Here is a 49,006-nt window from a genome sequence, read left to right as displayed (position 1 = left end):
ATGCAGTTTTGAAGGTACATAAGATAGCAGGAGTATTTAAAATATATATAAATGCAAAAGCAGTATCAAAAAAGATACTGCTTTTTATTTTTTCTAGAAAATTGTTCAGTCTACTGGTACAATAAAAGATAGTTTTATACATTAGTACACATAGGAGGGATTTGTATGCCGTATATTAGCGAAATTTACACCACTGCTCCCGAGAAGGGAACAAATGCTACAAAAGATAAAGTCTTTCAGCTGCTTGATCAATTGAAACTTCCTTATGAGCGTGTGGAAAATGATGTGGTGGAAACGATGGAGGAATGTCTGGAAATCGATCAGGCATTAGGAACTGAAGTACGGAAAAGTATTTTTCTCTGTAATCAGAAGAAAACCAGCTTCTTCCTGGTGGTAATGCCGGCTAAAAAACAGCTGGATACGGCAGCGCTTGGGAAAAAGCTGGGGGTTGGACGACTTTCCTTTGCGTCCGGAGAACTGATGGAAAAACATCTGGGAACAAAGCCCGGATCGGCGTCGGTTATGGGACTTGTAAACGACGAGGATGAATATGTGCAGCTGATCGTGGACAAAGAAGTGGCAGAGGCTGAATGGTTCGGCTGTAATCCCGGAATCAATACAGACCATTTGAAAATGAAAACAGCAGATCTTTTGAATAAATTTCTGCCTAAAATATATCATAAAGCAAAAATTATAGAGCTGTAATTCCCGGAGGACATATGGGAAATAAGAGAACCCGGCGCTTAGAATAGTGCCGGGTTTTTGCCGGGAAATTTCATACAATTTTTGTCTGAAATATAGGAAGAAGGGATTTCACAGAGGTTTAATTTTTTGCAGAGCAGGTATGATTTTTGCTAAAGAATTTTTCCATGCCGGATTAAAATAAAGTTGAAATATGATAATATAGACTTAATGTATGCACGGAAGGGACTTTTATGGAATTATTAAGGCTTGTAATAGTAGATGATGAACCTATTTTGCTCCGGGGGCTTCTGGACACCTATGACTGGGCAGGCATGGGATTTAAGGTGGCCGGCACGGCACAGAGCGGGGAGCAGGCAATCCAGGTGATTAAAGAGGTGAAGCCGCACGTGGTCCTCACCGATATACGGATGAAGCAGATCACCGGTCTCATGGTAATGGAAGAAATACAGAAAACGGATCTGGAATGTCTGTTCATCGTGCTGAGTGCGTACAGAGATTTTGAATATGCACAGCAGGCCTGTGATCTGGGGGCATTTGCTTATCTGCTGAAGCCGATTGAGGATGAAAAGCTAAGGGAAACCATGCAGAATGCATATCAGACATGTATGGAACAGATGGAATACGAAGCCAGATATGAGAGCTGGGAGAAGCTGCTGGTAGGAGACGGGACCAGCTTCCAGCAGGTGGTCGTTCAGAAATATGTGCAGGGAAAGATTCCGGAAGAAAAGGTAGAAGAAGTGTTTCAGACGCTGGAGGATATGCCTGGGAACGAGGATCGTTTTATTACCGTATTTGCAGACATTGACCTGGCATACAAGATTATCAGCTCGCTGGACTATGAAGCATCCCGGTTTTCTCTATTTAAACGGATGGAAGAAGTATTTGGACAGAAATTCTTTTACTGGAGAGCTGAAGGAGGAGATTCTGGCAGTGCATTTATCATACGCACCAAAAATAAAATGGCTGTGGGAGAGCTGAAGAATCTGTTGGAAGAGGTGAAGAAAGAGACGAAAAGCCAGGTGGTATCCGTAATATCCAAGCCATATAAGGGGATTGCCGGGATCCGCCGCAGCTATCTGGAAGCACAGCAGCTCTTTGAGCTGGCAAGAGCATCAGGCACCGGGACATTTATGGAGGCGGAGAATGGAATAGAAGAGAAAGCTTCGCCGGAAGGGCAGGAGGCGCGGGACAAACAGATTGTTAAAGCAGTTCGTAAAAACAGTGCCAAGGAGCTGAAAGAGGCATTTGTCCAGTTTATCTACGGTCTCCCGGATCAGGAGGAGCAGCAGCGCCAGTATATGCACAGGGTCATGCTGAAGACAGAGATTATGCTGCAGGCGTCCTACGGAATGACGGAAGATATCAAAGAGAAATTTCAGCAGTTTTATAACAACCTGAAGATCCTGAATGCGGCAAGGACTGTGGATGTGTGCTATAAAATCCTGTGCGATGTGATCGAGGAGCGCCAGAGGGTTTCGCAGCAGGATGAGACAAGACTTTTCGAAGGATATCTTGCAGAGGCGGCTGCCTATATTGACGAGCACCTTCAGGACGAGGAATTGTCGGTTGTGTCAGTTGCGGCCCATGTTTACCTGAATCCGGTCTATTTTGGAAGGGTATTCAAAAATACGTTCCAGATGACCTTTAAACAATATCTCCTGCAAAAGCGGATGGAAAAAGCAAAAGAACTTCTGGAAATGGGACGGGGCAGCATCGGGGACATCTGCGAGGCGGTGGGCATCCACAATCCGTCCTATTTTTCGCATTTGTTTAAGCAGTATACTGGAAAACTGCCCAGTGAATATAAGAAGGAATATAAATAGCAATGAAATGGAAACAATGGATACAGAACGGATCAGGGATACAGAAAAAGTATCTGAAATATACGATCATCCTGTTGGCGGTAGCACTGTTTCTCTCTTATCTGGGGGTAGGGCTGTGCGTCAGGAACCGCCTGACCAGGTCAGTTATTGACAAATATCAGTTTATGACAGAGCGGATGGGCCTTTCGCTGGATAATCTGTATCAGAAAAGCGACGAGATGACGGCAGAGTGCATTCTGTACGACGACGTACAGCAAAGCCTTAAAAACCAGGGACTGGAAGAGGTAAACTATATTTCGCTAAGCAAATACTTTGCGTATGTGGATCTGGAGAATATTGCGGATTACTGTTATGTGGATAATAAGGGAAATGTATACAGCAGGTCTTATTCCAGTCTGTCTTATGAGGATGTGGAAGCCAGCGGCTTTGAGAAATACCTGGGCGACGCCTATTCCAGGACCGTGTGGTTCTGGGCGGAGGATACACTGTTTGGCACCGGGGAGGAAGCCCTGTTCATCGGCAGATATGTAAGGAGCATGGATTATGTGCATGAGCCGGGAATGTTGTTTTTCAAAATGGGAAATGCATTTCTGGAAGAGGTGACCGGTATGGGACGGGAGCTGACCAGCGAGGCTGCGGTAGGGATCGTGGATGGCAGCGGGCAGCTCTGCCTGTCTTCTGTGCCGGAAGAAGTATCTCTGGGAGAGGAGCGGCAAAAGGAGATCGGAGACCGGATCGACGAGACCTTAGAGGCAGGGATGTTCCTGGAAGGAGAGCGGATCAGGGGCGGCGCTCTGTCTGCATACCGTGAGAAAAACAGCGGGCTGGTGGTCTTTTCCTATGTCCCGGACAGTGTGTTAAGCAAGGGGCTTGGACCGGTATTTCTCGTGCTGACGGCAATCTATATCCTGGTCATCCTTCTGGCTGCTGTCCTCAGTATTTATTTCTCCAGGAGGTTTACAAAACCGATCCAGGTTATTGGCAAGGCGATGACGGAATTTGACGGAAGCCATTTTGACCGACTGATCGACCTGCATACGAATACAGAGCTGGATGAGATCGGACACTCTTATAATGAAATGCTGGGCAATATCCAGCGCCTGCTGGAAGAGATCAAAGCCCAGGAGCGGGAGCTGCGTACGACAGAGCTGAACATGCTGATCAGCCAGATCAATCCGCATTTTCTATATAATACGCTGGATACCATTTATATGCTGGCCCGGATCAATAAGGAAGAAACTACTATGCGGATGATACAGGCGCTGTCCAAATATCTGCGGCTGTCTCTTGCCAAGGGCCAGGAGATCGTGACGGTGGAGGATGAGCTGGAAAATGTAAAGAGCTATATGGAAATCCAGCAGATCCGAAATAAGGATCTGTTCTCCTATGAGGTGGACTGCCAGGTGGATGCTTCTGAAACGTTTGTGCTGAAGCTGATCCTGCAGCCCTTAGTAGAAAATTCAGTAAAATATGGTTTCCAGGATATTTTCGAAGGCGGCTGGATCCGGATCCGTGTATATATGGAGGAAGACGAGCTGTATTTGAGCGTCTACAATAATGGGACTCCGATGGAAGAAGAGATGGCAGAGAAGATCAACCATATGAATGAACTGCCGGTAACAGAGCTTCAGCAGACCTTTGCAGATAAGAAGAATGGATATGGAGTGGTGAATATCCTGACCAGGCTGCGGCTGAAATATGGGGACGGAGCTGCATTTTTCTGCAAAGCAGAAGAGGACGGCACCACCTGCACGATAAAAATTCCCGGAGGGGGCAGGAAGAACAATCTATGAGAAAAAACGGACGAAAAAGAAAAAGTATTCAGGCGGTCTCGGTGCTCCTGGGGACAGCTGTGTTAAGCGCAGGGTGCGCCAGACAGGCAGAAAAAGAGGATACAGGAAAGGAAGAGGTATCAATCCCTATTATCCTTACCGTTGACTCCTCGACAGGAATCAAAAATGAAGAAGATGTGGTGGAAGCGTTTAATGAGAAATATGACGGGAAATGGCAGGCGGACGTGGAGTGGATCATGGAGACGGAAGAGGAATACCGGCAGAACCTGAAACGCCAGAATGTAACGGATACGCTTCCTGCGGTGATCACAGACCTTCGCATGCTGCCCGCCTTTTACTACATGATGATCCAGGACGGTCGGATTGAAGAGATTTCTTCTTATATTGAGGAAGACGAGGAGTGGCAGGCAATGATCGAACCAGCGGTGCTTGAATCCTGTACGGAAGAGGATGGCAGTGTCTATCTGGGCCCCTTAAGTACGGCGGCTTTCTCCTGCTCAGGGGTTTTCTGGAATGAAGAGCTGTTTGCGCAGGCAGGGATCCAGTCCTTCCCGGAGACCTGGGAAGAGTTCTGGGACTGTTGTGAAAAGCTTCAGGCCTCCGGGATCACGCCCCTTGCGCTGCACACGGAAGGGACGGCCTGGGCGCCGATGCTCTTTGCTACGGCAGAAGCGGCTTCCACAGAAGAAGGGGCGGCATTTATGCAGCAGTTTTATCCGGAGAGCTATCAGAATGAAAGCGGCGTGCGCATCGCCGGGACGCTGGAGAAATTATTTGCCTACACAACGCAGGATGCGCTGTATTCTGATTTTGACGTGGCCTATGAGAATTTCTTTTCCGGAAAGGCGGCCATGATCCCCAACGGATATTGGATGATGGATCAGATTCCGGAAGAATGGCAGGATAAGGTGCGTTTTTCGTCCTTTCCGGAAAATAAGCTGATCTCATCGCCGGAAACCTTTGGCTGGGCGGTGGTGTCCAGCTACAGCGAGGAGGTTAAAGAAGGTGCGGTGGCATTTCTTAAGCTTCGGACGCAGCTGAACCAGGAGAAGAAGGAGGAGTTATTTTCGAAGGATCCGGAGAGTTTTATCCCGGCGGAGCGGGATTATATCGCGGTTTATCAGGATGAGCCCCAGCTGGTGCCCAATTACCAGGTAAAATGGAATTCGATCCTCCAGGAGGAGACACTGGGCGAGGTCCTCCCGCAGCTGGCGCAGGGCAAGATCAGCGCGGAGGAATTTACCAGAAGAGAAGATGAGAGTATCCAGGAATTTCTGGAAGAGCAGTAACACTTTGGCGTCGGAGAGATCCGGCGCCAAAGTATTTTTTTTGATAATCCAGGTTTGCGATTTGATAACGGAGGTTTTTGCAGCACTGCTATAATAATCCCAGAGTAAAGGAAACAAAAGTTTCCGGAAAGGTGAGGGACCATATGAAAAAGAAAAAATTATTATCCGTGTTACTGATCATGGCAATGACAGCAGGACTGGCGACCGGATGCGGAAGCTCCAGTTCTTCTGAAGGAGAAAGCTCTGACGCAGAGGGCCAGGTATACTATCTGAACTTCAAGCCTGAGGCAGATGAGTACTGGCAGGAGCTGGCTGAAACTTATACAGAAGAGACAGGTGTGCCGGTGACAGTCCTGACAGCAGCGTCCGGAGAATATGAGAAAACGCTGAAGTCCGAGATGGCAAAGACAGACGCGCCGACGCTGTTCCAGGTAAACGGACCGGTTGGACTTGCAAGCTGGAAGGATTACTGCTATGACCTGTCTGGTTCCGACATCGCAGGAGAGCTGACGGACGACAGCTTCGCACTGATGGACGGCGACAAGATGGCTGGTATCGCCTACGTTATTGAGAACTATGGTATTATCTACAACAAGGCGCTGCTGGAAAAAGCAGGATACACAGCAGAAGACATCACAGATTTCGACAGCTTTAAGAAAGTCGTAGAAGATATCACTGCAAGAAAGGACGAGCTTGGATTCAGCGCATTTACATCCGCAGGTATGGACAGCTCTTCTGACTGGAGATTTAAGACCCACCTTGCAAACCTGCCGATCTACTATGAGTATCAGGCTGACGGCATCGACAACACAGATGCCATCAAGGGAACCTATCTTGACAATTACCGTCAGATCTGGGATCTGTATATCAACAATGCAACCTGTGAGCCTACAGAGATCTCTACGAAGACAGCCGACGATGCGACCGCAGAGTTTGTAACAGAGGAAGCAGTCTTCTACCAGAATGGAACCTGGGAATACAACAACATTGCGGATGTGGGAGATGAGAATCTGGGAATCCTTCCGATCTACATCGGCGTAGAGGGTGAAGAGAACCAGGGCGTCTGCACAGGTACAGAGAACTACTGGTGTGTAAACTCAAAAGCTTCCGAGGAAGACATTCAGGCTACTTTGGATTTCATGAACTGGTGCGTAACCTCTGATGAAGGTGTAGAGGCAATGTGCAAGGATATGGGATTTGTAATTCCGTTCAAATCAAACCTTGAGTCTGAAAATGTACTGGTAAATGAGGCAAATGCATATATGGAAGACGGAAAGACTCCTGTAACATGGGTATTCTCTACCATGCCTTCTGAAGAGTGGAAAAACGGAGTAGGATCCGCACTGACAGCATATGCGGCAGATCAGACTGACGCAAACTGGGATGCAGTAGTAAGTGCATTTGTAGACGGATGGGCTACGGAAGCGGCAGCATCCGCAGATACCGAAGCAGAATAAGCAAGTCAAGGGATCTGGCAGAAATGAAATGAGAGAAGAAGCGGCGGGCAGAAGATGGGCTGAACGCCGCTTTTTAAAAGGAGGAGAAAATATATGGAAAAAGCGATCAAGCGATATATGCCGATCTTTGTGCTTCCTACATTCTGTGCTTTCATCCTGGGCTTTATCGTACCTTTTATCATGGGGATCTGGCTTTCCTTTTGTAAATTTACGACCGTCACGGACGCAAAGTTCGTGGGATTATCAAATTATGTGGAGGCCTTTAAGGATACCGTATTCCGTCATTCCTTCTGGTATACGGCTCTGTTCGCCGTGGTGTCACTGGTAGTGATCAACGTGATCGCATTTGCCCTCGCCATGGCGCTGACGCAGCAGATGCGGGGAACTAATATTTTCCGTACGATCTTCTTTATGCCGAACCTGATCGGCGGTATCGTGCTGGGGTATATCTGGCAGCTGATCTTCAACGGCATCCTGGCGAAGTATCATACAGCGCTGGGACTGAATGAATGGTACGGGTTCTGGGGACTGATCATCCTGGTGAGCTGGCAGCAGATTGGTTATATGATGATCATCTACATCGCAGGGCTTCAGTCGATCCCGGGCGATGTGATGGAAGCGGCGCAGATCGACGGAGCAAACCGCATCCAGCGGCTGTTTAAGGTGACGATCCCGATGATGATGCCGTCCATCACCATCTGTATGTTCCTTTCTATCACGAACGGATTCAAGCTTTTCGACCAGAACCTGTCGCTGACAGCAGGTGAACCGTCCAAGATGTCTGAGATGATGGCGCTGAATATCTTTAATACCTTCTACGGACGTACCGGATGGGAAGGCGTCGGTCAGGCGAAGGCGGTTATCTTCTTTGTCATCGTGGTAGCCATCGGTATGGTACAGCTCCGGGCAACCCGTTCAAAGGAGGTGCAGCAGTAAATGAAAAAGAGAAAAATATTCAGTGCAGCCGGAACCGGTATCTTTACGATCCTGGGAATCGTCTACATCATGCCGATCCTGATCGTGCTTATGAATTCATTTAAGAAAAAGGTATTTATCAATAAAGAGCCGTTCAGGCTGCCGACAGAAAAAACCTGGAACAGCATTGAAAACTACCTGACAGCCATCGACAAATATGAGCTTTTAGGCGCAGTTGGCTGGACGGTGTTTATCACCCTGGGCTCCGTGCTGGTGATCCTGATCTGTACCTCCATGTGTGCCTGGTACATTACCAGAGTGAAGACGAAATTTACAAAGGTCCTGTATCTTCTGTGCGTATTTTCCATGGTTGTGCCGTTCCAGATGGTAATGTTTACTCTGTCGCTAGTGGCAGACAGGACGGGACTCAACACTCCCTGGGGAATCATCATTATCTATCTGGGATTTGGAGCGGGGCTTGCGGTCTTCATGTTCTGCGGATTTGTCAAATCCATTCCGCTGGAGATCGAAGAGGCGGCGCTGATCGACGGATGTACACCGCTTCAGACATTTTTCCGGGTGGTGCTCCCGATCATGAAGCCGACCTATATTTCGGTGGGGATCCTGGAGACTATGTGGATCTGGAACGACTTCCTCCTGCCGTACCTTGTACTGGATCTGAATAAGTACAAGACGATCTCGATCGCGATCCAGTATATGAAGGGAAGCTACGGACGCGTGGATATGGGCGCGATTATGGCGGCGCTGATCCTGGCGGTCATTCCGGTCATCATCTTCTACCTGTCCTGCCAGAAGCATATTATCAAAGGCGTGGCAGCAGGCGCGGTGAAAGGATAATCAATTGGGGACGGGGGATTTCTGAAAATCCCCCGTCCCCAATTAGATTTTTGGGATAGTTATCCTCATATTGTGGATAAGTGCATGCAATTCCCGGGGATAATTTGTGGATAATGTGGAGAGCAGATAAGAAATGTGGAAAAAGATTTAGAAAGTGCTTGAAATGTACGGGAATTTGTGATAAATTATTTGTGTTGTCAAAATAGATAATCCTCCTTAGCTCAGTCGGTAGAGCACTCGGCTGTTAACCGAGTTGTCGTTGGTTCGAGTCCAACAGGGGGAGCTTGGAAAGCCCGTAAATTTAACGTTTACGGGCTTTATTTATGTAATATGCCCCTCGGGGGCAAAATAGACCGTCTGCTGAAAAAAGCAGGCATTAGATTGTTAACCGAAAAATGAACCGGAATTGCGTTGCTGGATGGGTTCCGGTGTGTTGCCCGATGGTAAATTTTGTTTTACTGTCGGGCTTTTTTAATTTTATCTTGAAGAGAAGGGAGAGAGATTACATGACTGTATTCCGGGTAGAGAAAACAAAGGATTTTACGGTTATGAGTAATCATCATTTGCGTAATAGGATATTGTCGCTGAAAGCAAAAGGGCTTTTATCACTGATGCTGTCATTACCGGAAGATTGGGATTATACTACAAAAGGACTGGCGCAGATCTGTAAAGAAGGCGTTGATTCCATAAGTACAGCTTTGAAAGAACTGGAGAAACATGGCTATCTGACACGCCATCGCATTCGCTATAAAAATGGACAGTTGGGAGACGTTGAATATACAATCCATGAGAGACCTTTAGACCATAGCGAAAGGGGGATTTCACCTGATCAGGAAAATCCAGAACAGGTAAAGCCTATACAGGATACCCCGGCACAATTAAATACTAATATACAAAATACTAAAAAACAAAATACTAATCTATCTATCAATCTATCTGCTTTGGGTACGGATTATAAGGCTGGAGGTATTAAATCCAATCTGACAGAAGGCAGCCGTATTCTTTACAGACACGATAGGAGGGATTTCAAAGATGATGGAAAAAGAACAGACAGCATTACAGCTGATTGCAGAAGCAGCTCGGTGTCCGGTTTACGAAGCGGAGAGGATATTAGCCCTGATGGAAAAACTGGGGATAAATGAGAAGGGCTTTGCGCTGTTAATGAATGTTGCTCCCTTTACTGTACGGTTATGGACCAGTGGAGCTTCACAGCCATCTGGTACTGCAATGCGTCTTATGCAGATCTTTGAGACAGCACCGGAGATTGTCAGTAAAATCGCCGGAGAATCAGAAAACCGGAGAATAGTAAATGGACGTGAAAGAAATAATTCTGTTGGGAAAAACATAGAAAAGAATAGATAATGACATTTTGCATTATATATTTCTCTTATTTTTCTTGGCAATAAGGTATAATGAAACAGGAGTAGTCTAATATTTTTAGATTGATGATACGATGCATTGACTTGAAAAAATAAAACTATTACAATGAGAAAAATAAAAGATTTAATCTATCGAATGGAGGAGTTACAGATGGTGAAAACCTGCTGTATAACAGGACACAGAGATATGAGTGAAGAACAGACAGAGAAGATCAGGCCTGTTCTAAAAGAGAAAATTGTAAAGGCACTGGATGATGGTTTCGTTAAATTCATGTCCAGTTTTACAGGGAATGTGGACAGGGCTTTTGCGGAAATTGTTCTGGAGCTGAAAAAAGATCATCCGGAGATCCAGATGTCGGCAGTTATTTCATATGGTAACAAATTGAATCGGATGAAGGAGCAGGAGGATATAAAAGCGCTCCTTGATTCATGTGACGATATCACGGTTTTGAAGGAGGATTATCAGCCGAGCATATATATAGAGCGAAATAGATATTTAGCGGAACATTCCGACCGGGCAATCATCGTGTATGACGGCAGGGAAAAAGGTGCAACAGTGAATATGATCCGACAGATCCACAGAAGACATAAAGAGATGCAGGAAATCCCGGTGGGGTTAGAGATCAGGTTGTAGTGACTAATATATATTGATAATGGAGTGCAGAGAATATGACAGTCAGTCAATTAAGGCTGGCTGTTTTTTTCTGCCATTGAGAGTGTATACGGTTTATCCGATATCAGTTGAGCTATTGCAGCTGAAAAAGGATGGTGTATGTCCGCAATTTAGCAAAATTGAGCCTGTATTTATAAGGATTTTTCTGCACGTTTTGTGGGGAGACGAAGAAGAGTAGGCAGATGCGCTGAAATGGGGATAAGTTGCGGACAATTAGAGCAACTGACTAAAGAAAGTGAATTATTAATAAAGGGCATGAGACACAGAGGAAAGAGGAACAGAACCGGCAGTAATTGTTTCCTGCTTTGGGTATTCAGCGTTACGAAGAAACGCGCAGCCGTCACCGCAGGTGGCGATCTTTGGGGTTTGGGGAGGTATCACCAACAAGCATTACAGAGGATTTCCCGTCTCCGGGAAATCCTCTGTAATTGGCAAACTTACGTAAGTTTGCATTGCTTGCCGATTTGTGCTAATTCGTTTGAACCAACTATTATATAGTTTCTATTGACAAAGAAGATTATAACTGCTATACTGATAACATCGTTATTAGTAACAACGTTATCAGACTGATAGAAAGGAGGAACATTATGTCTTTGCCAGATCGTAGTATTGATCCGAAAATACTGGACTGTGCCAAAGCTGAATTTCTGGAAAAGGGATTTACAGATGCTTCTTTACGTTCAATCTGTAGTAAAGCAGGTGTGACAACGGGAGCGTTATATAAGCGCTTTTCAGGGAAAGAGGCTTTATTTGAAGCACTAATATCTCCTACTTTACAAGCGGTTGAAACTTTAGTGTCGCAAACAGAGCAATATGATTATGAGCAATTAGATAAAAATCAAATGTGTTCTGTATGGGACAGTTCTGAAAAAACATTAAAAGGTATTATGGGATTTCTATACGAGCATTATGATGGATTTCGATTGCTGTTATGCTATGCGGAAGGTTCTGTTCATTCTGACTTTTTAAATGATTTTGTAGCAGACCATACTAAACGGACAATGGTGTTTACAGAAACTGCATATCAAAAAAAGATTTCATCTATTCGCCTTGAAGAAGATGAAATACATATGATATTAACAGCTTACTGGTCCGTTATTTTTGAACCCATTAAACATGAATTGCCAAAAGAGAAAGCGTTACAGTATTGTAATACAATCGCAAAACTTTTTAATTGGCAAGCAGTTTTTGGCTTTTAGGCTTGGTTTTAATACAGACCAAGTCTTTATATGACGCAAAAGGTTAGCTGCAACTAATTTAAGGAGGATGAAGAAATGGAAGTAAAGAAAAGAAGAACAAAAAATAATGAGAAAATGAATGTGCGCGATTACATAACAGCAGCCATTATGTATGTGCTTATGTTTCTTGTCTATGCTGGCGTTGGAGCGCCCATAGGCATGACTGTGGCGGGCAGCCTATTTGTTTTTGCTGCTTGTGCTGTTGTATGGGGAACGATATTTATGCTTTTATTCACAAAAGTAAATAAAAAAGGGGTTGTATTATTGTTTGGACTTATTTGGGCAGCTATGCAGCTTATGAGTTTTTGGGGGGTTGCAATAGTAATTGCTATTGGTGCTGTAATTGCAGAGTTATTGTGGGATAAACTGGATCGTCGTAAATTTTCTACTATGCTTTTATGCTTTACTGTTCAGGTGATTTTTCTTTATTTAGGTATGACATTACCACTTATTTTCATGAAAGATATGTATTTAGCTGCGGTATCAGCTTATGCAGACCTCTACTCTACCGTGTTTAATATGCTCATTGGACCTATGTTTTTTGTGGGATTAGCTGCTACAGTCGTAGGGTGTATAGTTGGAGCATTCCTTGGGAAATTACTTCTAAAAAAGCATTTTGAAAAGGCAGGAATTGTATAAAAATGAATACTAGAATACATCATTTACCTGAATTAGATCCCCGAATGAAATTACTGTTAGTGGTGTTTTTTGCTTCTGTGACGTTTAGCGCTCCTAACATATTAGCTTTAATTTGGATATATTTCCTTGTGATTATCCTTTACCTTGCGCGCGGTCTTTGGCGAGGTGCAAAAAAGGCAGGAATACTTTTTACGGTATTCTTGCTTTTAAATCTGCTTCTTTCTTTTGCACCTGAAAGCGGTGCTGCTGCTGGAATTGGAATGATACTCTTTATGCTTGAACGGATTGTCGTATTTTTTGTAATGGGAGCATGGATGGGAAGTCATTTGCGGGTTAGTGATTTCGTAACTGCGATGCAGAACATGCATGTCCCCAAAGGAGGGACTATCGCACTAGCAGTGGCGTTTCGTTATATTCCAACAGTGCAGGACGAATTTCGATCAATTAGTAATACAATGAAACTTCGAGGTATCGGATTGAATACAAAAAATATTTTATTGCATCCGCTTAGAACATGTGAGTATGCAGTTATTCCGCTGGTAATACGTAGTATGACGATTGCTGATGAATTAGCCGCATCCGCTATGACAAGAGGATTGGATTTGGAGACAAAAAGAACATCTTATAGAGATGTCCGATTGCGGCCAAGAGATTTTCTTGCCACAGGCGTTATTGTAATTGCTGTCTTTGGGGGGCTTGCCGTAAATATCATTCTTGAGAAAGGAGGACTCTGAGTGATACAAATTGAAGATGTTTCATTCCGGTATTCCAATTCCAAAGATGATGCGTTGGAGCATATCAATTTACATATTCGTCAAGGAGAATTTGTGGTATTGGTGGGGAGTTCTGGTTGCGGAAAGACAACAATTACCCGCCTTATCAATCGTCTTGTGCCGGAATTTTTTGAAGGTAAATTAGAAGGAAAAGTTTATATTGACGGTCAGGATACTTCTGATCTTGATATTCAGGATTTGGCAGGGATTGTTGGTTCAGTATTTCAAGATCCTCGTTCCCAGTTCTTTGCAACGGATACAACTGCTGAAATCGCATTCTCCTGCGAGAATGTAGGATTACCGAGAGAGGAGCTTTGCCGCCGTATTGAAAAAGCAGCAAATGATCTTCAGATTAACCGCTTGCTTGAACGGAGTATTTTTGAACTGTCCAGTGGCGAAAAGCAATCTGTTGCAATCGCTTCCGTCTATGCGTTATCACCTAAGATACTTGTTTTGGATGAACCATCTGCAAATTTAGACACATCGGCAACAAAACGCTTAATGGCTATATTGGATGTCCTAAAGAAAAGAGGCTACACAATTGTCATCTCAGAACATCGCATACATTACTTAAAGGATATAGCGGACAGAGCAATCCTGATAGAACATGGGAAAATCAAAAGAGAAATCAGTAGAGAAGAATTTCAGAAACTTTCAAACTCTGATGCAAATGAAATGGGCCTTCGCAGCATGAATTTGTTGTCAATCAAACCACATCCCTTCGATTTTCTCAAAAAGGGAAATGATTTCGTATGCCTGGATCGTATTTCTTATCGCTACGGAAAAAATGATGTGATATTAGAAAATGTTGAGATTTCAGCGGCAAGAGGAGATGTCGTTGGTATTGTAGGCCATAATGGCGTAGGAAAAAGCACACTTTTGGAAATTGTTTGCGGGTTAAAGAAAGAGATGGGAGGAAGCTTTCTTATTGACGGGAAACCCGCTTCTCCCAAAATAAGAAACAGAGACACCTTTCTTGTAATGCAAAACAGTGACTATCAGCTATTTACAGAAAGCGTTGAAAAGGAATTATATCTTGGAAGTGGTAAGGATCAAGCGTTGCGCCAAAAAGGGCTTGCCTTACTTGAAAAAATGGGTCTCTCAGACTATTTGCAACAACACCCCGCCTCACTGTCTGGTGGTCAGAAACAAAGACTGTGCATCGCCGTTGCCTGCATGAAAAACACGGATGTTATTTGTTTTGATGAGCCTACCAGCGGTCTTGATTATATCAGCATGAAAAATGTTTCTTCCCTGCTTCACGATTTATCTGAAGAAGGGAAAGTGCTATTCGTGACCTCTCACGACTATGAGTTTTTATTGTCAACTTGTACACATATTTGCCATCTTAAATTGGGAAGTGTTGCTGATTATTTTGAAGTAAAGGAAGAAACAGCACACCAAATCTATCAAATTTTATTTTAAGAAGGAGGATTGATGGAAAATGAAAGAAAAAGGACTGCTTGGCAGCATTTTTGCCTATGCAAAACCATGCAAAGGGAAATTAACATTGTCCGTACTCTGCGCGCTGATCTCTGTGGGCGGCGGAATCATACCGTTTGTCGCAGCCTACCATATCATTGTAATGTTTTTGAATGAAACGGCTACTGCTGGGGAGATCATTCATTGGGGGATTGTTTGTGTTGTGGGTTTCTTGATTAAAGTAATATTCCACGCTATATCCACAACTCTGTCCCATATTTCCGCATACACTATTTTGGAACTTATGAGAAAGCGGGTTGCAGAAAAGCTGCTGAAGGCTCCTCTTGGTGTTACACAAAGCATCAACGCCGGAAAGGTAAAAAATATTGTAGTAGACCAGATAGAGAATATCGAGATCCCATTGGCTCATGTAATACCCGAAGGCGCCGGGGCGCTTGTCCTTCCCCTGGCTGTTTTCGTGTATCTTTGCATGATTGATTTTCGGCTTGCGCTTGCATCTCTAATATCAATCCCACTCGCCATGATCCCTTATGGAATGATGTTGGGTGGTTATAACAAAACTTATAAAAAATACATGGAAGCTAACGAAACCATGAACAGCGTTGTTATTGAGTATGTTGAAGGGATTGAGGTTGTAAAAGCATTTAATCAATCCACTTCTTCATATGAGAAGTATAGAAAAGCTGTCGAAAATTTCAAGAAAACAACTCTTGATTGGTATAAATCCACTTGGAAGTACACCACTTTAGGCGCGGTAATATTACCGACAACTCTGTTGGGTGTCCTTCCAATCGGGACGATGCTATATCTTTCCGGCAGTACGACATTAGCTAAGCTTACAATGGCGATGCTTTTGTCGATGGGGCTTGTCAGCAGTTTGGGTCGATTTATTTTATTCTTTAATCAAATCAAGAGCATCCAGTATTCCGTCAACTCGATCAATAAGACATTTGATATTGGAGAATTGCCTCTTGTAAACGGAGAAAAAACTATTACACACCATGATATACAACTGGATCATGTTACTTTTTCTTACACAGGAGACGAAGATGTAATCCATGATGTCAGTCTTACAATTCCGGAAAAGTCTTTCTATGCCCTTGTTGGCTCGTCAGGTGGTGGAAAATCAACACTTGCTCGGTTGATTGCAAGGTTTTGGGATACCACAAAGGGCGATATTTATATAGGTGGAGTTAATATCAAAGAAATACCTTTGTCTCAACTTGCGGATGAAGTGAGTTTTGTAACACAGGACAATTTTCTTTTTAACTGCTCCATCCTTGAAAACATACGGCTTGGAAATCCAAAGGCTACAAATGAACAAGTATTAGACGCTGCTCGCAAAGCACAGTGTGATGAATTCATCAGCAAGCTGGAAAACGGGTATCAATCCACGGCTGGCGAGGCCGGAGACAAATTATCTGGCGGTGAGCGTCAGCGTATCGCCATTGCACGAGCTATTCTGAAAAATGCTCCCATCATTATTTTGGATGAGGCGACTTCCTTTACTGATCCGCAGAATGAATCAAAAATCCAGGAAGCAATTGCAGAATTAACAAGAGGCAAAACGCTCCTTGTGATTGCTCACCGTTTATCTACCATTAAAAATGTAGATAAGATACTGCTGGTAAAAAGTGGTGAAATCATACAAACCGGAACTCACGAGGAATTGTTACAGAGCAGTTCGATTTATAAGGATATGTGGGAGGCTCATATCGGAGCAAAAAAATGGTCTGTAAATCAGGCGGAAACGGAGGTGCTGGCATGATTAGGATATTGAAAAGGCTTTTTCACATGATGAAACAGCACAAAGGCAGGCTGTATCTTGGCATAGTACTTTCTATGGTAAACAATATACTTGGAATTGTTCCTATTATTTGCGGGGTATGGACAATCAAGGTTATCTGGGACGATGCCAATGGTCTCGCTGCTTTGCGTAGTAATCATGTATTCTATTTGCTTGGCGTCATTATCGGCTCTATTTTGGTTCGGTGGTTATTTGCTTATGTGCGGGCTTCGAAACAAGACAGTATCGTCCATGAGGTTACAACTGCGGAGAGATTAAAAATTGGCGATATTCTCAAGCGTGTGTCGCTGGGCTTTCTGCAAAAAAAGAATATGGGCGAATTAACCACCGCAATAACAACAGACCTTGCTTTTTTTGAAATGCAGGCAATGAATGTCATCAATAATATTGTCGATAGTTATATTTTTCTGATCCTGACAATCATCTGCCTTTTTTTCTTTTCTCCGGCTCTTGGCTTGGCAGCATTTTTGGCTATTATTATATCTTCGGTTGGGTTACAGCTTATAGAATATCAGAGCCGAAAGAACTCGCCTATCCGACAAGAGAGCATCAATGAAATGGCCGATGAGATTGTTCAGTATGTGCGAGGAATGGCCGTTGTAAAGTCTTTCAAGCAGGAAGGCGTAGCGTCAGAGGGACTTTATAGATCTTATAAAAAATCGCGTGAAATCAATATCCGTATGGAGCGGAATTTTGCCCCATGTGATGCCCTTCATCGTTTGGGTCTCTATTTAGGCACCAGCGCAATTACGATAATTACCGCATTTCTGGCTCTTAATGGGAAAATAGATCTTCCAATGGCTCTTATGCTGATCGTTTACAGTTATGTTATGTTCAACACGATAGAAGCAGCTGATAATTCAATGCATATTTTGGAAATGTTGGATACTATTGCTGAAAAACTGCAAAGCATTGAAACTGCGGAGTTTATTGATAAGGATGGCCGCGACATATCCATTAATTATTATGATATTGATTTTAAGGATGTGTCTTTTAGCTATGACAGCAGAGAAGTTTTGAGCCATGTATCTTTCCACATTCCACAGAACACGACAACGGCAATCGTTGGACCGTCTGGCAGCGGAAAGACAACAATATGTAGTCTGTTGGCACGATTTTACGATATTCAAAGCGGTGAAATCACCATAGGGGGCAGAAATGTAAAAGAATTTACTTGTGATTCTCTGCTCAAAAATATAAGCATGGTATTTCAGAATGTCTATTTATTCCATGATACGATTCGCAACAATATTTTATTTGGAAATCCTTTGGCTAATGAGGATGATATGATTGCTGCCGCAAAAGCAGCGTGCTGTCATGACTTTATTATGGCTTTGCCCGATGGGTATGATACAGTGATTGGAGAAGGCGGCTCCACTCTGTCAGGAGGAGAAAAGCAACGCGTTTCGATTGCTCGTGCAATGTTAAAGGATGCCCCTATTGTGATTCTGGACGAAGCGACCGCAAGCGTCGATCCTGAGAATGAACACCTCATACAACAGGCAATCAGCGCACTTACTCACGGGAAAACAATTATTGTAATTGCACACCGATTGGCAACGATTGAAAATGCAGATCAGATTCTTGTCATTGATGAAGGAAGGGTAGTGCAGCGTGGGACGCATAAAGAACTGGCTAATGAGGCCGGGTTATATCAGAGGTTTATACATATTCGAGAAAAAGCAGAAGGATGGGCCATAGGTCAAAATGAAAGGGGGGTTATCCATGGACAAAACATGGACAGGTAAGGATGTCATGCTTACAATCGGGTTTTCACTGATTTACTTTGTGATTACAATGCTGGTTATGATGTCAGGCAGTTTCACTCCATTCACTTGGATTTTTATGTCCGCTTTTATTGGCTTGTTGGCAGGTATCCCTTATATGTATATCATGGCAAAAGAACAAAAAGCCGGGGTAGCTATATTAATGAACCTAATTGTTGGCCTTATTTACTTTATCGCAGGCGAACTTTCAAATTTGGTAATTGTAACGCTTATTGCAAGTGCAATTTTTGCAGAAGTCGTAAGGAAAGCAAGCGGATATAACAGCTTCAAGGGGAATTTAATCAGCTATATCTTCTTCTCGTTTGGTATGTCTGGCTCTCCCATTTATATTTGGGTTTTCAGGGAATATACCATTGATAAAGCGATAGAGGAAATGTCTGCCGAATATGCCGCGGCGATGGAAGCCATGACTCCAGTTTGGGTATTGCCTGCTATGATCGCCGCAACGATACTTCTGGCTTTACTTGGAGGAATAATTGGAAAATGTGCGCTAAAAAAGCAGTTTTCTAAATATGGAGTAAATTGAATCGTGTAATTACTCCTCTTGTTGAAACAACTGACAAAATTATGATAGGTTACATATAGTTCATAAGTATATTCAGGGATGAGCGAAACGCCAATTTGTACATATAGTGCAGTAGCATATATGGTATATCTAATGCGTGAGACGCTATATCTTGCGTTGCACCTTTGCAAAACCTGCGTTTTGCTCATCCCTAAAGTATATTACATTGAGAGGTGACACATTTGAAACTTCATGCGTCCGGGGAGGACTACCTGGAAACCATCCTTGTTCTCCAAAAGGAACTCGGTATGGTGCGCTCCGTAGATGTGGCCCGGCACATGGAGGTGTCAAAGCCCAGCGTGTGCCATGCAGTGGCTACCTTGCGGGACGGCGGCTTTCTCACAATGGACGAAGATCACTTTCTCCATCTGACCGATGTGGGCCGCGAGGTTGCCGAAAAAATCTATGAGCGACATTGTTTCTTTACCGAGCAGCTTATCGCCGCAGGCGTTGACCCCAAAATTGCGGAGGCCGACGCCTGCCGGATTGAACACATTATCAGCGATGAGAGCTTTTCGCGGCTGAAAGAGGCAGCCGCACAAGAGCAAGAATAAACCGAATAAGCCAAACTATCCTGCCCCGCCAGACGGGGAAAGAAAAAAACCGTTGCAGGGCAGGCAGTTTCGTGCGCCCATAATGGATTTTCAGGGTACTGCGGCGGTTTTGAGTAACATCAAGGCCGCCGTTCCTTATGCCCTCGACAAAGGAGTGACGCCTACACGCTGACACGGCGGCTTTAGGAGGGAGCCGCCATGAAGCACACTGACCGCCGACAAATTCAGACGATATTTGCACTATCGTCAAAAAAAGCCCGGCCACCGGACAGGCCCAGTCTGGCAGCCAGTACGAAAATTGTCACAATGTAACTGAATACCGTGTTTTTTGCGCTCGAATAGCTTTCTGCTGTCCGGGCGCTTTTTCATACCTATGGGGCCGGAACATCGGGTCAACATGGCCCGAACCCTGTCCCCGGTGTCGTTCCCCGCCGCCCCGTTCAGATTTTCCCGCAAAAATCTGAACGGAGGAAAGGCAGATGGAAGTCACCATCCGCAATATCAAGAGGAAGATGTCTGACCTGCAGAAGATGACGATTGAGGAACAGAAGAAAGCGGTCCTGGCCGGGTATGACATGGACATCATACCTACTGATCTTGCGACTTATGGGGAAGAAGCAAAAAATCTGCTGCAGGATTTACAGAGCCGCAATGAGCGTATGTTTCTTGTGACGGTACTTGTGGAGAATATCGCCCCTAAGCGCCAGAAATTATTTAATGATATATTTGCTGCCTCCGGTGTGGCCCAGAAATATAACTGTGACATTGAGGATTTGCGTACCCGGCTGGATGACCTGTGGAACGGGATGGATCAACTGCTCCGGGGATTTGCGAATATTTCATAAACAAAAAAGAAACCCCGTTGCTTTCCAGTGACCGACACGGTAGAATTTTTGTAAGAAGATAGAAAAGGAGGCGGGTCTTATGAGGCTGATCTTGAAATTTATAGCACTCCCCTTTATGCTGGCTACGGGAATCCTTTATCTGGTATGTAAGTTCCTGGTACTGGCTTCCGGCGCGGTGTTGGGGATCATATCGGGGATTGTCTTTCTGGCGTCACTTATCTTGTTCTTTACTGCCGGATTGTGGGCGGGACTTTCGTGGCTGGTAATTGCATTTCTTATCAGCCCTTATGGTCTGCCGATGGCAGCAGCGTGGCTGGTTGGACTGATTGGTGGTTTGAACGGAGCGTTGAGGGATTTTGTTACAGGTTGAGTAAAATACATGTACGGGCGGGATGCTGGTTGGTGTCCTGCCCGGATTTTTTTATCTGTTTTTTTTGATTTTGCTCAAAGCAGTTGTGATTTCAAAGATTTTGTGCATATCTGAAAATGGCGCCTGCTTTCATTATTTGACGAGATTGACATTTGGAATAGAAATGATATAATATAATCGTATATAAGATGTAAAATACGGATATAATATATCAAAAAGGAGGCCGGAACATGAAACAGACTTATGCGAATTTTATATGTGGACAGCTCGCTGGGATTCCGGTTGGAACTCCAATCTATACCGGGCAGATTGCGGGGATGATTGCAACAGAATATAAGTTACAAAAAAAAGAAGCGTCTGCCGCTGCTGCTGTAACAGTAAAGCGGATTTTGGACGGTGGGATGATGCCGGAGCTGCGGTGCTATCAAAAGGGAATCTATTACCGTACTGCGGTTACACCCTTTGGTGAGACAGGGATCAATAAGGAACGTCTGATTGCAGATAAATATCTTCTGCCGGATATTGGATACGAAACTGGTCTTACACTCCTTCACAGGCTGGGGCTGACTTCGCAGATGCCCCGTGAAAGGGTATTGGCTACCAATGTGGCAAAGGATTGTATGAGGAAAGATAAAAAGTTGGGAGTTGTGATTAGACCGCCAAAAGCTACTGTGACAGCAGGGAACAAGGATTACCTGCAGATATTGGATGCACTGGATTTACTGGAAAAGGCGCCGGTGGATGAAGAACATCCTTATGAAGTGGTCGCGGGCTATATTCAGAAAAAAGGGTTGCATTATCAAATCTTGTTGGCTCTTGCTGATCAGTATTATAATCATAATACGGTGCTCCGCCTGGCACACACCGCAAATATGGGAGGAACTGCGATATGAAACTGCATGAGGATAAAAATGCTTTCCGGCTTCTTCTTGACAGTATACATGAGAGGAGTGGATACCGGACAGATGTACTGGAAAAAGATTACTATGTTCTTTTGATTTTGCAAGAACTGGCTGGTTTTCAGACTGCTGGACTTCCTGCCTACTTTAAAGGAGGAACCGCCCTTTATAAAGCATTGAGGACAACGAACCGGTTTTCAGAAGATATAGATTTATCAGTTGATACCAGAGAGTGCAGCCGGACTCAGAATGACAAGCGTCTGGAGCGTGCGGCAAAGAAATATGTTTCGCTTCCCAGGGATGCGTCTCAGGGCCGGACGAACCGGTCAGAAGTCATTGCGGTTTATACGTATGATCCGGTTACAGTGTTTGATGAAAATGATGCTTTGCAGCGTTTCGGAAAATTAAAAGTGGAGGCAACTTCTTTTACGATCAGTGAGCCGGTAGATACATTGGAGGTATCAGCTATGCTTTATGATCTGGCGACAGAAAAACAAAAAGCTGTCCTGGAAACAGTGTATGGCGTGAAACCCTTCTCTGTCCAGACAATCACGCTGGAGCGCATCTTCATTGATAAACTCTTTGCGGCAGAGGCATATGTACGAAACTCCGAGGTGAATCACCGGGCATTTGAAGCAGCGAAGCATATTTATGATCTTGCTGTTATTGCAGACCATCCAAAGATACAGTTGCTTCTGGCTGATGAGGAACGGTTAAGGAATCTTATAGAAATCCGTATGACAGAGGAAATGGAGAGGCTTGACGGTATCCCTGGAATTTGCCCGTCAGATTTTATTTTCTTTACACAGTCTGGCAGTAATGAGGCGGTTCGCAGAGCCTATGAAACTATGCAGAATCAGTACGTCTTGCGGGATTGCGACAGAATAGATTTTCATATAGCGGTAGAGGCGTTGACTAAGATTTATAGAAAATTGCTGGAGAATCCTGCATGGACAGATTATAAAATGACAAAAAATTAATTAATGGTATGAGAACAGGGTACCGCTTGGTCGCGGCACCCTGTTTTAGTTATGGAGGGATAACAATTTGAAGGAGCAGATACCACTTTATTCATACTCAGGTGAATATGCCTATGAGCATGGGGAACTAAAACAATTCCATGCTTCTTATCAGGCTAACGTTGCTTGCAAAGAGGCAATCGAACAGGCCATTTCCGACCATTATGGAAACAATCGCCTTGATGCCTCCTGTGTGGATCAGGTTGTGGAGCGTTTTGGATATGAGAGGGTCTTTTATGTCCTTGCGAATACCGTGCAGCGGAAGAAATGGGACGGGCGTATTTCCCGCGATAATAAAGAATGGGCGAAAACAGTGCAGGTCACTCCTGGTTATGGTGGCGATAAAAACGCTTATTTTGTTGTGGACCGCTGTAATCCCGGATTGACGGATTTATTTATCACCATTGCCCGGAAGAATCACGCACTGGAGCAGGAGAAGAAACCTTCTGTGCGGGACAGCCTGAAACGGAACAACGGGCGGCAGGAACATAAGGCAAAACCAAAGGTACATGGTGGCCCGAAGCGTTAAAGGATGATTGAATAAGGAGGTGAGAGGATGGCAACCACACGGCTAATGCCGTTACATGTCGGTAAGGGCAGGGATATTTCCACAGCGATTGCGGACATCATTGATTACGCAAAGAACCCGCAGAAAACTGATTTCGGGAAACTAATCTACGGTTATGAGTGTGATACCCGGACTGCAGATGCGGAGTTTCTTCTTTCTAAACGTCAGTATTTGAACCTGACCGGCAGGAACAGAGGCGCAGACGATGTGATCGCCTATCATCTCCGGCAGGCATTTAAACCAGGGGAGATTACGCCGGAAGAAGCGAACCGGATCGGACAGGAGCTTGCTCTGAAACTGACAAAGGGCAATCATGCTTTTGTTGTCTGCACCCACATAGACAAGCACCATGTCCATAATCATATCATTATCAATTCTACGGCGCTGAACTGCCAGAGAAAATTCCGCAATTTTTGGGGCTCTACGTGGGCGATCCGGCGTATGAATGACCGGCTGTGCCTGGAGCATGGTCTGTCCATTGTAGAGAATCCAAAGCCGAGCCGCAGTCATTATGGGACATGGTTGGGCGATCAGAAACAACCATCTCATCAGGAGCAACTACGATGGGCTATCGATGCAGCTTTAGAAGAAAAACCAAAGGACTTTAAAGAATTTTTGAAAAAGCTGGAGGCAGCAGGCATTGAAGTTAATCGGGAGCGAAAGTATCTCCGTTTTCGCCTGTCACCGGAGGATAGATATACCCGATGTGATACGCTAAAGGGGGATTATACGGAGCAGGCGATTAAAGAAAGAATTTCCGGTACACGGATGTCAATTCCCCGCCGTTCTTCTTTGAAAAAGTCGGTTTCTAAAGTTGGTATGCTGGTTGATATTGAGGCGGCTGTCCGGTCCGGCAAAGAACCGGGCTATGAGCGTTGGGCGAAAGTGTTTAATTTAAAGCAGCTCTCCCAGGCAGTAGTCTGGCTGAAAGAGCATGGGGATATGAGCTATGAAGATTTACGGGAACAATCAGATACCATAACCGCTATGTTCAACGAACTGTCGGTGAGGATTAAGGAACTGGAATCACAGATGACAGCCAACGGAGAACTGCAGAAACAGATTGTTAACTATGCCAAAACGCGGGCAGTCTATGTGGAATACCGCAAGGCGGGGTACAGTAAGAAATTCAGGTCTGTACATGAGGCAGAAATTCTTCTTCATCAGACGGCGAAGAAATATTTTGACAGCCTGGGAATTACAAAACTTCCATCTGTGAAATCCTTACGGGAAGAATATGCCGGGCTTTTGGAACAGAAACGGAAAGCCTATGCAGCTTATAAGCAGACCAGAGAAGATATGAAAGAAATATATAATGTCCGGGCAAATGTAGAGTACCTGCTAGGAAAAAAAGAACCTGATACAGTACAGATTCAAGAACAGCGGTATAAAAGCAAATAAAAACAGAGCGTCTTTGTGAAAGAGCTCTGTTCAGTCGTTTTTTATATAAATCATCAATTCGCCGATTTCTATGTTTAGATAATGGCAGAGTTTACAAACTAATCCGGCATCGATTCGTTGAAATTCATTTCTGCAATAGCGGTTGAAGTTGGCGCGTGGAATATCCAAATCCTTGCAGATTTGATTTTTGGAAATGCCTCTTTCTTTTAACAATTTTTCTATTTGAAATTCAATTTTTCCATAATCCATGATACTGCCCCTTTACTATGATAAGACCATTATATATAATGATTGTCTGAAACATAATTCACTATACAGTACCTTACTAAATAGATACTACTGTGCATGAAGGGGATAGGGAGAGATGAAGATTATTAAAAATTTTTTCGATGTGTCTAAACGTGAAATAGAAAAAGAACTGGAGGAAAAGAAAGAAGAAAAAATGCCGGAGGAGTTGCAGGCCGAGGCGGAGAAAACAAGAGCAGAAGGGCAATACCTGTTTGAAAAATTAAAAATGTTGGAGCAGCAGACTGTGTTTGTCCATAATAAAGAAAAATATGAGAATTTTGAGCTGCTTTATAAAGGCGCATTGATTGTTGCGGAATGTTTGGATTTGAATGTTGAAATCAGTACGGAAAATGCTTACCATGCTACAATTCAGTTTACTACTGAGAATTTCTTTTTGGTGAAGGATGCGGCACAAGAAATCCATTTGATAGTAGGCATGTTATTTGCATTTGCGGATGAAGCATGGATTAACTGGAAGGACGGATTGCTTAATATTACATTCTTCTTTCAGATCAATGATATGGTAAGAAGGTAGTAGGCAGTAGAGAAAAGTTTTCAGTGTTCCAACGGAACGCGCAGCCATCGCCGGAGGCGATGATCTTAGGGGTTTGGGGATATGTCACCAACAAGCATTTTGGCAGGAATACCGGGAACGGAATCCTGCCAAAATACGCAATCTTACGGAAGATTGCATTGCTTGCCAATCTGTGAAAACACTATTATTCAATTTTATATAGTCAAAAAAGTTTTTGTCCAATCGGTTAAAAAATGGCACTTTGGAGAAGATAAAGTATTTCCTTTTTATTATACTTGAATAGAACGCCTTGGCAGGCGTTACATTTAAGTACGCAGGTTAGGTAGAGCTAATTTCTGCGAACATAAGGAGGAAAATCTATGTCTGAACAAACCCCAAATTTAAAACTCACAGGAAAAGACCTAATCAATATTGGTATCTTTTCTGCGATCTATTTTGTACTTAGTTTCATAGGTATGTTTCTTGCTATTATTCCAGTGCTGTGGATTATAATGCCCGGAATCATTGCGATTCTTGCTGGCATTCCCTTCATGCTTCTTTGTGCTAAAGTTCAGAAACCCGGAGTGCCTTTACTCATGGGCCTGATTACCGGTCTGCTCTACTATGTTACCGGACAATTTACAATGGTTATCCTTGCAACATTTGTAATAGGCTGTGTATTGTCTGAAATTGTTCGATGGAGATCAAAATATGGAAGTTTTAAGTGGAACACAGTAGCATTTATTTTATTCTCTTATGGCATGACTGGTTCTCCACTTCCAATCTGGCTATTTAAAGATAGCTTTTTTACTCAGATCGCAGATCAGGGTATGCCGGAGGCTTATGTAACTACAATGGAGTCATTATCTTCTATTCCAATGTTTGTTGTTATGATTCTAACGCCTATTATCGGTGGATTGATTGGAGCTTATCTTGCGAGGGGGATATTTAAAAAACATTTTAAGAAAGCGGGCATGATTTGAAATGATAAAAGGAAAGCACCATTGTTTATTGCAGCTTGACCCCAGAACAAAAATACTATTGTTACTTGTCGCAAACATTCTTCTTTTTTTTGGCAGTTCATCAGAAGTAACTTACATTTATATGGCTGTATTGGCAATGGTGCTTTTGTTATCTGGGTGCTACAAATCGCTTTTGGCATTTGGTGCCATTGGAACACTTTTTATAAGTATCAATTACTGGATTTTTCCGATTGCCCCCAAAGTATTCACCATGATATTTTCCATATCTGTGAATTATACCCTGAAAATGTTTCCCTGCTTGATGTCAGGTGCCTTGCTGATTTCCACAACATCATTGCACGATGTTGTATTGGCAATGAGAAAATGCCATTTTCCACAAAAGTTGATTATCACTCTTTCCGTGACGATACGCTATTTCCCGGCAATTTTTGAAGAAATTAAGCACATACATAATGCAATGAAGCTGCGGACAATTCCATTTTCAGAAAAAATCGAGTGTTTTGTTGTTCCTTTTATGATGGCCGCTTCAACAACTGTTGAAGAATTATCAGCGGCAGCAGTCACCCGCGGCATTGAAAATCCTGCTCCAAAAACGAGCATTACACAATTAAAATTTCATTTAGTAGACTATCTTATTCTTTTCATTGAAGCGGGTTTTACCGTTGCTGCTTTTATGCTATGATAAAGGGGGATTTTATGATTGAAATAGATAATGTAAGTTTTTCCTATACCAAAGAGAAAAATACTTTAGAAGATATTGACCTTACGATACCTCAAGGAGAACTTATCTTGCTTTGCGGGGAAAGCGGCTGCGGGAAAACTACGATAACAAAATTGATTAACGGCTTAATTCCTCATTTCACTGCGGGCGAACAATTAACAGGTGCAGTTCGGGTTGATGGAACTACGGTTTCTGATACCAAAATGTATGAACTTGCCAAAGTCGTAGGCTCTGTATTTCAGAATCCAAAATCACAGTTCTTCAATCTGGATTCTGACAGCGAAATTTCCTTTGGCCTGGAGAATGAAGGGCTTCCGCCGCAGGAGATTCAAATGCGGGTAACTCAGGCTGTTCAGGATTTGAACATCAGTCATCTCGAACATCGGAATATTTTTTCTATGTCTGGGGGAGAAAAACAGTCTCTTGCTTTTGCCTCTGTTTATGCCATGCAGCCAAGTGTTTTTGTTTTAGATGAACCGTCTGCCAATCTGGACGCACCAGCCATAGAAACACTGCGAAGGCAAATCAAGCAGGTCAAGAAAAATGGTCACACGATTGTGATAGCTGAACACCGTTTATACTTTCTTGCGGATTTAGCAGACCGAATTGTATATTTGAAAAACGGAAAAATTGAGCAGATTTGGAAACCTAAAGAATTTCTTTCATTATCTAAGGACAGACAAATTTCTTTAGGATTGCGTTCAGTCGAAATTCCTACGTTAAATTTACCGAAATCTCTATTCAGCCCCCAGCAAGCAGATTTGCTTGTAAAAAACCTTTCTTATTCTTATAAGAAAAATCCGGTTTTAAAACATGTGGATTTTTCTGCTTCATATGGAGATATAATAGGTATTGTTGGACGAAACGGCGTAGGAAAATCCACTCTTTGCCAATGTTTATGTGGATTACTCAAAAAGAAATCGGGAACAATCTCTTTTCGTGGTAAACAGCTTTCTCTAAAAGAATGTAGAAAATTATGTGCTTTCGTCATGCAAGATGTAAATCATCAGCTTTTTTCTGATAGCGTATGGGACGAATGTGAGTTATCAGCGCCGTCAGAATCGGCTGCAACGATTGAAGCTCTTTTAAAACGGTTTGATTTATTGGGGTTGAAAGATTCTCACCCAATGGCTTTATCTGGCGGGCAAAAGCAACGGCTTGCCGTAGCGACAGCAATACTTTCCCGTAAAAAAATACTTATTTTTGATGAACCCACCAGTGGCCTTGATTATCGTCATATGATGGAAGTAAGTTCTCTTTTGAAAGAACTTGGTAAAGAAGAACATATCATTTTAGTAGTTTCACATGATATAGAATTTATAAATGCAACGTGTACCAACATATTTTCGTTGCAATCATGAAAGGAGGAAGTATGTTGGAAAGAACAAATAAACGACTAATTTTAAATGGAAATTGCCGCACAATCATTGAAAACAACGAATATATGATAACTCAAGTCTCTGATCCTACTGGCGATGGACTAATGACAATGTACCATGTATTTCCCGGTGTTTCTGTTCTTTACAGTGACTTTCATATGCCTTTCTGTGAATCAGGATTTCAGACAGAATATGATATGCTTTGTATAGATCACTGTAAAGAGGGGCGTATGGAACAGGAAATGGGCAATGGTGCCTATACCTATTTAGAAGCTGGAGATTTAAAAATAGACCGACGTATTCATCATAAAGGGCACATTGAATTTCCCACCCAACATTTTCATGGCGTGACGATTGCGTTTGATATGAAAGAGGCTACAAAGAATCTGCCTTTAGAAATGCGGGATTTTCCAGTAGACTTATATGCTCTCCAGAAAAAATACTGCGACAGCAAACACCCTTTTGTTATACCGGGAGAACCAGCGATTGAACATATTTTTTCAGAGTTATATTCAATACCTCTCAATATTAAGAAGTATTATTTAAAAGTAAAAATTTTTGAACTCTTGCTTTATCTGGACGCATTAGAGCTGGCCGGAACAAAAGAAGAACGGCCTTATTTCTATAAAACGCAGGTAGAAAAGATTAAGGCAATCCGTAGTCTAATGACAGAAAATCTGACGGAACACTATACATTAGATGATCTTGCCAAAAGATTTGATATACCGCATACAACGATGAAAAGTTGTTTCAAATCTATTTACGGAAATTCTATTTTTGCATATATGCGAGAGTATCGTATGAACTATGCCGCGAATTTGCTGCGAGAACAGAATGATTTGAGTATCGCTCAGATTGCCGGAATGGTAGGCTATGACAGCCCCGGTAAATTTAGTTCGGCCTTTAAAGCCGTTATGGGGAGTACGCCATTATCTTATCGGAAATTTCCTGTCCATGCGGTGAAGTTATGGCCGGGTGGAGAAGATGAAACATCTAAATAGCTTTATAATTAGATTGATTGGATAATTCCAGTCAATCTATTTTTTTGAAGGGACGGTGTTTCATATGAAGCAGAAAAAAGACAAATCGGATTGGCTTTCTGTTTTGTTGTCATTTGCAGCTAAAAGTAAATGGAAGATGATTTTATCCATGTTCTGCTCTCTTATCAGTGTAATGGGAGGCTTTCTTCCCTATGTCTGCCTATATAAGATTATGCAGTTATTTATCTTCGGTTCACCAACAGTTTTGGTATTTTTATTTTGGTGTGGAATAGCCATGTTGGGGTACTTCCTTTATGTGGTATTCTTCGGACTTTCAACAGTATTGTCTCATAGTGCCGCATATCATATTCTTTATGATTTGCGTATGGCGATTGCTGATAGGTTAATGAAAGCGCCATTAGGCAATGTAACAGGAAGTGCCATTGGACACTTAAAAAATATCATGGTAGAAAAAGTAGAAGGGATTGAACGCCCGTTAGCGCATATGATTCCAGAATTAGGAGCGAATATCGTTTTAGCCCTTATCGTTTTCATTTATCTATTCGTTATTGATTGGCGCATGGGATTGGCCTCTATGGTGACACTTCCTTTTGCGGCTATTCCTATGATTGTTTCCGGTAAAGGATTCAATGAAAAATACTCTGCATATATGGCTGCAAACGATCATGTAAATAGCGTAATTGTAGAATATGTATCTGGAATTGAAGTAGTAAAAACTTTTAATCAAACCACAAGTTCCTATGAAAAATTTTCGGAGGCAATACGGGCCTTTCAACGGTTTACATTAGATTGGTTTCAAAGTTCATGGAAAGCAATGAATCTTGTCATGTCTATCTTACCGACTACTTTTTTGGGAACACTTCCTGTCGGTTTGATTTTGTATAAATTTGAAATCATCACGCCCGTTGAATTGATTGTTTGCTTAGTTCTTGCTTTGAGTCTACTTCCGGTTCTAATGAAAGCGACTGCGTTTATTACGGAAATGAAGTCTATGCAATACAATGTCAGCGGTGCTAAGGAATTATTGGATATGGAAATCCTAAAGGACAGCCTGCAAGAAGTATTCCCCGCTTCTTATGATATTTCCTTTGACAATGTAACTTTCTCCTATACCGGACAAAAGGAAGATGTTGTACTGCATAACCTAAATTTTAAAATTCCGGAAAATAGCTTTACAGCTTTAGTAGGACCGTCTGGCGGCGGGAAATCTACAATCGCAAAATTGATCGCCCGGTTTTGGGATACCACGAATGGCGCTATTTATATTGGCGACACCAATATAAAAAATATTCCTCTAAAGCAGCTTTCAAATTTTGTTAGTTTTGTTACGCAGGATAATTTTCTTTTTAATTGTTCCTTAAAAGAGAATATTCGTCTTGGAAATCCCAATGCTTCTGACGAAGAAATATATGCAGCAGCAAAAGCGGCATGTTGTGATGACTTTATCACAAAACTGCCAAACGGGTATGATACATCGGCTGGTGAAGCTGGTAAATCACTATCTGGCGGAGAAAAACAGCGAATTTCCATTGCAAGAGCAATTTTGAAAAATGCGCCAATTATTATACTGGACGAAGCCACCGCTTTTACCGATCCTCAAAACGAAGAACAAATCCAAAAATCTATCGCTGCCTTAACAAAGGGAAAAACTTTATTGGTAATTGCACACCGTTTATCCACGATTCAAAATGCAAATCAAATTATTGTTCTTGAAAACGGAAAAATTCTTGACAGCGGCACACATAACGATCTTCTCAAAAACTGTGCTTTATACTGTACTATGTGGGAGGCACATATCGGCGCTAAACATTGGGCTGTTTCACAGAAAGGAGGCTGCTAATTATGTTTCATTCTATCAAAAGATTATTACATTGGGCAGGCGGTTATCGCAAAAGATTGTATTTGGGTTGTCTGTGTTCCTTTCTCAGTGTATGGTGTACTGCTATACCTATTGTGATTGCTGCATGGACTTTGGGGCTTGTGATTGCTGACTTTCGCGGAGAAAATTCTCTGGAATGGAACATTATATGGCTTTCTTTATTCGGGATTGTTATTTCCATTTTTCTCCGATATATCTTTTCTTACTGGAAAGCAAAATTACAAGAAAGCATTGGCTATGAAATTGCTGCCGAAGAACGATTAAAAATTGGTAATGTTTTAAAACGTGTTTCTTTAGGGTATTTCAGCAAAAACAGTACCGGTGATATTCTAACAGCTATTACCGGTGATTTATCCAGCCTGGAATTACAAGGCATGAAACTGATCGACGCTATTGTAAATGGATATATCAATCTTCTGGCTATTGTAATAATTTTACTTATTGTCTGCCCTATGGCAGCCCTGACAAGCCTGGTAGGTGCGATACTCTCTGCTTTAGCATTAAATGGGATCAGCAAAAAAAGCCGCAAAAATGCACCTACAAAACAAATATCACAAGAACGGATTACGGACGCTTCACTTGAGTACATTCATGGTCTGCCAATCGTAAAGTCATTTGGGCAAGAAGGCGCTTCGATTGAAGAATGGAAAACAGCTTGTGAAAAACATAAAGATATAAATTTAAAGATTATGCACGGTTTTGTGCCAAACAACTGTCTGCATTTATTTGCTCTGAAAATTGCTTCTGTATTATTGATCTTGATTTCAGGAATTTTTACGATTCAAGGCAATCTAACAATTTCAATTTTCCTGTTGATAGCTATGTTTGCCTTTATGATTTTTGGTGCGGTAGAAAATATGAATGATTCTGTACATATGCTTGGCCTAATTGATACTTCAATGGATAAACTGGAAAACATAGAAAATGCGGAATTTATTGATGAAGCCGGGCGTGATTTTTCCATTGCTTCTTACAATATAGATTTTACAGATGTTTCCTTTGGATATGGGGAAATAGAGGTATTACACAATCTGTCTTTCCAGATTCCTCAAAATACCACAACTGCAATCGTTGGTCCGTCTGGAAGTGGGAAATCTACCATATGCAATCTGATTACCAGATTTTATGATGTAAACAGCGGCTCTGTTAAAATTGGCGGGCATGATGTACGAGAGTTTACCTGCGATAGTCTGCTGAAAAATATTAGTATGGTGTTTCAGAACGTATATTTATTTAACGATACAATCCGAAATAATATCAAGTTCGGTAAATCAGACGCAACCGAAGATGAAATTATTGAAGCAGCTAAAAAGGCTTGTTGCCACGATTTTATTATGGCGTTGCCTGAAGGTTACGATACCATGATTGGAGAAGGAGGTTCTTCTTTGTCAGGGGGAGAAAAACAACGTATTTCTATTGCCCGTGCAATACTAAAAAATGCACCTATTATTCTTCTTGATGAAGCGACTGCAAGTATTGACCCAGAAAATGAACATCTCATTCAACAAGCTATCAGCGAATTGATACAAGGTAAAACAATCGTTACTATCGCGCACAGATTGGCTACTATCGAAAATGCCGATCAAATATTAGTTGTCGATCATGGAAAAATTGTTCAGAAAGGTACACACGATCAGCTTATCCAGCAAAAAGGCATTTATAGAAGTTTTATTAACATTCGTGAGCGTGCAGAAGGCTGGAGTATTGTTTGATATGAAAGACCTATTTATGAAAGGGGGATATGCTATTTGTCCTTAACTTCATCAATGGAGGATTATTTAAAAGCAATCTTAGTCCTTCATCAACAACATGGTTATGTTCGCTGTATAGATGTCGCAGACTATTTAGGCGTTAGCAAGCCTTCTGTAAGCAGAGCAGTAAAGGAACTCACAAAATCCGGCCATATCATTAAAAAGGACGGTACTCTTTATTTGACGCAGCAAGGCCGACAATATGCTGAGCAAATATGTGAACGGTATCAATTCTTCACAGCAAGGCTTGTAGACGCTGGAGTAGACCGTAAAACTGCGGAGCATGACGCTTGTAATATTGAACACGTTATTAGCCAGGAATCTTTTCAAAAAATAAAAGATTCTTTGGAGAGCAAAGGAGGTGGTGATAGCATGGGAAATTAGTTGTGTTGGATTTAGAGGATTCCGGCAGGCAAATCGGTGAAAAACTGTTTGCTTTGCTTTCTCCCAACCAAAAGAAGGAGCTGGCTCAGTTTGTACGTGACTATGAGGCCGGAAATATCCCGGCTGATGTTCCTGGTACAACATTCTTTCGAGGTCAGTATTTTATCTCATCGCAGATAGCTCAGGCGTTAACGGAAATCCGGGTAGGTGATTTATATTTCTGTTTAGAGCAGCGTCTTATTACTGTGCAAGGTCAGATGATTCTGCTGACGGTCAAGGAATTTGACATTCTGGCCTTGCTTATCATGCATCCCAGGAGAGTATTCACTTACGAGATGATTACGGAGCTTGTGTGGCAGGAGGATTATGCGACTTATTCTCGTAAGGCAATCGTCAATCACGTTAGTAACTTGCGAAGAAAACTAAAAAAATCTGCAACTATACCGGACTATATTAAAAGTGTCCACAGTATCGGTTATAAATTTGATCCGACACCCTAATTTTTACCGCCTCTTGTTTCAAGGGGCTGCTTTTCCAGGAAAGGTTGAAAACAGGTTTTAGCTAGATATATTTGCCGAAAAATGTTTTGGAATAGATAAGAAAAAGGTCGTTTCTGGACAAAATACTGGAAAATGTTTCCTATAATGTCTCCTAAATAAAAGGAAGGTGAGAAAGATGTAGTTTAGCTGTCCTTCCTTTGCGAAAGGAGGACAGAGGAAATGCTGCCGAGGTCAGGCCACCGGCCTCGACGATGCCGGTCATGTAGAGTATCAGGCCCCGTAATCCAGGACAGGATTGCGGGGCTTTTCCGTTCGACAAAAGATGACATATTCTGTTATCTTCTTTTACAATTCTATAATAAACGGCATGAGTGCGCGTCTGTCCTTTGGCAGGCGCGCCTTTTTCTATATAGGGCGAGAAATAAAAACAGTCCTGTTTATATCAGGTGTCGTTCGCCACCTCTGATTTCGATTTGCTCATCAACCCACTCAAAAATCGAAATTGGAGGATTACCATGAAAGAAATAAATCTAAGGGAGTTCTACCCGGAAATGTATCATAATGATTATTTTATCAACTTACCGGATGAGATTGTGGATGTGCTGGAGGAATACCGGCGGAAAGAAATTGCATATCATCGTCGTACATATCGGCACAAGGCGCAGTATTCCCTGGACTTTGGGAACAATATTGAGTGCGAGGCTGTTCTTGTTACCCCGACACTGCAGGAGATTGTTGAGCAACACATGGAGGAAGAACGTGTTTATGAAGCTATTTCTACTTTGCCGGAGAAACAGCGCCAACGGGTGTACGCTCATTTTATCCTGGGAATTTCTATGGCAGATATTTCCAGAATGGAAGGTACTTCTGTCAGTATGGTCCATGAAAGTATCCACCGTGGACTTCGCCGGTTGAAGAAAATTTTAGATGAAAAACTTTAAAAGCCCCGAATGGATACCCTCTGAAATGTCACTATTTATAGAAGGACAATTCTTATTATACCGAAACTTAGATAAAGCTCATATATGAAACTTTCGGTATAATCTAAGATTCGGTATATCAAATGGTATCATGAATTCCTGATAACGAATTTATGCAAAGTTCATTTCTGGACTTCTTTTTTTTAAAAAATGGACTTGACATTTCGAATGCTGTTTGCTATTATATCAGTGATATATATCACTGATATAATACTCGGATATGCTATATGGTTGTTATAAGGAGTGTGATTTTATGACGGAGTGTTCTGCAACCCAAAATAAAATATTGGAAATTGGAAAAAAAGAATTTCTTGCTAAAGGCTTTAGGGGGACCTCCCTTCGTGGCATTGTTAAAGAAGCTGGTTTTACTCAGGGGGCTTTCTATGGATATTACCCGGATAAGGCTTCTCTTTTTAACGCATTAGTGTCTGAGGCCGCAGATAGTCTTATGGAACAGTTCAAAGCCGCGCAACAGGCACATTTTGAGTTAATACCGGAGGATAAAGCGGCCAAAAGCAGGGAACTATCAACGGATTATTTGAACAATTTTATTAACTTTATCTATGACAATTTCGATGCTTTTAAGTTAGTGGTTTGTTGTTCAGAAGGAACAAAATACGCAACTTATATTCATGATCTGGTGGAAATTGAAGTTGCCCAGACAGAAATCTATTATGAGCAGCTTCGCCAGCTTGGCAAGTTGGAAGGAACTATCAGCCGTGAACTCCACCACATGATCACAAGCGCCTATTTCACCGCTGTTTTTGAAACGGTGGCTCATGATATGACGAGAGAGCACGCAATTCAATATGTAAATGAGCTTGCCACTTTCTTCAACTGCGGCTGGGATGGCCTGTTAAGGCTCAAATGAGCCTTAATTTTTTACCCATACGGTTAGCTTGTTCTAACTAATAAAATTCAGGAGGTTATTATCATGAACAAAAAATCACAGAAACTGCAAACACGAGATTTTATTTCTGTCGGTATCTTCTCGCTTATTTATGCGGCTGTCGCATTCATCATCGGTGGGATTGCGCAGATGACACCCATTACTTTCCCGTTTATGCCGATGATCGTAGCTTTATTTACAGGAACCGTATTTATGCTCTACATAGCAAAAATTCCCAAAAGAGGAGCTATCACAATTCTTGGAATTATTTCAGGTATTCTTTTATTTATTACCGGGATGTTCTGGATGATGTCAGCATTTTCTGTGGTGTTGGGTATTATCGCAGATTTCATCTGCGCATCCGGTGGATTTAAATCCTTTAAAAAGAATATGGCGGCCTATTGTTTATTTGCGCTGTCTCCTATGGGAGCCTATGTCCCAATGGCAATTATGCCGACACAGTTTGATGAGTTTATGAGCAAAAAAGGAGATGTATCTTCTTTTTCTAGTGTAATTGATTCCATTGGCGCAAACTGGTGGGCTATTCCGGCGATGCTGCTTGGGACAATTCTCTGTGCTTTCATTGGCAGCTTTATTGGCAAAAAACTGCTGAAAAAGCATTTTGAAAAGGCGGGGATTGTTTAAATGAAGATAGATCCCCGCACAAAATTACTAATTTTAGCTATAACAAGTATTTCCGTCTTTCTGAATGGGAGTATTACGATTGAGTGTATTTTTGCCGCATTACCTTTTCTGCTACTGCTTAGTACAAAGAAGATTTATACGGCTTTAAAATATGCGGCGTTGTTTCTTGTGTTACTGGCAATTCAGTTTTGGCTTGTTCCCTTATTGCCAGTGAGTGCCGGCGGCATTATTTATATGTTTGCGGTTTATATTCGCAAGCTGATTCCCTGCTTTATGTTAGGAAGTCTGCTTATTTCAACCACGCGTGTCAGCGAATTTTTAGCTGCGGTTGGAAAGCTCCGCTTGCCGAAAGGGTTCACGATTTCTCTTTCTATTGCCCTGAGGTATTTTCCTACGATGGGGGAAGAATGGAATTCGATTAAGGATGCAATGGCTCTGCGGGGGATACCTGTAACAGCCGCAGGGATTCTCCGCCATCCTATGCGGACGATGGAGTATACTTATGTCCCCATGCTGGTATCTGCTTCTAAAATATCAGATGAAATTACACAGGCCGCCATTACAAGAGGCATTGATCATGTACAAAGACGTACCTGCATGGAAACAGTTCGTTTTCATGTGATGGATATGCTGATTTTGGTTGTGTATATAACCGTGATTATTCTTGCGTTCCTGGCAAATGGAAAGGGGTGGTTCTGATGATTTCTTTAAAAAACGTTTCCTTTTCTTATGACGGGCAGGAGAATAATGGGCTGCATAATGTTTCCCTTGAGATTCCAAAAGGACAATGTGTTCTGCTGTGCGGGGAAAGCGGCTGTGGAAAGACCACAATTACACGCTTGATTAACGGGCTTATTCCACATTTTTTCAGCGGAGAACTGTCAGGTGAAATTTCTGTATGCGGGCTGGATGTAACGAAAACCGATATTGCGGATATTTCAGACTATGTAGGCTCTGTTTTTCAGAACCCACGCACACAGTTTTTTAATACAGATACAGACAGTGAAATTGTGTTCGGTTTGGAGAATCGGGCTTTGCCGCAAGAGAAACTAAAAAAGAGCCTTGAGAAAACCAGCCGCGAATTAAATTTGTCTGCACTCCGTAAAAGAAATATTTTTGAACTTTCGGACGGTGAAAAACAGAAAATCGCTTTTGCTTCTGTTTATGCAACAGAATCAGAAATTTTTGTCTTAGACGAACCATCCTCTAATCTGGATATGGGAGCTATTGAAGATCTGACTGATCTGCTTCAAAGAGTGAAAGCGCAGGGAAAAACGATTATTATTGCGGAACACAGGATCTGGTATCTGATGGATGTTGCGGATCGTGTTGTTTATATGCACGGTGGGAAAATTCTGAAGGATATGACGCTTAACGATTTTCAGGCATTGCCCGAAAGTGAAATTCTTGCCAGGGGGCTTCGGTGCAGAAGCCTGTCTCATGTTAAGAAAACTGCTATTGCTCCAAAAACAAGCAGCAATGAGTTAGAAGTGCAGGGAATATCAGTCCGTCTTGGAAAACGGACAATCTTTCAAGATCTGAGTTTTACTGCTCATGGCGGAGAAGTCATTGCTGTTGTTGGGAAAAACGGTGTGGGAAAAACAACGCTTGCCCGTGTCCTGTGTGGATTACAAAAAAATGATAGTGGGGCTGTATTGCTACAGGGAAAGGCTCTTGCGGAGAAACAGCGGAGAAAGTGTTCTTACATGGTTATGCAGGATGTGGGGCATCAACTGTTTACGGATAGCGTAGAAGCCGAGTGTTTGCTTGGTGTGAAAGCCCCAGACACCGCAAGAGTTGAAAAGGCGCTTGAATGGCTTGATTTGTTGGATTTCAAAGACCGGCACCCACTCTCCCTTTCGGGGGGACAAAAGCAGCGCCTTGCCGTAGCGGTCAGTCTGCTTTGCGAAAAGGAGTTATTGATTTTTGACGAACCCACTAGTGGGCTTGATTTAAAAAGTATGCAGGAGGTGGGGAGGCTTGCAAAAGAATTGTCTGCACAGGGGAAGATACTGCTGATTATTACCCATGATTATGAATTTATCCAGACGATTTGCTCTCGTGTGCTGGTCTTAGAGGATGGGAAAATATCAGACGATTTATCTGGAACCATGCGCGGAACGGTTTTAGAAAAAATGAAAGGAGCAGAAAATGGAACAGAAAAAAAATAACACATTCAGTTGGGTCCTGCGGTTTGCAACACAGTGCAAAGGGAAAATGACAGCCTCTGTCTTACTGGCGGTACTTGGCTCTGTGTGTGGGATTGTACCCTATTTTGCGGTTTCGCGGATTGTGATTCAGATTTGTGGACAGAATTATGACCTTACTTCCATTGGTTTCTGGGCGCTTACCGCACTTCTCGGCTATCTGGGGAGCACCTGGTTTGGAACGGTTTCTACCATACTTAGCCATCGTTCGGCTTTTACGATTTTAAAGAATATCCGGACGGAGTTGACAGCGAAGCTCTCCCGTGTACCCATGGGTTATATTCTGGATACACCTTCCGGTAAATTCAAAACCCTGCTGGTGGATACGGTGGAAAAGCTGGAGCTGCCGCTGGCGCACATGATACCAGAGCTGACAGCGAATATTCTTGTCCCGTTTCTGATGATGGTATATCTTTTTATCCTGGACTGGCGCATTGCCTTGATTTCGTTGATCACGATTCCCATCGGTCTTGCGTGCTACATGGGAATGATGAAGGACTATGCAAAGCGGTATGACCGTGTACTGACTGCGGGGAAAAATATGGATGCCGCCATTGTGGAATATATTGGCGGCATTGAAGTCATCAAGGCCTTTAACCAGAGCGCCGCTTCCTATGGCAGATATGCGGATGCCGTGATGGAAAATGAAGCGGCAAAGACCACCTGGTTTAAGCAGACAAACAGCTTTTATGTGGCGGGTATTTCCATTATGCCCTCCTGTCTGCTGGGTGTGCTGCCTTTAGGCGCGTATCTGTATATACAGGGCAGCCTGGAAGCACCGGTTTTCATTACCTGTATGATCCTCGCCCTTGGATTGGTCAAGCCGCTGATTCAGGCGCTGCAATATACGGATAGTCTTGCTATGGTGGATTCCACGGTCAAAGAGATTACAGGGCTTTTGGAAACGGAGGAAATGCAGCGGCCGACAGAACGGGTAACGCTTCCCAATTCGCATATCTCTTTCCGGGATGTTTGCTTCGGATATGGGGATACGGAAGTATTACACCAGATCAGCTTTGACGCGGTGCCGGACGGTATGACGGCGATCGTAGGGCCTTCCGGTTCAGGAAAGTCAACGGCGGCACGCCTGATCGCTTCTTTCTGGGAGGCAGACAGCGGGGAAGTGCAGATTGGCGGCGTGGATGTACGGAATATTCCACTCTCACAGGTCATGGATACCGTGGCTTATGTATCCCAGGACAATTTCCTTTTTCATCTGTCCGTGAAGGAAAATCTCCGCATGGGAAAGCCGGGGGCAGAGGATGAGGAAATTGTAAATGCCGCAAAGCAGGCGAGCTGCCATGAATTTATCTCTGCCCTGCCAAGGGGATATGATACGCTGATTGGAGACGGAGGCGGGAGTCTGTCCGGCGGGGAGCGCCAGCGCATTGCCATTGCCCGGGCAATCTTAAAAAACAGTCCCGTGGTGGTGCTGGATGAGGCGACTGCTTTTACCGACCCGGAGAACGAGGCTGTCATTCAGGCGTCAATCAATGAACTGGTGAAGGGAAAAACATTGATCGTCATTGCCCACCGCCTTTCCACCATCGTAGGAGCCGACAGAATACTGGTAATGGATCAGGGGTGCGTCAAAGACCAGGGAACGCACGAAGAGCTGTTAAAGAACAGTTCCCTTTACAGAGAGCTGTGGACTGCGCATATCAGCGCAAAAGATATGGGAGAGGAGGCGTCAGCATGATTCAACTGATCAAACGGCTGTTAGATTTTTCGGGGAAACAGCGAAAGAATTTGATTGCTTCTTTTGTTTTCAGTCTGCTGGATTCTGTCTTTGAGATGATGCCCATCATGGCGATCCTTACGGTTCTGTCAGGGCTGCTTTCGGCGGCGGAGGGAGGCGTTATGCCGGTTTCCACGCTTTGGGTATCCTTTGCCATTATGGTGGTAAGCATTGCCGGACGGATCTTTTTTAACAACTTATCCTGCATTCGGAGAACGCTTGGCAGCTTTTCCATGTGTTCGGAAAAACGGCTGGAAATAGGCGAACACATGAAGCACGTGCCCATGGGGTATTTCAATGAAAACCGGCTGGGCGAAATTGTAGCCGCCGTGACGACCACCCTGGGAGATATTGAGAACAATGCCGTTATGGTTCTGGAAAAGGTGGCGGGAGGATTTATCCATGCCCTTGTCATAGGCGTCTGGCTGCTTTTTTATGAATGGCATATCGGACTTTTGATGTTTGCGGGATTGGCTGTCTCCATGCTGGTCTATGGGGGAATCCAGAAAGCGGGCAAAAGACTGTCTCCCAGACGGCAGGCTGCGCAGGCGAATCTTGTGACAGGTTTTCTGGAATATATCCAGGGAATGGGCGTTGTAAAAGCCTTTGGATTGGGAGAAATGTCGGGAAAATCAGTCAATCAGGCAATCGAGGAAAGCGCGGACGCCAACATCATTCTGGAAAGTGCTTTTTCCTCGTTGACCGGCGTTTACCAGACGATTTTCAAGCTGGCAAAATCAGCAATTTTAATCGTTGCCCCTTATCTGCTGTTGGGCGGTGAGATCACGCCTGTCAAGTGCCTGCTTCTGCTGGTGTCAAGTTTTATGATCTACTCCAGTGTGGAACTGGTGGGAAGTATGGCTTCCGTGGCCCGTGTCATTGACGCTTCCCTGGACCGTATGGATGCCGTTATGGATACGCCTGTACTGGATGAACATGGCGGGGATATTTCGCTGGATCATTATGACATTGAGCTTGCGCAAGTTTCCTTTGCCTACAGACAGGAAAATGTATTGCAGGATGTAAGTGTGACCATTCCGGAGAAAACAACCTGTGCTATCGTGGGACCTTCCGGTTCCGGCAAAACGACCCTTGTAAGCCTGATTGCCCGTTTTTGGGATGTGCAGAAAGGAAATATCCGTGTGGGCGGCCATGATGTAAAAGATTTTACCTGCGACAGCCTGCTGAAAAATTTTTCCATTGTGTTCCAGAATGTTTATCTTTTTGAGGATACGATTGAAAACAATATCAAATTCGGCAGACCGGACGCCACGCCGGAAGAAGTGATCGAGGCGGCGAAAAAAGCGTGCTGCCACGAGTTTATATCGGCATTGCCGGAAGGCTACCATACCCTTGTGGGCGAGGGCGGAGCCACTCTTTCCGGCGGGGAACGGCAGCGTATTTCCATTGCCCGCGCGATCTTAAAGGATGCGCCGATCATCATTTTGGATGAAGCGACCGCCAGTGTGGATCCGGAGAATGAGCGGGAGCTGCAGGCGGCGATTGCGGAGCTGACGAAGGACAAGACGATTCTTATGATCGCCCACAGGCTCTCTACGGTCCGGAATGCCGATCAGATCCTTGTTCTGGATAAGGGGCGGATCGTCCAGCGCGGCACACACAGGGAACTGATGGAAGAACAGGGGCTGTACCGCCGTTTCATCCAGACGCGGAAGGCGGCAATCGGCTGGAACCTCAGAAGAAAAGAGGAACTGTCGGCAAATGACGGAAACCTTTGAAATACTATAAAAATCAGGAGGAAAATTTCAATGAAAACAACGCAGAAATGGAATGTCAGGGATGTGATCACCACGGTGCTGCTTACGGTGCTGCTCATCGTCATCCAGCTTATTGTGAATATGGTCTGCATGGCCAATGATTTTGTCAGTATGGTGCTGTCCGTGGGCTTTACCATGTTTTTGTGTGCGCCTGTTTATTTCCTTATGGTAAGCCGGGTACATAAGCGCTTCGTGACGCTGGTCTACATGACCATACTGGGACTTGTGTTCCTCATCATGGGAAACTGGTATCTGCTCCCCTATTATATCATCGTTGGTATCATTTGCGAGGCGATTTTATGGAGGGATGGCTGGGAATCCAAAAAGAAAATGACGGCAGCCTGGTCGGTGGCAAGTCTGCTGTACAATGGCGTGAACCTTCTGCCTATCTGGTTCTTCTGGGATACCTACGAAGCCTTTGCACTCTCCAGCGGTATGGAGCAGAGCTATATTGACTCCTTTGTCCACTATTATACCTCCGCAGGCTGGTTGGCGTTCATCATCCTGTTCACAATGCTCGGCGGATTCCTTGGCAGTCTGGTCGGCGGGAAGCTGGTCAACAAGCATTTCAAAAAAGCGGGAGTCCTGTAATGCGCCGCGGGAATTTTGCCATTCCAGTAAAGCTGTGGGCGCTTGCCTGTACAATCATCGGCATATCTCTGACTGCGGACACGGTGCTGACCTGCGTCCTTACTGTCACGGGATTTGCCTATCTGGGAGCACAGCGCAACTGGCGGCTGCTGCGCTCCATGGCAGTTTTTTATGCGCTGCTTGGGATTCTGCTGTACCTGATCCGGTTCCATGACTTTCATCCGGCGGTTTTCTCGGAATTTTATGTGCTGATGTTCTGGACCCTGACGCCGGTGTTCCTGGTGTCCTGGGATCTCATTACCACACCGCCCGGCGAATTGGCGTCCTTTTTATCCCGTATTCACACGCCGACTCCTGTAATTCTCGGCCTGCTGGTCATGTTCCGTTTTTTTCCCACCATGAAGTCAGAGCTGCGGAGTGTCTGGCTCTCCATGCGCAACCGGGGATTGACCGCGCCGACCCAGCTTGTCAGCCACCCGGCGGCATCCTGTGAGTATGTGTTTGTACCCTTGCTGCTGCGCTGCCTGCAGATCGCCGACCAGCTCTCTGTTTCCGCCGTAGCCCGCGGAGCGGAACGGCCTGGGAAACGGGGCAGCTATTATGGAAAGAGGGCCGACGTCTGCGATTCTATATGGCTGGCGCTCTGGACTGTGGTAACGGCGGTGTTTCTTGTTGTGGGAGGTGTGCGGATATGATTACTCTGCGGAATGTGTCATTTCAATATGAGGGCTGCGGGGAGGGTGTCCATGATATCGACCTTATCGTGCATGACGGGGAATGTGTCGTGCTGACAGGTCCGTCCGGCGGCGGAAAAACGACGCTGACAAGGCTGATCAACGGTCTGGCTCCCTCTTATTATCAGGGAACGCAAAAGGGTTCCGTATCGGTAAACGGCACGGAGATTACAACACTTCCCAGTTGGAGGATTGGGCAGGAGATTGGAAGCGTGTTCCAGGATCCCAAGAGTCAGTTTTTTTCCTCGGAGCTTGCCGGGGAGATTGCCTTTGCCTGTGAAAATTATGGAATGGCGAAGCAGGAAATACGGACACGCACGGAGGAAGCGATTGCATCTTTGGGATTAGATGCGCTGCGCCTGCGCCCTCTGGATGTGCTGTCCAGCGGCGAGAAACAGCGCGTGGCGGTGGCGTCGGTCTACGCGCTGCGGCCCCACACCTATGTCTGCGACGAGCCTACGGCAAATCTGGACAGCGAGGGAGCTGCAAGGCTTGCGGACATACTCCGAAAGCTGAAAGACGAGGGAAACACCCTGATTATAGCGGAACACCGGCTGGCATGGCTGAGCGGCATTGTCGACCGTTTCGTCTATGTGTCGGAGGGAACGATCCAATGGGAAAAGACACCGGCGCAGATGAGGGAGCTTTCAGATGAGGAACGAAAACGGTACGGCCTGCGGGAAATCGCGGAAACGGAGATTTCTCTGCCGATGCTTCCCGCAAGCGCCGGGGAGGAACACCTTTTCTGCAGGAATCTGACCTGCAGGCGAAAAAAGGCCATCATTTTTGAAAACCTGAATTTCGCTCTGCCTGCCGGGCTGATTACCGCCGTCACTGGTAAAAACGGCGCGGGCAAAACTACCCTTGCCATGGCGCTGACGGGGCTGCAAAAGCCAGGCAGCGGGGAGGTCTATATCGGCGGCAAAAGTCTGTCTGCCGGAAAGCGCAGAAAAGCGGTGTGGTACAGCTCCAATGATACGGGAACCCAGTTTTTTACCACCAGCGTCACAGACGAACTGCTGCTTCATTCCGATGCTTCTCCCGGTCGGCTGGAGCGGGCCAGGGCGCTGCTGAAAACACTTGGCCTGTATGCTTATAAAGATGCGCACCCGGCCGCCCTTTCCGGCGGTCAGAAGCAGCGGCTTTCCATTGCTTGCGGGCTGTTATCCGGCAGGGAAATCCTGCTGTTAGACGAGCCCACGTCAGGGCTGGACGGGGGAAATATGCGCAAAATTGCCGCTGTATTGACAGAGGCCGCAGCCGAAGGAAAAACGATACTGGTCATTACACATGATAAGGAGCTGATGCAGTCATGCTGCAATTTTCAATGGGAGCTGTGTCAATGACTACTGGCAATAGTGTGCAGGTTGGAGCATATTATTAGCGCAACGAGTTTTCAAAAGTTACTTAGAAAAATGTGTTCTTTATCAGTTAGAATGGAATTTGGCGATCCAGGCTGGAAGATGGAATGGAAACGAAATGATTGTAATGGAATCGAATGGAACTGTCATGAGTGCTTTTATGTTGATAGGTTAAAGTATTATGGTGTTCCAGAGTTGGTTTCTATTTTCTGTGAAAGTACAGTTTGTTTCTACCTATCAACTAGGATTTCTTGTCTTTAATTGGAAGTAAAACAAGCGATTAAATGAGAAGAGTTATTATAGCCGAATAGGTAAAAATGCGATAAGTTGAAGATACCTTAAAGTTTTTAATAGGAGGTGGTGGACTATGGGGAATTAGCCGTTTTGGATTTAGGGGAACCCGGCAAACAAATTGGGGAAAAATTGTTTGTTTTGCTGGATGCAGAGCAACAAAGGGAGTTAACTCATTATGTTCTTACCAGGAATAAACAGGATTGCGCTCCTGCTGAAAATTCATATGTTATTTCTCATACTTCCACCCTACAGGCAGATGTGGAATTGCCATTGACAGAAATCCAAGAAGGTGAGCTATATTTTTGTTTGGAAGAAAGGGAGGTATCTATCCGAGGAGAAAAGGTGGATTTGTCAGCCAGGGAGTTTAATACTCTTTATTTATTGCTTATGAACCGAAAACGGGTAATGACTTTTGAAACCATAGCCTACCATGTGTGGGGTGAGGAATATGTTGAGAATGAGCTTACTGCGATCCATAACATAATGAGTCGGCTACGACAAAAGCTCAAAACATCCCCTGATATTTCAGATTATATTATCGGTGTGCGTGGTGTTGGCTATAAATTTGACACCACATAGCAAAAGAAGTGAAATTGCTCATTTTGAATTCATTTTTGAGTGGTTAAAAGAACATGATATGCTGAATCAAGATGGAAAAGAGATTTTGGAAATTGGTATAGACGATGATGTTTCATTGCATGAAGGATTGCTGAACAAAAGCGGCCTAGATTTCTTGAACAAATTTTATGACAAGCTAATTGCCGATTCGGAATATGATGTGTCTCGTGAAAGAGAATTAATTGAAAAATTCTTTTATTGATTTTATGCGATTATCTATTGACAGTGCGGTAAGAATATGCTATTTTATCTAAAGACTGCCGAAGACAGCAGGTGCGAAAGCGTAAGTAGAGATACGCCTGCCGAGGAGAGTTAGATTCGCGTGTTGAATTTATGAGTCCTCCATGTCTATTGGCATGGAGGCTTTTTATATTTCCTGAAAGCAGTCAAAAATCTTATAAGGAGGTATATTATTCGTGGCAAAAGTGGAATTAAAACAACCAATCGTACAGGCTATTGCAGAAGATGTCAAAGATGCAGCAAGCGTTGTGCTGGTAGACTACCGCGGACTGACAGTTGCGCAGGATACAGAACTGCGTAAACAGTTAAGAGAAGCTGGGATCACCTACAAGGTTTATAAGAACACAATGATGAAAAGAGCGTTCGAAGGAACAGATTTTGCTGTTCTGGATGAGCATCTGGAAGGCCCGAGTGCGATCGCTGTGTCCAAAGATGATGCAACAGCACCGGCAAGAATTCTCTGCAAATTTGCAAAAGACGCAAAGGCCCTGGAGCTGAAAGCGGGTGTGGTTGAAGGCACATTATATGATGTGGACGGACTGACAGAACTGTCTAAGATCCCATCAAGAGAAGAACTGCTGTCCAAGCTGCTTGGAAGCCTGCAGTCACCGATCACCAACCTTGCACGTGTCCTGAACCAGATTGCAGAAAAGGGCGGCGCAGAGAACTGCGAAGCTGCTCCAGCTGAGGAAGCGGCAGAAGAAGCTCCTGCAGCAGAGGAGGCTCCGGCAGAGGAGGCACCTGCAGCAGAAGAAGCACCGGCAGAAGAGTAAACCGGAAGAAACAAAATATTTAAAATAAAAATGGAGGAAAATAAAATGGCAAAAATGACAACAGCAGAATTTATTGATGCTATCAAAGAGTTATCTGTATTAGAGTTAAATGATCTTGTAAAAGCTTGCGAAGAAGAATTTGGCGTATCTGCAGCAGCAGGCGTTGTAGTAGCAGCAGCAGGCGGAGATGGAGCTGCAGCAGCAGAAGAGAAGGATGAGTTTGATGTAGAACTGGTATCCGCTGGAGCATCCAAGGTAAAAGTTATCAAAGTTGTTCGTGAGATCACAGGTCTTGGACTGAAAGAGGCTAAGGCTCTGGTAGACGAAGCTCCGAAGGTAGTAAAAGAGGCTGTTTCCAAGGCAGAGGCTGAGGAGATCAAGGCTAAACTTGAGGCTGAAGGCGCTGAAGTTAACATGAAATAATTGCAGACCGGAAGGTTTGTCAAAATGGGGACGTACACTTTTTGTAAAAGTGCACGTCCCCATTTGTCGTTATGACACTTTGCCAAGAAGGATGGCCTCCAGAACCAGGATGGTCAGAAACAGGAGGTTCCAGGCGGTGAAAACCTTTAAGAAGCGCCGTTTGCTTCCGGGATACTTTTTTGTTACGATTTTATAAGAAATCAGGCTTGCCAGGGAGGCAATCAGTGTTCCTAGTCCGCCCAGGTTTACCCCTGTAAGGAGCGGCTGTATCTGTCCGGTAAAGCCGGAGAGGAGAATTGCTGCCGGTACGTTGCTGATGATCTGGCTGACCAGGATTCCTGCCAGCAGTTCCTGGCCGGTGACAGCCTGAACAAGGGCGTCGCTGACGAGAGGGATGCGTTTCATATTTCCTACAAAGATAAAGAAAAAGAGGAATGTAAAAAGGAGGAAATAGTCTACCTCCAGATAAAGCCTGCGGTCCAGGAGCGCCACGGCGGCTGCCACACAAATAAGTACCGGAAGGTATGGAAGGATGTGGAAGACCACTAAAAGACACGGGAGAAGGAGGACTAGGAAGGGCAGGACTTCCATAGCCATACGCCTTTTATCTGGATGCCAGTCTGTACCTGCAGCTACCTCCATCAGTGGCTCGTCCCGGCCGATGATGCATACTGCCAGAAGAAGTGCAAGAGACAGGCCGGCATAGGGCAGTACAGCTGCGGCAAACTGACTGATCGTAAGGCCTGAGATAGAGTATAAATACAGGTTCTGGGGATTGCCGATAGGGGTGGCCATGCTCCCCAGATTTGCTCCGATTGTCTCCAGAACTGCCAGCTTTACGATCCGGTCCTCATGCCCGGTCATCCGGAATACCAGCATGGTAAATGGAATAAAGGTAAGTAATGTGACGTCATTTGTGATAATCATGCTGGAAAAGAAGCAAAGGAGTACCATAATTGCTGACAGGGCTCGCAGGCTGTCTGCCCGCTTAAGAAGCGCATGCCCCAGCAAAGTGAAAAGCCCTTTGGACCTGAGCCCGGCCACCAGGATCATCAGGCAGAACAGGAGCGCTATGGTTCTCCAGTCCGGATAGGTAAAATATGCTTCATCGGGCCGCACAAGAAAAGCGGACAGGATGGCCAAAAGGAGTGCGGCACAAAATACAGTTTCATTTTTCAGGATGTTTTTCAGGATTGTCTTTGCCATTTCTATTTCTCCATGCGGGCGGTATTATGTCGGAGCAAACTGGCTGTTGTACAGGTTGGCATAGAAACCGCCTTTTGCCAGCAGTTCTTCATGGGTTCCCTTTTCGATGATATGTCCCTGATCCATGACCAGGATCACGTCTGCGTTCTGGATAGTGGAGAGCCGGTGGGCGACGATAAAGCTGGTGCGGCCCTTCATCAGGTTCTCGAAGGCCCGCTGGATCCGGAGCTCTGTCATGGTGTCGATGGAGGAGGTGGCCTCGTCCAGGATCAGCATCGGTGGCAGGCACAGCATGATGCGGGCGATGCAGAGCAGCTGCTTCTGGCCCT

Annotated in this window: 50 protein-coding genes, 1 tRNA gene, 2 pseudogenes and 1 other annotated feature (1 of these 54 only partly in view); of the genes and pseudogenes, 50 read left to right on the top strand and 3 right to left on the bottom strand. The window is 44.1% G+C overall.

Going from position 1 to position 49,006, the window contains the following annotated elements:
* Nucleotides 1–165 precede the first annotated feature (165 nt).
* The 25 genes and pseudogenes from BKD12_RS03935 (at nt 166) to BKD12_RS03820 (ending at nt 24,800) form a co-directional block, all read left to right on the top strand.
* Nucleotides 166–705, top strand: coding sequence for a prolyl-tRNA synthetase associated domain-containing protein (locus BKD12_RS03935; protein WP_070088019.1), 540 nt, complete (start codon nt 166–168; stop codon nt 703–705).
* Between the two features lie 230 nt (nt 706–935).
* Nucleotides 936–2,528, top strand: a complete 1,593-nt coding sequence (locus BKD12_RS03930; protein WP_070088018.1) for a response regulator transcription factor — start codon at nt 936–938, stop codon at nt 2,526–2,528.
* A gap of 2 nt (nt 2,529–2,530) precedes the next feature.
* A complete protein-coding gene (locus tag BKD12_RS03925; RefSeq protein ID WP_070088017.1) occupies nt 2,531–4,321 on the top strand; it encodes a sensor histidine kinase in 1,791 nt (596 codons plus the stop codon).
* Nucleotides 4,318–5,610, top strand: coding sequence for an ABC transporter substrate-binding protein (locus BKD12_RS03920; protein ID WP_070088016.1), 1,293 nt, complete (start codon nt 4,318–4,320; stop codon nt 5,608–5,610). Before BKD12_RS03925 ends, BKD12_RS03920 begins: the two co-directional genes overlap by 4 nt.
* 143 nt (nt 5,611–5,753) lie before the next feature.
* A complete protein-coding gene (locus tag BKD12_RS03915) occupies nt 5,754–7,067 on the top strand; it encodes an ABC transporter substrate-binding protein (RefSeq protein ID WP_070088033.1) in 1,314 nt (437 codons plus the stop codon).
* A 93-nt stretch (nt 7,068–7,160) separates the two neighbouring features.
* A complete protein-coding gene (locus tag BKD12_RS03910) occupies nt 7,161–8,003 on the top strand; it encodes a carbohydrate ABC transporter permease (RefSeq protein WP_070088015.1) in 843 nt (280 codons plus the stop codon).
* Nucleotides 8,004–8,840 (top strand): carbohydrate ABC transporter permease, encoded by an 837-nt coding sequence (locus BKD12_RS03905; protein WP_070088014.1) that lies wholly within the window; start codon nt 8,004–8,006, stop codon nt 8,838–8,840. It begins immediately after the preceding gene.
* Between the two features lie 210 nt (nt 8,841–9,050).
* A tRNA-Asn gene (locus BKD12_RS03900) sits at nt 9,051–9,123 on the top strand.
* 223 nt (nt 9,124–9,346) lie between these two features.
* Nucleotides 9,347–9,757, top strand: a pseudogene (locus BKD12_RS17185) (helix-turn-helix domain-containing protein); the annotation flags it as partial.
* A 202-nt stretch (nt 9,758–9,959) separates the two neighbouring features.
* On the top strand, nt 9,960–10,202 hold the full coding sequence (locus tag BKD12_RS03895; protein ID WP_330385526.1) for a helix-turn-helix domain-containing protein: 243 nt from the start codon (nt 9,960–9,962) through the stop codon (nt 10,200–10,202).
* A 204-nt stretch (nt 10,203–10,406) separates the two neighbouring features.
* A complete protein-coding gene (locus BKD12_RS03890; protein WP_242872698.1) occupies nt 10,407–10,853 on the top strand; it encodes an SLOG family protein in 447 nt (148 codons plus the stop codon).
* A gap of 626 nt (nt 10,854–11,479) precedes the next feature.
* On the top strand, nt 11,480–12,091 hold the full coding sequence (locus BKD12_RS03885) for a TetR/AcrR family transcriptional regulator (RefSeq protein ID WP_070088011.1): 612 nt from the start codon (nt 11,480–11,482) through the stop codon (nt 12,089–12,091).
* 75 nt (nt 12,092–12,166) lie between these two features.
* Nucleotides 12,167–12,769, top strand: a complete 603-nt coding sequence (locus BKD12_RS03880) for an MptD family putative ECF transporter S component (RefSeq protein ID WP_070088010.1) — start codon at nt 12,167–12,169, stop codon at nt 12,767–12,769.
* 2 nt (nt 12,770–12,771) lie between these two features.
* Nucleotides 12,772–13,503, top strand: a complete 732-nt coding sequence (locus BKD12_RS03875) for an energy-coupling factor transporter transmembrane component T family protein (protein ID WP_070088009.1) — start codon at nt 12,772–12,774, stop codon at nt 13,501–13,503.
* Nucleotides 13,504–14,967, top strand: coding sequence for an ABC transporter ATP-binding protein (locus BKD12_RS03870; RefSeq protein ID WP_070088008.1), 1,464 nt, complete (start codon nt 13,504–13,506; stop codon nt 14,965–14,967).
* Nucleotides 14,968–14,986: 19 nt separating this feature from the next.
* The gene (locus tag BKD12_RS03865; protein ID WP_070088007.1) at nt 14,987–16,753 is read left to right on the top strand and encodes an ABC transporter ATP-binding protein; all 1,767 of its coding nucleotides are present in this window, start codon (nt 14,987–14,989) and stop codon (nt 16,751–16,753) included.
* The gene (locus BKD12_RS03860; protein WP_070088006.1) at nt 16,750–18,540 is read left to right on the top strand and encodes an ABC transporter ATP-binding protein; all 1,791 of its coding nucleotides are present in this window, start codon (nt 16,750–16,752) and stop codon (nt 18,538–18,540) included. The genes BKD12_RS03865 and BKD12_RS03860 overlap by 4 nt, the downstream gene beginning before the upstream one ends.
* Nucleotides 18,518–19,105, top strand: a complete 588-nt coding sequence (locus BKD12_RS03855) for an MptD family putative ECF transporter S component (protein WP_070088005.1) — start codon at nt 18,518–18,520, stop codon at nt 19,103–19,105. Before BKD12_RS03860 ends, BKD12_RS03855 begins: the two co-directional genes overlap by 23 nt.
* 221 nt (nt 19,106–19,326) lie before the next feature.
* On the top strand, nt 19,327–19,698 hold the full coding sequence (locus BKD12_RS03850; protein WP_070088004.1) for a metal-dependent transcriptional regulator: 372 nt from the start codon (nt 19,327–19,329) through the stop codon (nt 19,696–19,698).
* A gap of 491 nt (nt 19,699–20,189) precedes the next feature.
* A pseudogene (locus tag BKD12_RS03845) lies at nt 20,190–20,489 on the top strand (VirB4-like conjugal transfer ATPase, CD1110 family); the annotation flags it as partial.
* 133 nt (nt 20,490–20,622) lie between these two features.
* Nucleotides 20,623–20,913 carry a CD1845 family protein gene (locus tag BKD12_RS03840; RefSeq protein WP_070088002.1) on the top strand — a complete coding sequence of 97 codons (291 nt, stop codon included), beginning with the start codon at nt 20,623–20,625 and terminating at the stop codon, nt 20,911–20,913.
* 230 nt (nt 20,914–21,143) lie between these two features.
* Entirely contained in the window at nt 21,144–21,806 is a 663-nt protein-coding gene (locus BKD12_RS03835; protein WP_070088001.1) for a hypothetical protein, read from the top strand.
* On the top strand, nt 21,803–22,792 hold the full coding sequence (locus tag BKD12_RS03830; protein WP_070088000.1) for a nucleotidyl transferase AbiEii/AbiGii toxin family protein: 990 nt from the start codon (nt 21,803–21,805) through the stop codon (nt 22,790–22,792). The genes BKD12_RS03835 and BKD12_RS03830 overlap by 4 nt, the downstream gene beginning before the upstream one ends.
* Before the next feature lie 67 nt (nt 22,793–22,859).
* Nucleotides 22,860–23,360, top strand: a complete 501-nt coding sequence (locus BKD12_RS03825) for a DUF3849 domain-containing protein (protein ID WP_070087999.1) — start codon at nt 22,860–22,862, stop codon at nt 23,358–23,360.
* 27 nt (nt 23,361–23,387) lie between these two features.
* On the top strand, nt 23,388–24,800 hold the full coding sequence (locus BKD12_RS03820) for a relaxase/mobilization nuclease domain-containing protein (protein ID WP_070087998.1): 1,413 nt from the start codon (nt 23,388–23,390) through the stop codon (nt 24,798–24,800).
* 30 nt (nt 24,801–24,830) lie between these two features.
* Here BKD12_RS03820 and BKD12_RS03815 read toward each other — a convergent pair whose 3' ends face one another.
* Nucleotides 24,831–25,049: a helix-turn-helix domain-containing protein gene (locus BKD12_RS03815; RefSeq protein WP_070087997.1), complete on the bottom strand. Its 219-nt coding sequence runs from the start codon at nt 25,047–25,049 to the stop codon at nt 24,831–24,833.
* 115 nt (nt 25,050–25,164) lie between these two features.
* Here BKD12_RS03815 and BKD12_RS03810 point away from each other — a divergent pair, with 115 nt between their 5' ends.
* The 25 genes from BKD12_RS03810 to rplL all read left to right on the top strand — a co-directional run bounded on the left by BKD12_RS03810 (nt 25,165) and on the right by rplL (nt 47,471).
* Nucleotides 25,165–25,623, top strand: coding sequence for a hypothetical protein (locus BKD12_RS03810; RefSeq protein ID WP_070087996.1), 459 nt, complete (start codon nt 25,165–25,167; stop codon nt 25,621–25,623).
* A gap of 23 nt (nt 25,624–25,646) precedes the next feature.
* Nucleotides 25,647–25,799, top strand: a complete 153-nt coding sequence (locus tag BKD12_RS16845; protein WP_176730920.1) for a hypothetical protein — start codon at nt 25,647–25,649, stop codon at nt 25,797–25,799.
* A 183-nt stretch (nt 25,800–25,982) separates the two neighbouring features.
* Nucleotides 25,983–26,585: an MptD family putative ECF transporter S component gene (locus BKD12_RS03805; RefSeq protein WP_070087995.1), complete on the top strand. Its 603-nt coding sequence runs from the start codon at nt 25,983–25,985 to the stop codon at nt 26,583–26,585.
* A 1-nt stretch (nt 26,586) separates the two neighbouring features.
* Nucleotides 26,587–27,267, top strand: coding sequence for an energy-coupling factor transporter transmembrane component T (locus BKD12_RS03800; protein ID WP_070087994.1), 681 nt, complete (start codon nt 26,587–26,589; stop codon nt 27,265–27,267).
* Between the two features lie 14 nt (nt 27,268–27,281).
* A complete protein-coding gene (locus BKD12_RS03795; RefSeq protein WP_070087993.1) occupies nt 27,282–28,667 on the top strand; it encodes an ABC transporter ATP-binding protein in 1,386 nt (461 codons plus the stop codon).
* An 11-nt stretch (nt 28,668–28,678) separates the two neighbouring features.
* The gene (locus BKD12_RS03790; RefSeq protein WP_070087992.1) at nt 28,679–29,686 is read left to right on the top strand and encodes a helix-turn-helix domain-containing protein; all 1,008 of its coding nucleotides are present in this window, start codon (nt 28,679–28,681) and stop codon (nt 29,684–29,686) included.
* A 64-nt stretch (nt 29,687–29,750) separates the two neighbouring features.
* Nucleotides 29,751–31,526, top strand: a complete 1,776-nt coding sequence (locus BKD12_RS03785; RefSeq protein ID WP_070087991.1) for an ABC transporter ATP-binding protein — start codon at nt 29,751–29,753, stop codon at nt 31,524–31,526.
* A 2-nt stretch (nt 31,527–31,528) separates the two neighbouring features.
* Nucleotides 31,529–33,277, top strand: a complete 1,749-nt coding sequence (locus BKD12_RS03780; RefSeq protein ID WP_070087990.1) for an ABC transporter ATP-binding protein — start codon at nt 31,529–31,531, stop codon at nt 33,275–33,277.
* Between the two features lie 54 nt (nt 33,278–33,331).
* Entirely contained in the window at nt 33,332–33,700 is a 369-nt protein-coding gene (locus tag BKD12_RS03775; protein WP_242872697.1) for a metal-dependent transcriptional regulator, read from the top strand.
* 5 nt (nt 33,701–33,705) lie between these two features.
* Nucleotides 33,706–34,200 carry a winged helix-turn-helix domain-containing protein gene (locus tag BKD12_RS17180; RefSeq protein ID WP_242872696.1) on the top strand — a complete coding sequence of 165 codons (495 nt, stop codon included), beginning with the start codon at nt 33,706–33,708 and terminating at the stop codon, nt 34,198–34,200.
* Nucleotides 34,201–34,715: 515 nt separating this feature from the next.
* Nucleotides 34,716–35,141 carry an RNA polymerase sigma factor gene (locus tag BKD12_RS03765; protein WP_070087988.1) on the top strand — a complete coding sequence of 142 codons (426 nt, stop codon included), beginning with the start codon at nt 34,716–34,718 and terminating at the stop codon, nt 35,139–35,141.
* 292 nt (nt 35,142–35,433) lie between these two features.
* The gene (locus BKD12_RS03760; RefSeq protein ID WP_070087987.1) at nt 35,434–36,051 is read left to right on the top strand and encodes a TetR/AcrR family transcriptional regulator; all 618 of its coding nucleotides are present in this window, start codon (nt 35,434–35,436) and stop codon (nt 36,049–36,051) included.
* Between the two features lie 63 nt (nt 36,052–36,114).
* A complete protein-coding gene (locus BKD12_RS03755) occupies nt 36,115–36,714 on the top strand; it encodes an MptD family putative ECF transporter S component (protein WP_070087986.1) in 600 nt (199 codons plus the stop codon).
* Nucleotides 36,715–37,413, top strand: coding sequence for an energy-coupling factor transporter transmembrane component T (locus tag BKD12_RS03750; RefSeq protein ID WP_070087985.1), 699 nt, complete (start codon nt 36,715–36,717; stop codon nt 37,411–37,413).
* Nucleotides 37,413–38,885, top strand: coding sequence for an ABC transporter ATP-binding protein (locus BKD12_RS03745; protein WP_070087984.1), 1,473 nt, complete (start codon nt 37,413–37,415; stop codon nt 38,883–38,885). The genes BKD12_RS03750 and BKD12_RS03745 overlap by 1 nt, the downstream gene beginning before the upstream one ends.
* Complete coding sequence (locus BKD12_RS03740) at nt 38,866–40,620, top strand: ABC transporter ATP-binding protein (protein WP_070087983.1); 1,755 nt, start codon at nt 38,866–38,868, stop codon at nt 40,618–40,620. Before BKD12_RS03745 ends, BKD12_RS03740 begins: the two co-directional genes overlap by 20 nt.
* Complete coding sequence (locus tag BKD12_RS03735) at nt 40,617–42,398, top strand: ABC transporter ATP-binding protein (protein ID WP_070087982.1); 1,782 nt, start codon at nt 40,617–40,619, stop codon at nt 42,396–42,398. The genes BKD12_RS03740 and BKD12_RS03735 overlap by 4 nt, the downstream gene beginning before the upstream one ends.
* Before the next feature lie 30 nt (nt 42,399–42,428).
* Complete coding sequence (locus tag BKD12_RS03730) at nt 42,429–43,028, top strand: MptD family putative ECF transporter S component (RefSeq protein ID WP_070087981.1); 600 nt, start codon at nt 42,429–42,431, stop codon at nt 43,026–43,028.
* Nucleotides 43,028–43,723, top strand: a complete 696-nt coding sequence (locus BKD12_RS03725; RefSeq protein ID WP_070087980.1) for an energy-coupling factor transporter transmembrane component T family protein — start codon at nt 43,028–43,030, stop codon at nt 43,721–43,723. Before BKD12_RS03730 ends, BKD12_RS03725 begins: the two co-directional genes overlap by 1 nt.
* Nucleotides 43,720–45,108, top strand: coding sequence for an ABC transporter ATP-binding protein (locus BKD12_RS03720; RefSeq protein ID WP_070087979.1), 1,389 nt, complete (start codon nt 43,720–43,722; stop codon nt 45,106–45,108). Before BKD12_RS03725 ends, BKD12_RS03720 begins: the two co-directional genes overlap by 4 nt.
* 12 nt (nt 45,109–45,120) lie before the next feature.
* On the top strand, nt 45,121–45,384 hold the full coding sequence (locus tag BKD12_RS17610) for an L-2-amino-thiazoline-4-carboxylic acid hydrolase (protein WP_408606935.1): 264 nt from the start codon (nt 45,121–45,123) through the stop codon (nt 45,382–45,384).
* A gap of 123 nt (nt 45,385–45,507) precedes the next feature.
* The gene (locus BKD12_RS03715) at nt 45,508–45,996 is read left to right on the top strand and encodes a winged helix-turn-helix domain-containing protein (RefSeq protein ID WP_242872695.1); all 489 of its coding nucleotides are present in this window, start codon (nt 45,508–45,510) and stop codon (nt 45,994–45,996) included.
* Nucleotides 45,971–46,237: a hypothetical protein gene (locus tag BKD12_RS03710; protein WP_141736926.1), complete on the top strand. Its 267-nt coding sequence runs from the start codon at nt 45,971–45,973 to the stop codon at nt 46,235–46,237. The genes BKD12_RS03715 and BKD12_RS03710 overlap by 26 nt, the downstream gene beginning before the upstream one ends.
* A gap of 40 nt (nt 46,238–46,277) precedes the next feature.
* Nucleotides 46,278–46,414: a sequence feature (ribosomal protein L10 leader region), on the top strand.
* A 37-nt stretch (nt 46,415–46,451) separates the two neighbouring features.
* Complete coding sequence (gene rplJ, locus BKD12_RS03705; protein ID WP_070087977.1) at nt 46,452–47,048, top strand: 50S ribosomal protein L10; 597 nt, start codon at nt 46,452–46,454, stop codon at nt 47,046–47,048.
* A gap of 45 nt (nt 47,049–47,093) precedes the next feature.
* Nucleotides 47,094–47,471 carry a 50S ribosomal protein L7/L12 gene (gene rplL, locus BKD12_RS03700; protein ID WP_070087976.1) on the top strand — a complete coding sequence of 126 codons (378 nt, stop codon included), beginning with the start codon at nt 47,094–47,096 and terminating at the stop codon, nt 47,469–47,471.
* Nucleotides 47,472–47,540: 69 nt separating this feature from the next.
* Here the strand turns inward: rplL and BKD12_RS03695 are convergent, their stop codons facing one another.
* Together BKD12_RS03695 and BKD12_RS03690 are read right to left on the bottom strand one after the other, a co-directional pair.
* On the bottom strand, nt 47,541–48,677 hold the full coding sequence (locus BKD12_RS03695; protein ID WP_070087975.1) for an SLC13 family permease: 1,137 nt from the start codon (nt 48,675–48,677) through the stop codon (nt 47,541–47,543).
* Nucleotides 48,678–48,701: 24 nt separating this feature from the next.
* Nucleotides 48,702–49,006 carry the 3' portion of an ABC transporter ATP-binding protein gene (locus BKD12_RS03690; RefSeq protein WP_070087974.1) on the bottom strand. The gene runs 1,453 nt beyond the window's last position, so the window shows 305 of its 1,758 coding nt (coding positions 1,454–1,758); the start codon falls outside the window, past its right edge — the gene reads right to left on this strand; it ends in the stop codon at nt 48,702–48,704.

This window comes from Merdimonas faecis (genome assembly GCF_001754075.1).
GTDB lineage: Bacteria > Bacillota > Clostridia > Lachnospirales > Lachnospiraceae > Merdimonas > Merdimonas faecis.
Note: the sequence above shows the minus strand (reverse complement) of the source record. Positions and strands in the feature narration are given on the sequence as shown.

Coding starts and splice junctions, on each gene's coding strand:
- BKD12_RS03785 (WP_070087991.1), top strand. CDS start 29,751: ATGAAGCAGAAAAAAGACAAATCGGATTGGCTTTCTGTTTTGTTGTCA.
- rplL (WP_070087976.1), top strand. CDS start 47,094: ATGGCAAAAATGACAACAGCAGAATTTATTGATGCTATCAAAGAGTTA.
- BKD12_RS03920 (WP_070088016.1), top strand. CDS start 4,318: ATGAGAAAAAACGGACGAAAAAGAAAAAGTATTCAGGCGGTCTCGGTG.
- BKD12_RS03800 (WP_070087994.1), top strand. CDS start 26,587: ATGATAAAAGGAAAGCACCATTGTTTATTGCAGCTTGACCCCAGAACA.
- BKD12_RS03725 (WP_070087980.1), top strand. CDS start 43,028: ATGCGCCGCGGGAATTTTGCCATTCCAGTAAAGCTGTGGGCGCTTGCC.
- BKD12_RS03780 (WP_070087990.1), top strand. CDS start 31,529: ATGTTTCATTCTATCAAAAGATTATTACATTGGGCAGGCGGTTATCGC.
- BKD12_RS03755 (WP_070087986.1), top strand. CDS start 36,115: ATGAACAAAAAATCACAGAAACTGCAAACACGAGATTTTATTTCTGTC.
- BKD12_RS03830 (WP_070088000.1), top strand. CDS start 21,803: ATGAAACTGCATGAGGATAAAAATGCTTTCCGGCTTCTTCTTGACAGT.
- BKD12_RS03775 (WP_242872697.1), top strand. CDS start 33,332: ATGGAGGATTATTTAAAAGCAATCTTAGTCCTTCATCAACAACATGGT.
- BKD12_RS03865 (WP_070088007.1), top strand. CDS start 14,987: ATGAAAGAAAAAGGACTGCTTGGCAGCATTTTTGCCTATGCAAAACCA.
- BKD12_RS03935 (WP_070088019.1), top strand. CDS start 166: ATGCCGTATATTAGCGAAATTTACACCACTGCTCCCGAGAAGGGAACA.
- BKD12_RS03735 (WP_070087982.1), top strand. CDS start 40,617: ATGATTCAACTGATCAAACGGCTGTTAGATTTTTCGGGGAAACAGCGA.
- BKD12_RS03730 (WP_070087981.1), top strand. CDS start 42,429: ATGAAAACAACGCAGAAATGGAATGTCAGGGATGTGATCACCACGGTG.
- BKD12_RS03765 (WP_070087988.1), top strand. CDS start 34,716: ATGAAAGAAATAAATCTAAGGGAGTTCTACCCGGAAATGTATCATAAT.
- BKD12_RS03720 (WP_070087979.1), top strand. CDS start 43,720: ATGATTACTCTGCGGAATGTGTCATTTCAATATGAGGGCTGCGGGGAG.
- BKD12_RS03915 (WP_070088033.1), top strand. CDS start 5,754: ATGAAAAAGAAAAAATTATTATCCGTGTTACTGATCATGGCAATGACA.
- BKD12_RS03880 (WP_070088010.1), top strand. CDS start 12,167: ATGGAAGTAAAGAAAAGAAGAACAAAAAATAATGAGAAAATGAATGTG.
- BKD12_RS03840 (WP_070088002.1), top strand. CDS start 20,623: ATGAGGCTGATCTTGAAATTTATAGCACTCCCCTTTATGCTGGCTACG.
- BKD12_RS03750 (WP_070087985.1), top strand. CDS start 36,715: ATGAAGATAGATCCCCGCACAAAATTACTAATTTTAGCTATAACAAGT.
- BKD12_RS03760 (WP_070087987.1), top strand. CDS start 35,434: ATGACGGAGTGTTCTGCAACCCAAAATAAAATATTGGAAATTGGAAAA.
- BKD12_RS03795 (WP_070087993.1), top strand. CDS start 27,282: ATGATTGAAATAGATAATGTAAGTTTTTCCTATACCAAAGAGAAAAAT.
- BKD12_RS03810 (WP_070087996.1), top strand. CDS start 25,165: ATGAAGATTATTAAAAATTTTTTCGATGTGTCTAAACGTGAAATAGAA.
- BKD12_RS03745 (WP_070087984.1), top strand. CDS start 37,413: ATGATTTCTTTAAAAAACGTTTCCTTTTCTTATGACGGGCAGGAGAAT.
- BKD12_RS03860 (WP_070088006.1), top strand. CDS start 16,750: ATGATTAGGATATTGAAAAGGCTTTTTCACATGATGAAACAGCACAAA.
- BKD12_RS03820 (WP_070087998.1), top strand. CDS start 23,388: ATGGCAACCACACGGCTAATGCCGTTACATGTCGGTAAGGGCAGGGAT.
- BKD12_RS03695 (WP_070087975.1), bottom strand. CDS start 48,677: ATGGCAAAGACAATCCTGAAAAACATCCTGAAAAATGAAACTGTATTT.
- BKD12_RS03925 (WP_070088017.1), top strand. CDS start 2,531: ATGAAATGGAAACAATGGATACAGAACGGATCAGGGATACAGAAAAAG.
- BKD12_RS03855 (WP_070088005.1), top strand. CDS start 18,518: ATGGACAAAACATGGACAGGTAAGGATGTCATGCTTACAATCGGGTTT.
- BKD12_RS03895 (WP_330385526.1), top strand. CDS start 9,960: ATGGAAAAACTGGGGATAAATGAGAAGGGCTTTGCGCTGTTAATGAAT.
- BKD12_RS03905 (WP_070088014.1), top strand. CDS start 8,004: ATGAAAAAGAGAAAAATATTCAGTGCAGCCGGAACCGGTATCTTTACG.
- BKD12_RS03815 (WP_070087997.1), bottom strand. CDS start 25,049: ATGGATTATGGAAAAATTGAATTTCAAATAGAAAAATTGTTAAAAGAA.
- BKD12_RS03790 (WP_070087992.1), top strand. CDS start 28,679: ATGTTGGAAAGAACAAATAAACGACTAATTTTAAATGGAAATTGCCGC.
- BKD12_RS03890 (WP_242872698.1), top strand. CDS start 10,407: ATGAGTGAAGAACAGACAGAGAAGATCAGGCCTGTTCTAAAAGAGAAA.
- BKD12_RS03930 (WP_070088018.1), top strand. CDS start 936: ATGGAATTATTAAGGCTTGTAATAGTAGATGATGAACCTATTTTGCTC.
- BKD12_RS03805 (WP_070087995.1), top strand. CDS start 25,983: ATGTCTGAACAAACCCCAAATTTAAAACTCACAGGAAAAGACCTAATC.
- BKD12_RS03835 (WP_070088001.1), top strand. CDS start 21,144: ATGAAACAGACTTATGCGAATTTTATATGTGGACAGCTCGCTGGGATT.
- BKD12_RS03910 (WP_070088015.1), top strand. CDS start 7,161: ATGGAAAAAGCGATCAAGCGATATATGCCGATCTTTGTGCTTCCTACA.
- BKD12_RS03740 (WP_070087983.1), top strand. CDS start 38,866: ATGGAACAGAAAAAAAATAACACATTCAGTTGGGTCCTGCGGTTTGCA.
- BKD12_RS03885 (WP_070088011.1), top strand. CDS start 11,480: ATGTCTTTGCCAGATCGTAGTATTGATCCGAAAATACTGGACTGTGCC.
- BKD12_RS03875 (WP_070088009.1), top strand. CDS start 12,772: ATGAATACTAGAATACATCATTTACCTGAATTAGATCCCCGAATGAAA.